This window comes from Micromonospora sp. AMSO1212t (assembly GCF_008868145.1).
GTDB lineage: Bacteria > Actinomycetota > Actinomycetes > Mycobacteriales > Micromonosporaceae > Micromonospora > Micromonospora tulbaghiae.
The window spans coordinates 1-55129 of sequence record NZ_WBKS01000025.1; the positions used below are offsets into that span (position 1 = coordinate 1).

Genomic DNA, 55129 nt, shown 5'->3' on the forward strand with positions numbered 1-55129 from the left:
GGGCGGGCCTAGGCTGGGGGGTCGTGAACCGCCTGATCCTCGGTCGTCCGCTGCGGGGCCTCGCGTTCGACGCCGCCGTCTGCGGGCTCGTCGTGTTCTTCGCGCTGTCCGGGTACCTCGCCGGGCAGACCGGGCTCGCGGCGTGCGCGGTCGGCCTGGCGATGGCGGCGGTGCTGTTCTTCCGGCGTACCCACCCGTCGGCGGTGGGCGCCCTGGTGGCCGCGCTCGCGCTGGTCCAGGTGATCGCCGGCTGGGGTCCGCTCAGCTACGACATCTCCGTGCTGATCGCCCTCTACAGCGTGGTCAAGTACGCCGATCGGCTCCGCGACGGCATCGTGGCCGGGGTCGTCGCCGTGATCGGCGGGGTGCTCGCCGCGCTCCAGTCGCCCGGCGCCGCGCCCTGGTGGATGGGCGCGTTCTTCTACACCCTGATCGTCGGCGCGGTCTGGCTGGCCGGGCTGAACCTGCGGACCCGCCGGCTCTACGTGGTCAGCCTGGAGGAGCGTGCCGCCACGCTGGAGCGGGAACGGGAGGCGGAGGCGCGCGCCGCCGTCGCCGAGGAACGCACCCGCATCGCCCGTGAGCTGCACGACGTGGTCGCCCACAGCATGGCCGTGATGATCGTGCAGGCGGACGGGGTTCGGTTCACCCTGGACCGGGACCCGGCCACCGCCCGGGAGGCGGCCAAGGTCGTGGCGGACACCGGCCGGCAGGCGCTGGAGGACATGCGGCGGCTGGTCGGCGTACTCCGGGAACCCGACCGCCCGGAGTCGCCGCCGGCGGTGGACGAGCCATCCGCCGAGCCGGCGCACCGGCGACCCGCGCTGGTGGAGCTGCCCGCGTTGCTCGACCGGTTCCGCGCCGCCGGGCTGCGGATCACCTGCGGCGGCGTCGGCGCCCCGCGGGCGCTGCCGCCCGGCCTGGAGCTGACCGTCTACCGGGTGGTGCAGGAGAGCCTGACCAACGCGCTCAAGCACGCGGGCGTCGGCGCGTCGGTGGAGCTGACGCTGGACTGGGGCGCGGACACCGTCGTGGTCCGCGCGGTGGACGACGGTGGCGGCCGACCGGCGGTCCGCCCGGCGCCGTCCGGCGGGCACGGCCTGGTCGGCATGCGGGAACGGGTCGGGGTGTACGACGGCAGCCTCGCCGCCGGCCCCGCACTCGCCGGTGGCTGGCGGGTACAGGCGCGGCTGCCACTGCCGGCGGCGGCCGGCATCGAGGAAGGGAGCGCGGCGGCGTGACCGTGCGGGTGATGATCGTCGACGACCAGGCGCTGGTGCGTGCCGGGTTCCGGATGGTGCTCGACTCCCAGCCGGACCTGCAGGTGGTCGGCGAGGCCATCGACGGCGCGGACGCGCTGCGGGTGCTGAACCGGGTCGAGGCCGACGTGGTGGTGATGGACCTGCGGATGCCCACCATGGACGGGGTGGAGGCGACCCGGCGGATCTGTGCCCGTTCGGCCGGAGGCGGCCCGCGCGTGCTGGTGCTCACCACGTTCGACACCGAGGCCGACGCGTTCGCCGCGCTGCGCGCGGGCGCGAGCGGGTTCCTGCTCAAGAACGTGCCGCCGGAGGAGCTCATGGCCGCGATCCGGGTGGTGGCACAGGGCGACTCGGTGGTGGCCCCGTCGATCACCCGGCGGCTGCTCGACCGGTTCGCCGGGCAGCTCGGCCCCGCGCCGGCGGCGGACCCCCGGCTGGCGCAGCTCACCGAGCGGGAGCGCGAGGTGCTGCTGCTGGTGGCACAGGGGCTCTCCAACGCCGAGATCGCCGCCCGGGCGCACGTCGCGGAGGCGACGGTGAAGACACACGTGGGCCGGATCCTGGCCAAGCTCCAGCTCCGTGACCGGGTCCAGGCGGTGGTGCTGGCGTACGAGAGTGGCCTGATCACGCCCGGCGGCTGACCGGTCGTACGTCTCAGGTCGTACGGGTTCCCCCGGTGGGGGACGACCGTGGTCGCACCGAGGCCGAGCGCGCAGGTGGAGATCAACCAGCGGGTGCCGGACCTAGCGTCGGAAGGGTCTTCAGACCGTGTCCGACAGGAGCACCACCGTGACCGCAACACCGACCACAGGCGTCGCCCTCGCCGCCCGCGCGCTGCGCAAGGAGTACGGCGCCGGGCAGTCCCGCGTCGTCGCGCTCGACGGCGTCGACCTCGACCTGGCCGCCGCCCGGTTCACCGCCGTCATGGGCCCGTCCGGCTCCGGCAAGTCCACGCTGCTGCACTGCCTCGCCGGCCTCGACCGGCCGACCGCCGGGGCGGTCCACATCGGTGACGCCGACCTGACGCGTCTCGACGACCGGCGGCTCACCCGGCTGCGCCGGGACCGGATCGGTTTCGTCTTCCAGAAGTTCAACCTGCTGCCCACGCTCACCGCCGAGGAGAACGTCGTCCTTCCGCTGGCGATCGCCGGCCGCCGGCCGGACGCGACGTGGCTGCGTCAGGTGGTCGCCGCGGTGGGCCTGACCGACCGCCTCGGGCACCGTCCGGCGGAGTTGTCCGGCGGGCAGCAGCAGCGCGTCGCGGTGGCTCGCGCGCTGATCACCCGGCCGTGGGTGATCTTCGCCGACGAGCCGACCGGCAACCTCGACTCGCGCTCCGGCGCGGAGGTGCTGCGACTGCTGCGCGAGGCGGTGGACACGCTCGGCCAGACCGTCGTCATGGTGACCCACGACCCGGCCGCCGCCGCGCACGCCGACCGGGTGGTCTTCCTCGCCGACGGCCGGCTGGTCGACGAGCTGCACGAGCCGACCGTCGGCGACGTCCGGGACGCGCTGAGCCGGCTCGACCCGGCCGCGGCCCCGGCGGGGCGGTGAGCGGCATGCTGCGCCTGACCCTGCGCCAGGTCCGCGCCGACGGCCTGCGCCTGCTGCTGTCCTCGCTGGCCGTCGTGCTCGGCGTCGCGTTCGTCGCCGGCACGCTGATGTTCATCGACGGCATGCGCGCCGGGGCGTACGAGCGGGCCGGTGAGTTCGACCGACACACCGACGTGGCCGCGTACGCCGAGACCGACCCGCTGCCCCCGGCGCTCGTGGACCGGGTACGCGCCGTCGACGGGGTGGCCGCCGCCGCGGGCGAGCTGACCGGCTCCGCCGGGGTGGTCGGCGCCGACGGCCGTCCCGTGCTCGGGTACGCGGTGCTCGCCGCGATCCCGACCGAGGCGGACCTCCAGTCCTACGACGTGGTGACCGGGCGGCTGCCACAGCGCCCCGGCGAGGTGGTGCTGGACGACGAGACCGTCGCCGAGCAGCGCTTCACGGTGGGCGGCCCGGTGTCGATCGGCGGGCGGGACGGTGCGGCCCGCCCGTTCACCCTGGTCGGCACCGTCGACGTGGACGGCAGCTCCCGCGACGTCGGTGGCCCGTACATCGGGCTGACCGGCCCGGACGCGCTCACCGTCAGCGGCGAGAAGGGCTATGGCCGGATCATGGTGGCGGCGCGGCCCGGAGTGGACGCGGCGGCGCTCGCCGACCGGGTCCGCGCCGTGGTGGGGCCGGACGTGACGGTCCGGGACCGGGACGCCGTCCTCGACGCGGCCGTCGACGACGCGGTACGCGACCTGCGGCAGTTCGGGATGCTGCTGGGCACGTTCGCGGCGGTGGCGGTGGTGGTGGCCGGCTTCGTGATCGCCAACACCTTCGCCATCGTGCTCGCCCAGCGCTCCCGGCGTACCGCGCTGCTGCGCCTGGTCGGCGCCACCCGGGGTCAGATCTACCGGGCCACGCTGTCCGAGGCGGCGGTGACCGGCCTGCTCGCCTCCGCGGCCGGGGTGCTGGCCGGCGCGGCGGTGGCCGGGGGCCTCGGCCTCCTGCTCGCCGGCACGGGGGCGCCGCTCGGCGGCGGACTCACCCTGACCCCGCGTACGCTGCTGGTCTCGCTGGGGCTGGGGACGCTGCTCACCGTGGCATCGGCCGCGTTGCCGGCCTGGCAGGGCACGCGGGTCGCCCCGGTGGCCGCGCTCACCGACGCGGCGATCAACCCGGTCCGCCCGGCCGGGCGGCTCCGGCTGGCGGTCGGCGCGCTGGCGCTCGCCGCCGGTGTGGCGGCGCTGGCCGGCGCCGGGGCCACCGGTCAGGTGGTGCTGGTCGCGGCCGGCGGGTTGCTGGCCTTCGGCGGCATCGTGGCGTTCGGCCCGGTGCTGGTGCCGGCGCTGGTACGGGTGCTCGGCGGGCCGTTCCGCGCGGCGTTCGGCGCGACCGGCGGGCTGGCCGTGTCGAACGCGGTGCGCAACCCGCGCCGGGTCGCCGCGACCGCGACGGCCATGGTGATCGGCATCGGGCTGGTCTCGGCCTTCGTGGTCGGCGCGGCGAGCGTCAAGTCCGGCATCGAACGCGCGGTGGACGCGCGGATCGGCGTGGACTTCCTGGTCACCGGCATCGGCGGTGACCTGCCGGCCACGCTCGCCGACGACCTGGCCGCCCGCCCGGAGCTGGGTGTGGTGCACGAGCAGCGCAGCCGGGTGGTCGGCGACGTGCAGCTGCGCGCCGCGCATCCGGCGCTGGTCCGGCGGACGCTGTCCGCCGTGGACGCCGGTGACCCGGCGGACCTGGGGCCGGGGTCGGTGCTGGTGCACCGCGAACTGGCCGCGGACCGGGGCTGGGCGGCCGGCTCCACGATCACCCTCGCCGGGCGGCCGTTCCGGGTCGCCGCGGTGGTGGCCGACGAGGAGCCGGTGCTGGCCGGCAGCCCGGTGCCCGCCGGTCACCTGGTGGACGTGCTGGACGCCGACTTCAGCGCCCTGTTCCCCGCCGAGCGCGGCTACCTGGCCGAGGTGGACCCGGCCGCCGGGGTGAGCGTCGACGCGGCCCGGAGGGCTGTCGAGTCGGTGCTGGCCCGATACCCGACGGTGAACGTGATGGACCAGGCCGCGTACAAGAAGATGCTCACCGGCACGGTCGACCTGGTGCTGGGGTTCGTCACCGCGCTGCTCGGCCTGGCCGTGGTGATCTCGCTGGTCGGGGTCGCCAACACGCTCAGTCTGTCCGTGGTGGAACGCACCCGGGAGACCGCGGTGCTGCGCGCGGTCGGCCTCAGCCGGGCCGGGATGCGGGGCGTGCTCGCGGTCGAGGCGGTGCTCACCGCGCTCGTCGGCACGCTGCTCGGCATCGCGCTCGGCACCGGGACGGCGGCCGGGGCGACGGCCGTGGTGGCCCGCATCGGCGGTGACTTCACGCTGGTGCTGCCCTGGGGACGGATCGGGCTGATCGTCGCGGTGTCGGTGGTGGCCGCGCTGCTCGCCTCGGTCCTGCCGGCCCGCCGCGCCCTGTCCCGGCCGGTGGTGGCGTCGCTCGGCGCGGACTGACCCGCCTCGGTCCGGACACGGACGAGCCGGCTCCGCCGTGGGCGGGGCCGGCTCGTGGGTGCCGAGGGTCAGGGCTGGGTGACCGGCTGCCCGCCGGTGTCTCCGCCGCCGGTGCCGGTGCCGGGGTCGGCGGTGGTCGGGTCCGGCGCCGGCGCCGTGGTGGGTGCCGTCGTCGTCGGCGCGCTGGACGGCGTGCTGCTCGGCTCGTCCGTCGGGGCGGGCTCGTCAGTCACGCTCGGCTGCGCCGACGGGATCGCCGAGGCGCTCGGCGTCACCGAGGGCGTGGCCGACGGCCGGCCGCCCGGACCGGCCGGGCGGTAGGTGTAGTAGTCGTCGTCCGCCGACGGCTCGTCGGCGACCGGCTCGGCGGCCTGGTCGCTCGGCGCCACCGCGGGCGCCGTCTTGTCGATCTTCGTAGCGGGTTCGGCCGTGTCGTTCGCGGCCGCCACCAGCGCGCCCAGCGCGCCCATCGCCACCAGCACCGCGCCGAGCGCCCCGACGAGCGTGCCGCGCCGGCCCCGCCGCCGCGACGTCGCCACCGCGGCGCCCGGGCGGACCGCCGGCTGGTCGTCCCGCGACCGCGCCGTACCCGCCGCGCCACGCAGCGCCACGGTCGCCGTCGGCGAGTCGGTACGCGCGGCCCGCGCCGCGTCGGCCATCGCCGCCGCGCTCGGGTAGCGGTCGGCCGGATCCTTCGCCAGCGCCCGCGACACCAGTTCCCGCACCGACGCCGGGATATCCGCCGGCAGCTCCGGCGGCTCGTCGTCGAGATGGCGTACGGCCACCTGGAGGGGGTTGTCGCCGGTGAACGGCGGGCTGCCGGTGAGGCAGCAGTACGCGACGGCGCCGAGCGCGTACACGTCGGTGGCACCCGAGACGGGCCGGCCGGCGGCCTGCTCCGGCGCCATGTAGAGGGCGGTGCCGGGCACCGCGTTCGTGCTGGTGATGCTCGTGACGTTGGTCGAGCGGGCCACCCCGAAGTCGACCAGGACCACGGTGCCGTCGTCCTGCACGAGCAGGTTGCTCGGCTTCACGTCCCGGTGGACGATGCCCCGGTCGTGCGCCGCGTGCAGCGCCTGCGCCACCTGGGCCACGATCGACATCGTCTCGGCGACCTCGAGCTGCCCGGCGGTTTCGATCCGCCGCGACAGCGGCTCGCCGGCGACGAACTCCATCACCAGGTAGTCGGCCCGGCCGCCGCTGGGCAGGTCGTCCTCACCGCAGTCGAAGACCTGGACCACGCCGGGGTGGCGCAGCGAGGCCATGATCCGGGCCTCGGAACGGAACCGGGCGATGAAGTCGGGGTCGGACACCAGGGCGGGAAGCAGCACCTTCACCGCGACCGGACGACCGAGGACCAGGTCGGTGGCACGCCAGACGTCGCCCATGCCGCCGGTGGCGACACGGTCATCCAGGCGGTACCGACCGCTGAGTACGACGTCTGAGGACAGCACCCCCATACCGTACCCACAGCAGGCGCGAAGTATTTCCCGCGATATCCGCGTCCGGCTCCGCCGGCCCGAACGGCCGGGTGCCCGGCAGCCGGGACGCCGATCGGCTGATCGTGATCGACCCGGTACGATCGGCCAGAAAGTCATGCGCCCCCGCGCTCGCGGTCCGCCGTGCCGGCGGTGATCCATCCGGGGGAGCGTCGCGACCGCCCTGAGCGTTACCCCGACACGCCGATGGCGGGGCTAGACATTTCTCTCTGTTTTCCCCGCCTCCGACGGCTTGCCGAAGCACTCGGTCCCTCCCGGAGTCGGCCCGACTCCCGGCCGCCCCGGGTCGCCGGTACGGTATGTCCCGCCGACGCCCGTGCCGCGCGGCAGTGTCCAAGGCGCACCGCACGCTCGTGCGCGTGCCTGATCAGCTCACCGGGGGGCCGAGTGCGGATGGCGGTGTGGTCGGCACCCGTCGACGCCCGGCGTCGGGCCGTCACGGGACGGCAAGCGTGACGGCCGAGCTGAACGAGGCGGTCGCCGGGGCGCAGGCGGGCGACGAGGAGGCGTTCCGTTTCCTCTACCGCAGCCTGCAACCCGCGCTGCTGCGCTACCTGACCGCCCTCGTCGGTGCCGACGCCGAGGACGTGGCCTCGGAGGCGTGGCTCCAGATCTCGCGCGACCTGCCGTCGTTCACCGGCGGCGAGTTCCGCGCCTGGGTGGTCACGATCGCCCGCAACCGAGCCATGGACCATCTGCGCCGGCAGCGGCGGCGTCCCTCCGTGCCGGTGCCCCTGCAGGCGCTCAACGACCTGGCCGCCGACGTCGACACCGCCGACCGGGCCGGTGAGGCGATCGCCACCGAGAGCGCGTTGGCGCTGATCCGTACGCTGCCGCCGGCCGAGGCCGAGGCGGTGATGCTGCGGGCCGTCATCGGCCTGGACGCGGAGACGGCCGGACGGGTGCTGGGCCGGCGGGCCGGCGCGGTTCGTACCGCCGCGCACCGGGGCCTGCGCCGGCTGGCCGCGCTGCTGGAGCGCTCGGCGGCGTCGGACGACGTCCGGGACGCCGTCGCGCCGCGTCCCCGTACCGACCGCCAGGTGCCGCACGCGCCCGAGGCCGAGCCGGCGGAGGGCTGACGTGAGGGGAGACGACGGCATGCACGCTCGCCGGTCCGGCGGGCCCGCCGACCGGGCGGAATCCGACCGCCTGCTCGACGCGGCGCGCGCCGGCACGCCGCCGGGGGCCGACGCCGACCCGCTGACCCGGCTGCTGTCCGCCGCCGCCGGACCGGCGGCCCCCGGCGAGGTCGCCGGGGAGGAGCGGGCGCTCGCCGCCTTCCGGGCGGCCCGCGCCACGGACGGGACGGCCCCGACGGCGGCGGCGGTGGCCGCGCCGCGCCCGCGCCGGCGCCTGCGGATCGCCGCCGCGCTGTCCGGGCTGGCCGCCACCGCGGTCGCCGGGGTGGCGTTCGCCGCCGTGCGCCTGGACCGCCCTCCCGAGCCGGTGGTCCCGCCCGCGACGACGGCCGGACCCACCGGCGCCGGACCGACCGGCACCGGCCCCGGCGTCACCGGGCCGTCGCGGCCGGCGCCGAGCACCCCGGCCGGCGACGCGTCCGGCGCGGCGTCGCCACCGGCGCCGACCCCGGCGTCGTCCGGGACGCCGAGCGCCGAGGCCGGGCCACCCGCGCCCCCGGCCACCAGCGGCCGGATGGCCGGCCACTGCCGCGCCTACCTGGCCAAGCCGGAACGGCAGCGGGAGAAGGCGCTCACCACGCCGGGCTTCGCCGACCTGGTGGCCGCCGCGGGCGGCCCCGAGCAGGTGGAGAGCTACTGCCGGAACCTGGTCGACGCGCCGGCGGAGGGCCCGGACGACGAGCCGGAGCCCGAGCGCCCGGGTCCGCGGACGGACGACTGAACGCCTCGGCGCAATCAGATTCCGGACAAAATTTCATCTCTCCGGGCAAGCGGATCTCGTCTGCTAGACAGAGGATGGTTGGGCGGCGTCCCGTGCCGTCCCGGCCGGGCGCGTCGCGACGACGTCGTCGCCCATCGCCGAGGAGGAGCCGTCCCATGGTGATGTCGCCGGATCTGGACCGGGCAGTCGTCCTGGGGGACGAGGAGGCGGCCCGGGGCCACCTGGCCCGGATCTGCTTCAAGACCGGGCCACCCGCACTCGTCGGCGTCGAACTGGAGTGGACCGTGCACGACGCCGCGGACCCGGCCCAGCCGGTCGACCGCGAGCGACTACGCGAGGCGCTGGGGCGGCACAGCCCCGTGGCCCTCGACCCCACCAGCCCGGCCGACGAGCTCCGGCGCGGCGGCGCCGTGACCGTGGAGCCCGGCGGGCAGGTGGAGATCTCCGCGACACCGCGATCGTCGGTCGCCGCGCTCATCCTCGCCACCGAGGCGGACGTCGCCGAGCTGCGGGCCCGGCTGGACGCCGCCGGCCTGGTGCTCGGCCGCAGCGGCATCGACCCCTGGCGCCTTCCCCAGCCCGTCGTGGAGACCCCGCGCTACCGGGCCATGCGGTGTGCCTTCGACCGCCGTGGCCCGGCGGGACGGGCGATGATGTACAGCACCGCCGGCCTCCAGGTCTGCCTGGACGCGGGCGAGCCGGGCCATCTGGCGCAGCGGTGGGCCGCCGCGCACGCCGTCGGCCCGCCGCTGCTCGCCGCCTTCGCCACCGCCGACCGGCACGCGGGGCGCCGCACCGGCTGGGCCTCCGCCCGGATGGCCACCTGGCTGGCCATCGACCCGGCCCGGACGCGTCCGGTCTGGTCGCCCGAGCGCGCCGACGAGGACCCGGTGGCGGCCTGGACCGGGTACGCGCTCGCCGCGCCGCTGCTCTGCGTACGCGGCGACGGCCCGGACTGGACCGCGCCGCCCGGTGTCACGTTCGCCGACTGGCTGGCCGGGGCGCTGCCCCGCCCGCCCACCACCGACGACCTGGAATACCACCTCAGCACGCTGTTCCCGCCGGTACGCCCGCGCGGCTACCTGGAGCTGCGCTACCTGGACACCCAGCCCGGCCCGGAGTGGACCGTGCCGCTGGCGGTGCTGGCGGCGATCTTCGCCGACCCGGCGACCACCCGGGACGCGCTGGCGGCTGCTGCTCCGGTCGCCGACCGGTGGCGCGCGGCGGCCCGGTGCGGGCTGGCCGAGCGCCCGCTGGCGACCGCCGCGGCGGCGCTGTTCGACCTGGCCCTGACGGCCCTGCCCCGGCTCGAACTGCCGGCCGGCATCCACGACGAGACCCAGCGAGCGATCCGGCGGCACCGCGCCGCCGCGGAGAGGGGACACCGGTGACCACCACCGAGCGACTACGCGACCGCATCGCCGCGGAGCTGGAGCGCACCCGGGCCCGTACCGCGCTGCTGACCGACGCGGTGGACGACGACGACCTGGTCCGGCAGCACTCCACGCTGATGTCGCCGCTGGTCTGGGACCTGGCGCACGTCGGCAACCAGGAAGAGCTGTGGCTGGTCCGCGACGTCGGCGGCCGCGACCCGGTGCGCCACGACATCGACGACCTCTACGACGCGTTCAAGCAGCCACGCAAGGACCGGCCGGCGCTGCCGCTGCTACCGCCGGCCGAGGCCCGCGCGTACGTGCGTACGGTGCGGGACAAGGTGTTCGACCTGCTCGACGGCATCCGCTTCACCGAGCGTCCCCTCGTCGCCGACGGGTTCGCGTTCGGCATGATCGTGCAGCACGAGCAGCAGCACGACGAGACCATGCTCGCCACCCACCAGCTGCGCGCCGGCGCCCCGGTGCTCGACGCGCCGCCCCCGCCGGAGCCACGGGCCCGGGTCGGCGGGGAGGTGCGGGTGCCGGCCGGGCCGTTCACCATGGGCACGTCCACCGACCCGTGGGCGCTGGACAACGAGCGCCCGGCTCACACCGTCGACCTGCCGGCGTACCTCATCGACGCCGCGCCGGTGACGAACGGGCAGTACCGGGCGTTCATCGCCGACGGCGGGTACGACGAGCCGCGCTGGTGGAGCGAGGCGGGCTGGCGGCACCGCGTCGAGGCGGACCTGAGCGCGCCGATGCACTGGCGGCGCGACGGGGACGGCTGGGCGTACCGCCGGTTCGGCCGCTGGTCGGCGGTACGCGACGACGAGCCGGTGGTGCACGTCTGCTGGTACGAGGCGCAGGCGTACGCGGCGTGGGCCGGCAAGCGGCTGCCCACGGAGGCGGAGTGGGAGAAGGCGGCCCGCTGGGATCCGGCGACCGGCCGATCCCGCCGCTACCCCTGGGGTGACGACGACCCGACCACCGAGCACGCCAACCTGGGCCAGCGGCACCTGTGGCCGGCGCCGGTGGGCGCGTACCCGGCCGGAGCCTCGCCGCTGGGCGTGCACCAGCTCGTGGGCGACGTCTGGGAGTGGACCTCCTCGCCGTTCCGGGGCCACCCGGGCTTCACCGCCTTCCCCTACCGGGAGTACTCGGAGGTCTTCTTCGGCGACGACCACCGGGTGCTGCGCGGCGGCTCGTTCGGCACCGACCGGTCCGCCTGCCGGGGCACGTTCCGCAACTGGGACTACCCGATCCGGCGGCAGATCTTCAGCGGGTTCCGCTGCGCCCGTGACGCCGGCCCGGAGGAGTGAGCCGGCCCGATGTGCCGTCACCTCGCGTACCTCGGTCCACCTGTGCTCCTGCACAGCCTGCTGTTCGACCCGCCGTACGGGCTGCTGCGCCAGTCGTGGGCGCCGCGTGACATGCGCGGCGGCGGCACGATAAACGCCGACGGCTTCGGCGTCGCCTGGTACCCGGACGACGGCGACCCGGTCCGCTACCGGCGGGCCCAGCCGATGTGGAGCGACACCACGCTGCCGGAGCTGGCCGCCGTGACGCGGGTGCGGGCGGTGCTGGCCGCGGTCCGCTCCGCCACGGTCGGCATGCCGCTGCACGAGACCGCCGCGGCGCCCTTCGCCGAGGGGCGGTGGCTGTTCAGCCACAACGGCGTGGTGAAGGGCTGGCCGGACAGCCTGGTCCCGCTCGCGGCCGGCCTGCCCGTCCGCGACCTCGTCACGCTCGACGTGCCGACCGACTCGGCGCTGCTGTGGGCGTTGGTCCGGCACCGGTTGCGAGCCGGCGCGCCGCCGGACGAGGCGGTGGCGGACACCGTCGCGGCGGTCGCCGCCGCCGCTCCCGGATCGCGGCTGAACCTGCTGCTCACCGACGGTACGACGGTGGTGGCGAGCACGGCCGGGCACGCGCTGTCGGTGCGCCGCGGCCCGGACTCGGTGCTGCTGGCGTCCGAACCGTTCGACGACGATCCGGCCTGGCGGGCCGTGCCGGACGGCCGGCTCGTGGTGGCGACCACGGGCGGGCTCGACGTGCGGGAGACGACCGCCGCCCGACGATCCGTACCCACCGCGAGAGAGGACACCCGATGAGCGCGGAGCCGCTGGAGATCCACTTGGAGCAGCAGGACCTCGACCGCGGGTTGCGGGAGGACGTACGGGTCGGGCTGGCCGCGACGCCGAAGTGGCTGCCGCCGAAGTGGTTCTACGACGCCCGGGGAAGCGAGCTGTTCGAGGAGATCACCCGTCTGCCGGAGTACTACCCGACCCGGGCCGAGCGGGCGGTGCTGGCCGCGCACGCGGACGACGTCGCGGCGATGACCGGCGCGAAGACGCTGATCGAGCTGGGGTCGGGCTCGTCGGAGAAGACGCGGCTGCTGCTCGACGCGTTCACCCGCCACGGTGACCTGGGCACGTTCGTGCCGCTGGACGTCTCGGTGAGCGCGTTGCGGTCGTCCACCGAGCAGATCGCGGCCGCGTACCCGGGGCTTCGGGTGCGGGGGATCGTCGGCGACTTCACCCGTCACCTGGACCGGTTGCCCACCGGCGGCCGGCGTCTGGTGGCGTTCCTCGGCGGCACGATCGGCAACCTGCTGCCGGCGGAGCGGGCCGAGTTCCTCACCGCGATGCGCGCGGCGCTGGAGACCGGCGACTGGCTGCTGGTCGGCACCGACCTGGTCAAGGATCCGGGTGTGATCGTGCCCGCGTACGACGACGCGGCGGGCGTGACCGCCGAGTTCAACCGCAACGTGCTCCGGGTGATCAACCGCGAGCTGGGCGCGGACTTCGACGTCGACGCGTTCCGGCACGTGGCGGTCTGGGATCCGCGGCGGGAGTGGATCGAGATGCGGTTGCGCGCCGAGCATCCGACCCGGGTGCGGGTCCTGGACACCGACGTGGTGTTCGCCGCCGGCGAGGAGCTGCGGACCGAGGTGTCGGCCAAGTTCCGGCCGGAGGGCGTCGCGGCCGAGCTGACCGCTGCCGGGTTCGACCGGCGGGCGTTCTGGACCGACCCGGACGGGCTGTTCGGGGTGAGCCTGGCGCGGGCCGACTGAGCGCCGCCGTGGCCCCGCCCACACCCGGTGACCGGGCCTGCCGGTGATCGGCTAGGCTGGGCGGCGCGAAGGGGAGTAGCCCCCAATGTCGTGGTCGACACACTGGTGCGTTCCGCATCCGGCCACGCGGCCCCGGTCTCCGGGGCGGGCGAGACCTTCGACTCAGGCTGTCGCAGCCGGGTCGAGGGTGCCCCCGTTCCTCCTCCCGGCTTGATCGGGAAGGTTCACATGGAGGGTTTCCTCGTCGCGCTGGTGGTCAGCTTCGGCGTCATCTTCGTCGCCGAGCTGGGCGACAAGTCCCAGCTCATGGCACTGACGTTCGCCACGCGGTTCAAGCCGGTGCCGGTGCTCATCGGCATCACGATCGCCACCGCCGTCGTCCACCTGGCCTCGGTGGCCATCGGGTACGGCCTGAACGCCGCCCTGCCCACCGACTGGATCTCGCTGGTCGCCGGTCTGGCGTTCCTCGGCTTCGGCGCGTGGACGCTGCGCGGTGACAAGCTGACCGAGGAGGAGAAGCGCAAGGCCGAGCGCGGCGGCCGGTCCGCGGTCATCGCCGTGGGTGTGGCGTTCTTCCTGGCCGAGCTGGGCGACAAGACCATGCTCGCCACCATCACGCTGGCCACCAAGTACGGCTGGTTCGGCACATGGCTCGGGTCGACGCTCGGCATGGTGGCCGCGGACGCGCTGGCGATTCTGGTGGGCCGGATGCTCGGCCGGCACCTGCCGGAGCGGACCATCCGCTACGGCGCGGCGGTGCTGTTCGCCATCTGCGGTCTCTGGCTGATCTTCGAGGCGGTCTCCGAGCTGACCTGAGCTGACCTCACGTGAGTGGCGCGGCGGCGCCCGATGATCGGAGACCGCTCCGGTGGGTAAGTAGCCCGGGTGAGCGCCGTGGCGGTGACCGCCCGGCGGAGGACGAATCGGCACGACCGGGAGGTTCCGCCCATGAGCAGGCACGACGAGCCCAACGAGTACGGCTTCGCCGGGGGCGCCACCGCGCCGGAACCGCCGCCGGGCGGGCGTGAGGACGAGCAGGACCGCGCCGAGCAGGTGGCCGTGCCCGGTGACGACCTCACCGGCCCGGCCGCCGAGGCGCTCGAGGAACCGGAGCGCAAGCGCGAGCCGCGCCCGGCCGAGCGCCGGAGCTGAGGCGTAACCGCGTGGCGGGTGTGACCGGCTGGTCGCACCCGCCGCGCCGGCTTCAGGCCGGGCCCTCCTGGTAGACGTCCGGGATGCCGTCACCGTCGGCGTCCCGGCTCTCCCGTTCGCTGATCCGCCGGTAGACCCGGTTGCGGCGGACCAGCACCACCGAGGCGAGCAGGGCGGAGATCAACGAGCCGAGCAGCACGGCCACCTTGACGCCGTCCTCCTCCGGGCTGCCGGCGCCGAACGCCAGCTCGCCGATGAGCAGCGACACGGTGAAGCCGATGCCGGCCAGCAGCGCCAGCCCGAGCAGGTCGGCCCAGGTGATCTCCTCGTCCAGCTCGGCCCGGGTGAACCGGGCGAGCAGGTACGTCGACCCGAACACGCCGATCACCTTGCCGAGCACCAGCCCGGCGGCCACCGCGATCACCACCGGGTTGGTCAGCACGCCGCCCACGTCCACGCCGACGAGCGTCACCCCGGCGGCGAAGAAGGCGAAGACCGGCACGGCCAGGCCGGCGGAGACCGGCCGCCAGCGGTGCTCCAGCTGCTCGGCCAGGCCGGGCGCGCCGTCGCGGCCGCGTAGCACCGGCACGGTGAAGCCGAGCAGCACGCCCGCCACGGTGGCGTGCACGCCGGAGGCGTGCACCAGCGTCCAGGCGGTCACCGCCAGCGGGATCAGCGCCCACCACCAGGTCCGGCGGCGCTGCACGAGCAGCCCGAACGCGGCGATCGGCAGCAGTGCGCCGAGCAGCGGCAGCGGCTGGAAGTCGGCGGTGTAGAACACCGCGATGATGGTGATCGCGAAGAGGTCGTCGACCACCGCGAGGGTGAGCAGGAACGCGCGCAGCCCTTGCGGCAGGTGGGAGCTGACCACGGCGAGCACGGCGAGCGCGAAGGCGATGTCGGTGGCGGTGGGGATGGCCCATCCGCGCAGGCCGGCGCCGCCGGCGCCGAGTGTCACCGCCAGGTAGATCAACGCGGGCGCGATCATGCCGCCGAGCGCGGCGATCACGGGCAGCGCGGCCCGCCGGGGGTCGCGCAGGTCACCGGCGACGAACTCGCGCTTGAGTTCCAGCCCGACCACGAAGAAGAAGATCGCCAGCAGCCCGTCGGCGGCCCAGGTGCGCAGGCTGAGGTCGAGGTGCAGGCCGGCGCCGCCGGGCCAGGGCACCCAGTGGCTCAGTTCGGCGTACGCGGCACGCCACGGTGAGTTGGCCCAGATCAGAGCGAGCACCGCGCCGAGCAGCAGCAGGCCGCCGCCGACCGTCTCGGTGCGCAGCACGTCGGCCAGGAAGCGGGCCTCCGGCCAGGAGCGGCGGGACAGCAGGCGGGAACGGTGCGGGTTGTGCTGGGGCATGCGGCGTCCGTTCGGAAGCTGGGGTCGGCGGAACAATCGCCGACCAGGCTTCCCGGCACACCGGGATCAACCCTAACGGGCGCCGCCACCGGCGGCGAGCCGAGCCGGCCGATGGGACGCCCGTCTCACCACCTGGGTGGGGGCGTCCCATCGACCGGCGGGTCAGCGTTGCCCGGGCAGCGCCGGCAGGGACACCCCGGCCGGGTCGCAGAACGCGGCCATCCGCTTGATCAGCTCGTCCGGGTCGGCGTACGGGTCGAGGCCGCGTACCTCGTCCGGGTCCAGCTCGGGCACGGGGACGTGGGAGATCAGCGGGTGCAGCGGCCGGCTGTCCACCTCGTCGGCGCCGAACAGGTGCTCGTGCAGCTTCTCGCCCGGGCGCAGACCGGTGAAGACGATCTCCACCGGGCGGTCCGCCTCGGCGGCCAGCCGGCGTGCCACGTCGGCGATCCGTACCGGCTCGCCCATGTCGAGCACCAGCGCCTCGCCGCCCCGGCCGATCGTCGCGGCCTGGAGCACCAGGTGCACCGCCTCCTGCACGGTCATGAAGTAGCGCGTCACGTCGGGGTGGGTGACGGTGATCGGCACCCCCGCCCGGATCTGCGCCTGGAACGCGGTGAGCACCGAGCCGCGGCTGCTGAGCACGTTGCCGAACCGGACGCTCAGGTACCGGCCGTTGAGCCGCTGCGCGTGGTGCGCGGTGAGCCGCTCGGTGATCCGCTTGGAGTAGCCGAGGACGCTCTCCGGGTTGGCCGCCTTGTCGGTGGAGATGTTCACGAACTCGGCGACGTCGCGGCACGCCTCCAGCACGTTCAGCGTACCCATGATGTTGGTCTTGATCGCCTCACCGGGATGGCGCTGGAGCAGCGTGAGGTGCTTGAGCGCCGCGGCGTGGAACACCACGTCGGGCTGCCGGTCGGCGATCACCCGGGCGATGCACTCGGCGTCGCGAATGTCGGCCAGGATCAGCTCCGGCCCGTCCAGCAGCGCGCGCCCGTGCAGGGACATCTGCAAGGCGTGCAGCGCGGACTCGTCCCGGTCGAGCATCATCAGCTCGTCGGGCTCGCAGCGGGCGATCTGGCGGCACAGTTCCGAGCCGATCGAGCCGCCGGCGCCGGTGACGAGCACCCGGCGTCCGGCCAGCCCGCCGCGCTCGACGCTCAGCTCGGCCACCCGGTGCGCGCGGCCCAGCAGGTCGGTGAGCTGGAGGTCGCGTACGTCGGTGGCGGCCACCGGGCGGTCGAGTACCTCGCGTACCGGTGGCAGGACCTTGAACGCCGCCCCGGCCTCCAACGTGCGGGTTCGGACGTCGCGCAGCAGCTGCGGGTCGGAGCCGCTCATCGAGAAGATGACGGTGCTCGCCCGGGTGGCCCGGACGACGGCGGCGATCTGCTCCCGGCCGCCGAGCACGCGCAGCCGCTCCAGCCGCAGGCCGCGGCTGTCGGGTGCGTCGTCGAGCAGGCCCACCGGCCGGTAGCTGCTGTCCGGGTCGTGCAGCAGCACCCGGACGAGCCGCTCGCTCGCGGCGTCCACCCCGTAGATCAGGCAGCGCTCGGCGTGTCGTGCGGCGGGCGGCCGGCGGTCGGCGTGGGCCCGCCAGAGTCCCCGGGCGGCCGCCATCACCACGAGCGCCACCGCGCCACCGACCAGCGGCGTGCTGGCCGGGACCGGGTGCTGCGTCCACGGCAGGACGGCGACGAAACCGACGGCGGTGACGAGCGCGACGGTGACGGCCAGGCCCTGCGCGTCGCCGGCGCTGCCGATCGGATACCGGCCGTAGAGCCGGGACCGCAGCAGCGTGAGCGCGGCGTACAGCGCGGCGCAGGCCAGCGCCAGGCCGAGCGTGCGGGCGCTGGCGGCGGCGGTGAGGTCGAACCCGTACCTCGTCCAGGCGGCGCCGAGAAAACCTCCGCACCACGCGGCCGTGTCCAGCGTTAACAGGGAAAGGGTGGCGGCGCGGTGGGTGATCCGGCCGGGAGGTCGAACGGCTGTGATCGCGTCACGATCCATGGGCTGCCCTCTGTGTCCTATCCGTATTGAAAGGATTAGACCGTCTGTGCCTGTTCGGTCGTTTACTGTCGTCCAGTCACGTAACGTCGTGAATAGGCGATTCGATCCTGGCACGGCGACTGGGGTTTTTAGGGGGCTTTCGTGCAGTTTCATCGGCAGACCGGCGTGTCGCGAGGGGGAGCGTGATGGACGTTCTCGGCTACCTGCGCCTGGTCCGACGCCACTGGTGGATCGTGCTGGTGACGGTGATGCTCGGCCTGGGCACCGCCGCGCTGGTGACGGTCCGGACGGCGCCTCGGTACGAGGCCTCGGTGACGTTCTTCGTCACCACGCCCAGCCAGGGGGTCACCGACGCCTACCAGGGCAGCCTCTTCCTCCAGCAGCGGGTGAAGTCCTACGGTGACCTGCTCACCAGCGACCGCCTGGCGCAGAGCGTGGTCGCCGACGCGCCGCTCGGCCTCACCGCCGACCAGGTGCGCAGCCGGATCCACACCACCGCCACGGCGGGCACGGTCCTGCTCAAGGCGACGATCACCGACACCGACCAGACCCGGGCGTTGAAGACGACCGAGACGCTCGCGACGAAGTTCACCGAGCTGGTACGCAAGGTCGAGACGCCGCCGGACGGAAAGTCCCCGCCGATCAAGATCGAGGTGGTCAGCGGTCCCCGTGTCACCTCCAACCCGGTCTCCCCGCAGCCCACCCGCAACCTGGTCCTGGGCGGTCTGCTCGGCCTGCTGCTCGGCGTCGGCCTGGCCGTGCTCCGCGGGGTGGCCGACGTCCGGATGCGCGACGGCGCCGGGCTGCAACGGGTGACCGGCAGTCCGCTGCTCGGCGAGATCCCCTACGAGACCGGCGCGCGCTCGGCGCCGCTGATCGTCGGCGACGCGGCCACCTCGGCCCGGGCCGAGGCGGTCCGCAAGCTGCGTACCAACCTGCGCTTCGTGGACGTGCACGAGCCGGCCCGGGTCATCGCGGTCACCAGCGCGCTTCAGGGCGAGGGCAAGACCACGATGGCCTGCAACACCGCCATCGCGCTGGCCGAGGCCGGCTGGCGGGTGCTGCTGATCGACGCCGACCTGCGCCGCCCCAAGGTCGCCGACTACCTCGGGCTCGACGGCGGCGTCGGCCTCACCGACGTGCTCGTCGGCGACGTCCAGGTCGGTGACGTGGTGCAGCGCTGGGGGGAGAAGTCCCTGCTGGTGCTGCCCAGCGGCGCCACCCCGCCCAACCCCAGCGAGCTGCTCGGCTCCAAGTCCATGGCGGACCTGCTGGTCGCGCTGCGGGACTCGGCGGACATCGTGGTCATCGACACCGCACCGCTGCTCGCGGTCACCGACGGCGTGGTGGTGGCCGTGCAGGCCGACGGCGCGCTCCTGGTCACCCAGCAGGGGCGTACCTCCCGCAGCCAGGTCGCGGCGGCGGCCCACGCGCTCAGCTCGGTCTCGGTGCGCCTGCTCGGCTGCGTGCTCAACATGGCCAAGGTGGCCAAGGCGGACGCCTACCAGTACGAGGCGTACAAGGTGGTCGTGCCGCCCGCGGCGCCCTCGGTGCCGGCCGACCGGGCCGGCGCCCGCCGGGGCGCGAAGGCCGTGGGCGACCGGACGCAGGAACTCACCCGGCTGTCGCGATGAGCGCGAGCACGGGCCGGATCGACCGCTCGATCTCCTCGGCGCAGCGCCGGAAGTCGGCAGGCGAGCCGCCGATCGGATCGCGCAGGTCCTCCGCGTCGGGGGCGGCGGGTTGGAGCCGCCCCCGGGCGCGGACCGCGGCCGACACCGCCGCCCGCAACGGCGTGCCCGCGTCCGCCTCCGCCTCGGCGGGGCGGGCCTCGGCCGCCAGCCGGGCGAACTGCCGCAGCGTGAACGTCCGGGTCAGCGCGGCCGGCGCCAGCGCGGTGCAGGCCGAGCGTTGCCGACGGGTCGCGGTCAGCACCAGCGCCGCCCCGGTCAGGTGTTCCGGGCGCAGCCGGCGGGTCCGGAAGGCCGCCGGGTCCGCGCCGGTGGCCGCGGTCACCTCGACCGCGTACGGGTGCATGGCCGCCCCGTCGATCGCGTCGGTCCCCGCGCTGGTCACCGCCAACGGCAGGCCGGTCAGCATCCGGCGGGCGATGAACTCCGCCATCGGTGACCGGCACATGTTCGCGTGGCAGACGAAGAGCACCTCGTCGACCATCTGCACCCCTCTCGTCGGCACGGTCGCGACGGAGGGTGCCGCGACGGCGTTCTTCCGGCAGTCGCGGCCGGACGCAGAGGGGATGCGGGAATGGTACGCGGTGCGGCGCCCGGCCGTCCGGAAAGCCGCGCCGGGAGCGCGGCCATGAGGGTCGGCATCCTCACCTACCACTTCCCGCCGGAGCCGGCGTTCGTCCCGGGCAGCCTGGCCGAGGAGCTGGTGGCCCGGGGCCACGAGGTACGGGTGCTCACCGGGTTCCCGGACTACCCCGGCGGCCACGTCTATCCCGGCTGGCGACAGCGCTGGCGGCACCAGACGCACAGCGAGCGGCTGACCGTGCGCCGGGTGCCCCGGTACGCCGCGGGCGACGGTTCCGCCCGTGCCCGCACCACGAGCTGGCTGTCCTTTGCCGGCAGCGCCGCGCTCGCCGGCCGGGGCCTGCTGCGCGACGTCGACGTGCTCTACGTCTACGGCCACCCGGCGGTCACGTTCGCGGCCACCGGGCTGCGGCGGCTGCTCGGCCGCACGCCGACAGTCCTGCACGTGCAGGACGTGTGGACCGAGCGGGACGGGCGCGCGGAGGGGGACAGCGGGTGGCCGGCGCGGCTGGAGGCCGCCACCCGCCGCCTCTACCGGGAGGCGGCAGTGGTAGCTGTCGGTTCGCCGTCCATGGCGGATCTGGTCCGCGCCGGCGGGGCCGACCCGGGCCGGGTGCGCACCGCGCCGAACTGGACCGACGAGCGCATCTTCCGGCCCACCCAGGCCGGTCCGGCGGTGCGGCGGCTGGTCCGCCGGGACGACCGCTGCGTGGTGATGCACGCGGGGACGATCGGCGCGCGCCAGGACCTGGAGACGGCGGTCCGGGCGGCGGCGGCCCTCGGTGACCGGATGGACCTGGTGCTCGTGGGCTCGGGTCCGCAGGAGCGGCGGGTGCGAGGGCTCGCCGCCGACCTCGGCGCGGACAACATCCGGTTCCTGGAACGACGGTCCGCTGTGGACATGCCGCAGCTCTACGCCGCCGCCGACTACCAGCTCGTGGCCCAGCGCGACCTGCCGGCGCTGCGCGGCCGGGTGCCCGGCAAGCTCCAGGCCGCGCTCGCCTGCGCCGCGCCGGTGGTCGCCTCCGCCGCGGGGGAGACGGCCGAGGTGGTGGAGCGGGCCCGCGCCGGCCTGTCCTGCCCGCCCGAGGACTGGGCGGCCCTGGCCGACCGCTTCTGGCTGGCCGCCGCCATCCCGCCGGCCGCCCGGCTCGACATGGGCAGGCGGGGCCGCGACTCGTACCTGCGGGACATGTCGATGCGGGCCGGTGTGGACCGGATCGAGGCGCTGCTGCACGAGGCGGCCGCGCGGACGTCGAACCGAACAAAGCTCGCACACAGCCAATAAATCGTCAGAGTGTCGAATATCGCCTCGAACATGCACTTTCCCGTGCTAAAAAGCACTCGATCGCGAATTGTGTCCGATTCGACCGACACGTAGGGGGAATCCGTGACCGGACCTGGTGCCACGACCGGCCGGCGGCGCCGCTCGCGGCGGCGCCGGCGCGCCCGGGTCCGCCGGACCCTGCTGACCGGGCTGGTCGTCGTGTCGGTGCTGCTCAGCGCCGGCGGCTGGGTCGCGTTCCGGGGCTGGCAGGCCCGCGCCCACCTGGTCAACGCCGCCGGACTGGCCCGGGAGCTCAGCGCCCAGGTGCTCGACGGCGACGTGGCCCGGGCCCAGCGCACGCTCGCCGCGTTGCAGGAACAGGCCGCCGCCGCGCGCGGCGAGACCGGGGATCCGGTGTGGTGGGTCGGCCAGCAGACCCCGTACGCGGGGGACAACCTGGCCGCGGTACGGCAGATCTCGGTGGCGGTGGACGACCTGGCCCGGCTCGCGTTCCCCACGTTGCTGCGCGTCGACCTCGCCTCGCTGGTGCCGAAGCAGGGCAAGCTGGACCTGGCCCGCCTGCGCGCCGTCTCGGCCGAGGTCTCCGCCGCCGACCAGGCGGTGCGCACGACCGCCGACCGGCTGCGGAAGGTGCCCACCGGCGACCTCGTGACGCAGGTACGCGACGCGGTCACCGCGCTGCGCGCCGAGCTGGACCAGCTCGGCGAGCTGACCTCGGCGGCTGATCGCGGCGCGCGGCTGCTGCCGCCACTTCTCGGCGCGGACGGGCCGCGCAGCTATCTGCTGGTCTCGCAGAACCCGGCCGAGCTGCGCGCCACGGGCGGCATGTTCGGCGCGTACGCCGTCCTGCGCGCCGAGGGTGGACGGATCCGCCTCGTGAAGCAGGGCAGCTCGTCCGATCTGCGGTTCTTCGACCCGCCACTCAAGGTCGACGCGGAGGCGAAGCGGCTCTGGGGCGATCTGCCGGGCATCTATCCGGCGGACGTGAACCTCAACCCGGACTTCCCGGCCGCCGCCGCGCTCTACCGGGACATGGTTCGTCGCCGGACCGGCACCACCGTGGACGGTGTGCTGGCGGTGGACCCGGTGGTGCTGTCGTACCTGCTCGGCGTCGTGGGTCCGGTCAACGTGCCGGACGGGCCGGCGCTCGCCCCCGCCACCGCCGTCCGCACGCTCCTCAGTGATTCGTACCGGGACCTGGGCACGAAGGACCAGGACGAGTACTTCACCAAGGCGGCCTCGGGCGTCTTCGACACCCTGTTCACCAAGACGATCGACCCACGGGCACTTTTGACCGTTTTTACCCGTTCAATCAATGAACGTCGGATATTGTTCTGGAGTGTCCGATCTGAGGAGCAACGCGCACTGGCCGGCAGCCGGCTGGCCGGTCAGCTCCCGGAGAAGGACACCGTGCCGACCGTCGGTGTGTTCCTCAACGACGGCAGCGGCGCGAAGCTCGGCTACTACCTCAGGTTCTCGGCCACCGTGACGGTCGGCGAATGCCACCCGGACGGACGCCGCGAGCTGCGGCTGAAGGTCACGGTGCACTCCACCGCCCCGAAGTCGGGCCTGAGCAAGTCGGTCACCGGACTGGCTCTGGCCGGCGACAAGTACACCGCACGCACCTTCGTCTCCGTGCACACGCCCACCGGCGGCGCCGTCCTCACCGGCCGGCTGGACGGACGGGACACCGCGATGGGCAGCGGCACCGACGGCCGCCGCCAGGTGGCGGTCGCGAAGGTCGAGGCCCGCCCGGGACAGACCCGGACGCTCGACGTCACGGTGCTCACCGGCAAGACCGGCGCCGGGACGGCCGAGCTGGTGCACACGCCCACCGTCACCCCATGGACCACCCAAGTAGTCAACGCACCAAGCTGTGAACAGTAGGAGGGAATCCATCATGCGGCTATCCCGCATCATCATGGCGCTCACGGTGGGCCTGGCCGTAGCGGCCGTGCCGACCGCGGCCGGGGCGGCGCAGCCGCAGCCCCCGGTCTACCCGCCCGAGGTCGCGTCGCTGACCGTCTCACCGACCACCATCCGGCTCGGCGAGACGTTCACCCTGCGGGGCTCCAACTTCGCGCCGAACGAGACGGTGCGGATCGACGTGGCGATCTCGGGTCTGCCCGCGGCCGCCCCGGCCGAGGGGACCGCGCGGCGCAGCGACGGCAGCACGGTGGCGATGGCGCCGGTCGCCTACACGCCCAACCGCGCCCAGCCGCAGCCCGCGCCGACCACGTTCACCGTGACGGCCGACGCCAACGGCAACTTCACCGTCACCTACCGGCCGACCAGGCCGGGCCGGTACACGTTCACCGCCACCGGCCTGACGTCCGGGCGGATCGCGAGCGCCACCGGCACCGTCCTCCCGCCGCGGCCGACCAAGTCGCCGCACCACGGCGGTCTGCCGGTGACCGGTGACAGCATCGGCACGCCGCTGAAGCTCGGTGGGGGCCTCGCCGCCGCCGGTGCGGTGCTGCTGCTGGCCTCCATGGCCTGGCGCCGCCGCCGCCTCGGCTGATCCGGGGCGTGCCGGGGACGACCCGGCTCGATCGTGAGTGCCCGCCGGACCTCGTCCGGCGGGCACTCACGTGTCCGGGCGACACGACACAATGAGCCATGGACGCGACACCGTGGACCGATCAGGCCGGCCTGCTCACGCTGCCCGGTGGCGCCACCGTCCGCGGGCGCAAGGTCGCCGCGCCCGCCTCGCCCGCCGACTTCGCGCTGCTGCTGGCGCCCGGTCCCGAGCCGGAGTGGCCGGCCCGGCGGGTCCGCTGGCCCGACTTCTGGATTCCGTCCGACCGCGCCGACGCCCTGGACGCGCTGCGGGAGGCGCGGCGGCGCGCGTACGCGGGGGAGCGGGTCGAGGTGGCCTGTCACGGCGGCGTCGGGCGCACCGGCACCGCGCTGGCCGCGCTCGCCGTGCTGGACGGGCTGCCGCCCGCGCGGGCGGTGGCCTGGGTCCGGTCCCACTATCACCGGCGCGCCGTGGAGACACCGTGGCAGCGGTGGTGGCTGCGCGGCGTGCGCTGACACCCCGGCCGGTCACCGAACGGGACCGCCCGATCGGCGCGGCGTCACGACACCGGTGAGCCGTCGGGACCTGATCATCCGGCTCGGTAGGGTGCCTTCTCATGAGAGCCCGGGTCCTGGCCGCCGCCACCGCCGTCACCCTGCTCACCACCGGGGTTCCCGCCCCGGCCGCCGCCGTCCCGGCCACCACACCCGCCGCCCTCGCCGCGCCCGCGACCGCGCCCTGCCCGCGCCTGCCCGCGCCGAAGGTGAGCCGGCCGCCCCGCCCGACACCGCCGGCCACGACACCCGAACAGCCGGCGGTGGGCGGCGAGGCGCTGGCCGGCACCGGGCTGGTCATGCCACCCGGCAGCCCCGCGCCCCCGGCGGTCACCGCCACCACCTGGCTGGTGGCGGACCTGGACACCGGCGCGGTCCTCGGCGCGTGCGGCGCACACGTCCCCGGCACCCCGGCCAGCACCCAGAAACTGCTGCTGGCCGCCACCATGCTGAGCCGGCTGGACCCCGAGCAGGTCGCCGTCGCCACCCGCGCCGACCTGGACATCGAGCCGGGCAGCTCGGCGGTCGGCCTGCTCGTCGGCGGCCGCTACAGCGTGGCGACGCTGTGGCTGGGCCTGCTGCTCCAGTCCGGCAACGACGCCGCGAACATGCTGGCCCGCCTCGGCGCCGGCAGCGCGCAGGCCGGCGTCGCCGAGATGAACGAGCAGGCCCGCCGGCTCGGCGCCGGGCAGACGCACGCGGTCACACCGTCCGGCCTGGACGGTCCCGGCCAGTTCACCAGCGCGTACGACCTGGCGCTCATCGCGCGGGCCTGCTTCGCCGACGCCGCGTTCCGCCGGTACGCGCTCACCGAGCGCACGCAGATCCCGGCCCAGCCCGCGCTGAAGAAGGGCGGGTTCCAGATCCAGAACGAGAACCAGCTCATCTACCGCTATCCCGGCGCGCTTGGCGGCAAGACCGGCTTCACCGAACTGGCCCGGCACAGCTACGTCGGCGCCGCGCAGCGGGACGGACGCCGTCTCGTGGTGACGCTGCTCGGCGCCGAGGCCCGCCCGGTACGCGGCTGGCAGCAGGGTGCCCAACTGCTCGACTGGGGCTTCCGGCTGCCCCGCGACGCCTCGGTCGGCCGGCTGGTCGAGCCGGGCGAGCGGGACGCCGAGGCGGCGGAGCCCCGGCAGGCGGCGGCCGCCGAGCCCACCCGTACCGCCTCCCCGCCGTGGCGGGGGCCGGCCGGGACGGCGCTGCGACGCATCGGCGACGGGGACTGGCGGGTGATCGTGCCGGTCGCCGGTCTGCTGGCGCTCACCGTGGGCGGGGCGGCGGCGGTGCTCGCCGCCCGCCGGGGCCGCGCCCGCAGGCGGGGACGCCGCCGCGCCTGACCGGGCGGCACCCTACCGCTCGGTTCGGGCGGCGGAACGCGAATCCCGGAGCCGGTGACCCGTTCGGGTCGGCGTGGCTAGCGTCCGGGTCATGAGGACCTGGGGACCCTTCGTGGCGCTGGCCGCCGCCCTGCTGCTGCCGGCGCCGGCGACACCGGCGGTGGCCGCCGTCCGCGCGCCCGTACGCCGGCTGCCGGCCGCGCCGCCCTGCCCGAACGTGCCGGCCCCGTCGACCCGGCCGCCGCAGCCGCCGCCGGCGCCCGACCCGGCCGCGCGAGCCGTCGGCGGCGCCGCGCTGGACACCGCGGGCCTGGTCGTCCCGCCCGCGTCGAGCGCACCGCCGGCGGTGACCGCCACCTCCTGGGTGGTCGCCGACCTGGACAGCGGCGCGGTGCTCGGCGGCTGCGGCCCGCACGAGTACGGCGTACCGGCGAGCGTGCAGAAGCTGCTGCTGGCCGCCACCATGCTGCCCCGGCTGGACCCGAACCGGGAGGTGACGGTGACGGCCGGGGACCTGGCTGTCGAACCGGGCAGCTCGGCGGCCGGGCTGGTGGAGGGCGGGCGCTACCGGATCGAGACGATCTGGCTCGGCCTGCTGCTGCGCTCCGGCAACGAGGCGGCCAACGCGCTCGCCCGGCTCGGCGGCGGCCCGGACGGGCTGGCCGGCGGGGTACGGGCGATGAACGAGGAGGCGCACCGGCTCGGCGCCCGGCAGACGCACGCGGTCACCCCGTCCGGGCTGGACGGGCCGGGGCAGTTCACCAGCGCGTACGACCTGGCGCTGATCGCACGGGCGTGCTTCGCCGACCCGGCGTTCCGCAGGTACGCCGCCACCCGGTCCACCCAGATCCCGGCCCAGCCGGCGCAGCGGGCGAAGGCGTTCGCCATCTCCAACGACAACATGCTGCTGGACCACTATCCGGGGGCGCTCGGCGGCAAGACCGGCTTCACCGACCTGGCCCGGCACACGTACGTCGGGGCGGCCGAGCGCGGCGGGCGGCGCCTGGTGGTCACGCTGCTGGGCGCCGAGGTGACCACCCAGCGGGGCTGGCAGCAGGGCGCGGCGCTGCTGGACTGGGGGTTCGCGCAGCCCCGCGACGCCTCGGTGGGGCGGCTGGTCGAGCCGGGGGAGCTGGACCGGTCCGCGCCTCCGGCGGGCGGGGCGGCCTCGGCCCTGGCCGGGCACGCCGGCCTGGCCGGTGGCGGGGCGGCACCCGGGCCGCGGCCCGGCGCGGGTGTGACGGTCGCGGTGGGCGCGGTGCTGACCGCCGGGGGAGCGTTGCTGCTGGCCCGGCGTCGCCGCCACGCCGCCGCCGTCGCCATGTCGGCCGGGTCGGCCCTGCGGGAGCCGGAAATTCCGGAACAGGACTGAAAGGAGCGGCCCGGATCAGCGGCAGGCGGGCCCCGCGGTGCTGTCCCGCACCACGAGTTCGGTGGCCAGCTCGACCCGGGGCGAGTCGATCTCGTCGCCCTGGGCCAGCCGCAGCACGGTGCGCGCGGCGAGCCGGCCCATCTCGACCAGCGGCTGGCGCACCGTGGTCAGCGGCGGTGAGGCCCACCGCGCCTCGGGCAGGTCGTCGAAGCCCACCACGCTCACGTCGTCGCAGACCCGCAGCCCGCGGCGGCGCACCGCCTCGTACACCCCGAAGGCCATCTGGTCGCTGGCGGCGAAGATGGCGGTCGGCGGCTCGTCCAGGTCGAGCAGCGCGCCACCGGCGGTGAAGCCGGACGCGTGGTAGAAGTCGCCGGGCTGCACCAGCCGGTCGTCGGCGGCGACTCCGGCGGCGGCCAGCGCGGCCCGGTAGCCGTCCAGCCGGGCGCGGCTGCACAGCAGGTGCGGTGGGCCGGCCACGAAACCGATCCGGCGGTGGCCGAGCTTGAGCAGGTGCTCGGTGGCGGCCAGGCCGCCGGTCCAGTTGGTGGCGCCGATCGCCGGCACGTCCGTGGCGGCCACGCCGGCCGCCGGGTCGACCACCACCACCGGCACGTTGAGGCGCCGCAGCTGGGCCTGCACGGCCGGGCTCAGGTGCGAGGTCACCACGATCACGCCGTCGGACGCGCGGGCGCGCAGGTTGTGCAGCCACTGCCGGGTGGAGCTGGACTCGCGATGGATCGCCGAGACGACGGTGCCGACCCCGGCGGCGTGGCTGACGTCCTCCACGCCGCGGATGATCTCCACCGCCCACGGGCTGTCCAGGTCGTTGAAGACCAGGTCGACCAGGTCCGCCCGGCGGACCGTACGGCTGCCCCGGCGGCGGTAGCCGTGGTGGCGCAGCAGCTCCTCGACCCGTTCCCGGGTGTCCGGCGCGACGTCGGAACGCCCGTTGAGCACGCGCGACACGGTCGGGACCGAGACGCCGGCCTCCCGTGCGATCGCGGTGATGGTCACCCTGCGCTCGTCGTCCGCGCTCACCCGTGTTCCCTTCGCCGGCTGCCGGAACCGACCGGTAGACCGTCCCGCCCCACGCACATCTTGCCGTACGCCGAGGGCTTGACGACAGGCCGGACCGGCTCTAGCGTTCGCCAGAGTTGCGGAAACGTTCCGGAAATGCCCCCGTCATCTCCCGACGGCTCGCCGTCCACCCCCGACGAACGACGAGGAAAAACCGAGGCGTGTTCACCGACCTGACCGAGGCCGAACTCCGTACCTACCGCAGCGACCTGCACGAGCCTCCGGACTTCGACGCCTTCTGGGCTGACACTCTGGCACAGGCGCGCTCGTGCGGCGACCCCGTGTCGGCGACCCCGCTGCCGACGCCGCTGACCGCTGTCGACGTCTTCGACGTGACGTTCCCCGGCTTCGCCGGACAGCCGATCCGCGCCTGGCTGCGGGTGCCGCGCGGCGCCTCCGGGCCGCTGCCCACGATCGTGCAGTACGTCGGGTACGGCGGCGGACGCGGTCACGCGCTGGAGAACCTGCTCTGGTCCGCGGCCGGCTTCGCCCACCTCCAGATGGACACGCGCGGCCAGGGCTCGGGGTGGAGCCGGGGCGACACACCCGACGTCGCCGCCGCCGGACCGCAGGCGCCGGGCATGGCCACCCGGGGCATCGAGGACCCGAACCGGTACTACTACCGGCGCTTCCTCACCGACGCGGTCCGCGCCGTGGACGCCGCATGCGAGCTGCCGGCCGTCGACCCGGACCGGATCGCCGTACTCGGTCACAGCCAGGGCGGGGCCGCCGCGCTCGCCGCCGCCGCCCTGGCGCCGAGGGTACGCGCGGCGGTGGCGCTCGTGCCGTTCCTCTGCGACATCCCACGCGCGATCACGATCACCGACGCCACGCCGTTCCGGGAGATCCGCGACTACCTGGCAGTGCACCGGGACCGCGAGGAGCAGGCGCTGCGCACGCTCGGCTACGTCGACGGCGTCGCGTTCGCCCGCCGGGCCACGGTGCCGGCCCGGTTCTCCGTCGCGCTGATGGACGAGATCGTCCCGCCGTCCACCGTCTACGCCGCCTACCACGACTACCGCGGCGACAAGGACCTGACGGTGTGGCGGTTCAACGGCCACGAGGCGGGCGGCATCGACGACGACGCCGCCGCTGTCGACTTCCTCCGTACCGCGCTGGGCGGCTGACCACCGGTTCCGCCGATGCCGGGCCACCGGGGCTGGTAGACACGGCGGGTGGGCACCGGCAGACGCGCGACGGCGGTCCTGGCCGTCGCGGCCGCGCTGCTGGCCGCCGCCTGCCAGCGGCCCGCGCCGTCCCCGTCGCCGTCCGCGCCGCCGGCACCCACCCCGACCGGCCCGCGCGCCCCGGCGGAGTTCGTGGACCTCACCACCGTCGACCCCACCGTCCGCACCGACATCCGGTACGCGGGCCCGCACAACTTCGTGGGCCGCCCGATCGACGGGTACGCCGAACCGCGCTGCCTGCTCACCCGGCCCGCCGCCCAGGCGCTGCACCGGGTGCAGACCGCCGCGCTCGCCGGCGGGCACAGTCTCAAGGTGTACGACTGCTACCGCCCGCAGCGCGCGGCCGACGACTTCGTCGCCTGGGCGAAACTCCCCGGCGAGCAGCGGATGAAGGGCGAGTTCTACCCCGGCGTGCCCAAGGACCGGCTGTTCGCTGACGGCTACATCGGCGCGCCCACCGCGCACAGCCGGGGCAGCACCGTGGACCTGACCCTGGTCCCGGTCTCCGCCGCCGCGCAGCCCGCGTACACGCCCGGCCAGGCGCTCGTGCCCTGCACCGATCCGGCCGGCCGCCGCTTCGGCGACGACTCGATCGACATGGGCACCGGCTTCGACTGCTTCGACCCGCGCGCCCACACCGCCGACGCGCGGATCAGCGACACCGCCCGGAGCAACCGCGACCTGCTGCGCCGGCTGATGTCCGCGCAGGGCTTCGAGAACTATCCGCTGGAGTGGTGGCACTACCGGTACGTCGACGAGCCGTACCCGGACACCTGGTTCGACTTCCCGGTGGCCGGTTCGTCGCTGCGATGACGCGGCCGTTCCGCCATGATCGATTGCGGCTAGGCTGGGCGCTCATGGAGACCGAACGGATCGGGCCGCCGCTGCTCGCCGGCGAGCGGGAGTCGCTGCGCGCCTTCCTCGACTTCCACCGGGCCACGCTGGCCCTCAAGTGCGAGGGGCTGACCGACGAGCAGCTGCGGCGGCCGGCGTTGCCGCCGTCCACGCTGTCGCTGCTCGGCCTGGTCCGGCACATGGCGGAGGTGGAGCGCACCTGGTTCCGCCGGGTCATCGCCGCCGAGGACGTGCCGCTGGTGTGGTCGGACAGCGGCGACTTCCAGCAGGCGTACGACGCCCGCGACGCCGACGCGGCGGAGGCGTTCGAGGCGTGGCGGCGCGAGATCGAGCACGCCCGGCGCATCGAGCGGGAGGCCGAGTCGCTCGACGTCACCGGTCACCAGGCCCGCTGGGGTGAGGATGTCTCGCTGCGCCTGGTCATGCTGCACATGCTGCACGAGTACGCCCGCCACAACGGGCACGCCGACCTGATCCGCGAGGCGATCGACGGCACCGTCGGCGTCTGAGCCGGCGCGGTCAGTGCCGCGTCAGCGCCCGCGCAGCGGCAGCCAGGCCAGCACGTCGGAGATCCGCGCGTCCCAGTACGCCCAGTCGTGGTCACCCGGACCGAAGTCGACGGTGACCGGCACGTCGCGTTTCCGGGCCACGTCGAGGAACCGCATGCTGTCCTCGTACAGGAAGTCCTCGGTGCCGCAGGCGACGTAGAGCGCCGGCCGGTCGTCGCCGGAGCGCTCCAGCAGCCCCACCGTGTCGTCGTCCTCGGGCACCGGGCCGTCACCCCAGACGGTGTGCCACACCGCCGGGTCGACCGGATGGGTCGGATGGTGGCGGCGGCGCGTCACGTCCAGCGCCCCGGACAGGCTGGCCGCCGCCGCGAACCGGTCCGGGTGGCGCAGCGCCCACTTCACCGCCCCGTAGCCGCCCATCGACAGGCCCGCGACGAACGTGTCCTCCCGGCGGGTGGACAGCCGGAAGAACGACCGGCACACCTCGGGCAGCTCCTCGCTGAGGAACGTCCAGTATCGGTTGCCGTGCGCCTCGTCGCAGTAGAAGCTGCGCTGCACCTGCGGCATCACCACGGCCAGCCCCAGCGGCGCCACGTATCGCTCGATGGAGGTCCGCCGGGTCCACACCGTGTCGTCGTCGGTCAGGCCGTGCAACAGGTAGAGCACCGGCGGGTCACCGTCGGCGGCCGCGCCCGGCACGCCGATCCCGGCCGCGCCCCGATCGGGCAGCAGCACCGTCATCGACGTGCCCACGCCGAGCGCCTCGGCGAAGAAGTCACACCGGATCAGCGCCATGAGGCGGCAGCCTACCTCGGAGGGGTTCGATGAGGGCGTTCCTATTGCCCCGGGACGGTCGCACGGGAAAAGATGGCCGTGCGTGCCGGAAACACACTCGTAACCTGCGCGCTGCTGGTCTCTGTCACGAGGAAGTGGGAGTCAGTCATGAGCGACGTGTCGGCCGCACTGGGTGTGCGCCTCTACCCGGACCTGGTCGAGCCCGGCGGTCTCGCCCCCGCGCTCGTGGCGACCGCCGCCGCGCACCAGCTCGACGTCGGCGAGGTGACCGCGCCCGAGCAGGGGCGCAGCCGGTTCACCTGCGCCGAGATGACCTCCGCCCGGGGCGTGGTCTGCGTCAGCCTCGGGTCCCAGGCCCGCTACTTCATGATCGACCTGCGGGTGGACGGCGACGTCCAGGCCCGGGGCGACGCCACCGACCTGCTCCAGGTCGCGCAGGTCGCCGCCGCGTGGCGGGCCGGCATCACGCTGGCCGAGCTGACCGCGCGCTACCCGTTCATGGAGGAGATGCGGCGCCACCCGGTGGCGCACGCCGGCTGACGCCAGGCAGCTCAACCTCTGCTCAATCAAGGCCGCCGCCGCTCCCAGACGCTCGGGCTCGTCATGCGAGATCGAGGTGTCCGTCCGGGAGCGACGTCGAGCCGATGGGCGGGCGCTGCTAGGCGGGCGACCTACATGGCAAGGGCGCTAAGCCCGGCCAGCATGTTCTGATAGGCCGTGGGGTGGACGATCGGAATGCCGTACTGGCGGGCCTTCTTGGCCTTCCCCGACATGGTGTCCGGATCGGCGGCGACTAGCAGACGTGTCTTCTTGGTGACGTTGCTGCCGACATCGAGACCTGCGGTTCGGGCCTCCTCCTCCCACTTTTCCCGCGGCGGCTCCATCGCGCCGGTGAAAACAACGACGTCACCAGGTTGAAGCCGCCATTCGCCACCCCGGCGCTGCCCGGGGTCGACAGTTGGCGCTGCCGCGAGAGCCTTGTCGACGTCAGACCGTTCGAGACCGAGCAGCCCTGCCACCAGATCCAGGTCATGGCGCTCAGCCGGGGTCAGAATTCCGTCCTCGAGCGCGATCTGAGCAAGGCTTGCCAGGTAGGTCAGATGCAGATGCTGGACGTCGACGCGGGCGAGTTCGAGGGCATCCGCAGTGGCCACGAGCGCATCGGCCTCGGTAGCGGAGATGTGGCGGTCAAGAAGCGCCTGGTCGAGGATATCCAAGTAGGCGTCTCCTTGCGGCTCGCGCAGCCGTGGCAGCCGGTCGACAAGGCGGGCCAGAAAGTGCTGTTCACGCTCGCCGGGGGCGCGTCGTAGGACGGCCGTCACTGGCTGCGCATTAATCGTTGGCCAGGGCGCTCGGACGGCAGACGCCACAGCAGCATTCCATGGCGGCGGACTACCGGCTGCCGCGAGGTAGTGAGTCAGGAGTTGAGCGGCGGCGCGGGCGTCGTGCAGCGCTGAATGTGCCTGATGCGCCGGCAGCCCAGCCGCGTGGCAACAGTCGTGCAGGCTGCGGCCGGCCGAGGGCAGGAAGTGCGATGCCAACTGCATCGTGCAGAGACCGGTGGTGTGTCGGATCGGTGTGCGGATCCCTGCTCGTTCGTACTCGGCGTCGAGAAAGGGGGCGTCGAAATGAAAGTTGTGGGCGACGAGGACTCGACCACGCAGCATCGTGGCGAGGTGTCCGGCCACCTGACCGAAGCGCGGTGCGCGTCGTGCTTCTGCTGCCGAGATCCCGTGAATGGCCTGCGGGCCGAGATCGCGGTCGGGGTTGATCAGGCTGCACCACTCGTCAGTGATGCGGCCGTTCTCGTCGAGCTGGACGACTGCCACTTCGACGATCCGGTCATGCCAACTCGTCCGAAGGCCAGTGGTTTCAAGGTCGATGACTGCGTACACGCCGCCCCCTACACCGACACCACGGATGAGCTGCCCACGGCCTTACGCAGTTCAGCCAGCCATCGCGGCGGCAACGGCTGGGGCTCTCCCAACGAGCGCAAGTAGGTCCGGCGGTACCGGGCCTGTTCGGTGTCTTGCCACAGTTGCGCGGTTCTGGCGACGGCCGCGGTCAGCATCAGAGCTGTGCCAGCGACAGGCGACGCCGCCGTGGACTGGGCGCGGGAGGCCCAGGCGATCAGTTCCTGCCGGTCCGGTACCTCGGTGGGCCACGCGAGAGGTGCCAGTTTGGACTTGGTGCGCGCCCTTTGCTGTTCCACCGCAGCGGAGTAGGCGGCTCTGTGCTCGCTGATCTCTGCCAGGAGTTCAGGGACGACGAGGATGTGGGCCCGGAGATCGGAGAGCGTTTCGGCGGGCAGAAATTCGGCGAGTCTCGCCAGGACGCCCTCAATGGTTTCACTGTCCCAGTCGACGACACATCGGTCCTGCAGCATCGACATGACTCGGATCAACCGCTCGGGTTCGCGTTCGACCTCGTCGAACCGTTCCACCCACGCTCCACCGGCGCGCCCTGTGGGGCTGAGGCGCCACATCGCCATTGCGTCACGGCCGTCCGTGTCGCGACCAACGGCGAGAACTGTATGACCGCGAGCGCCAGGCACGTAGTCAACCGGTATGGACAGCTCGTTTTCCAATGCCTCCAAGCCGAAGCTCCTTGTCAGGTTCCAATTGTTGACAGCGAAAGGATCAAGCTAGTCGGCGGCCGCGATATCGAGACTCGGCCATTCGGACCGTTCGACTGCCCGAATCGGGCCACGGCCTCGCACCGCTGTCCACCTCGCCAGTCCTCGCCAGGGGAATCGCCCCAGCTCGAACGGCGCAGCGCGTACTGCGAATTCGTGTTGCGGCCCATGGGGAGCGGCCGTACCGTGAGCGGGCAACGTCGATCTGATCCACCAGGGGAGCCTGCCGTGTCGCAGCAGAACCGCACCCGCGCCGAGCGGCAAGCGCCGCGCGCCGGTGTCCTGCTGCCCGAATCGGGCACGGGCCGGGGGCGGCAGTGGCAACCAGGGTGGTGGCGCGTCTAGCGCCGGCGCGACGATCCGCGCGAACCGCCCGCCCCGACACCGGAGCCGGGCGGTTCTCCGTGTCCGGGGTGGATCCGCCGACGGCGTCACGCCGCCGGAGGGCCGTTGGAGCAATTGGCAGCTCACCCGGTTCTCACCCGGGAGGCTACGGGTTCGAGTCCCGTACGGCCTACGTCAGACGGACATGAGCAAGGAGACGACGATGGGTTTCACCCCGCTGGCCGGTACCCGGGCACCGGTCCGGGTCTGGACCGACCCGTACGCGATCGAGGCGCAGGCGGCCCGGCAGCTGCGCAACATCGGCGCGCTGCCCTGGGTGCAGGGTGTCGCGGTGATGCCGGACGTGCACTTCGGCAAGGGCGCCACCGTCGGCTCGGTGATCGCGATGCGGCAGGCCGTGTCGCCGGCCGCGGTCGGCGTGGACATCGGTTGCGGCATGTCCGCGGTGCGGACCTCGCTGACCGCCGCCGACCTGCCCGACGACCTCGCGCCGCTGCGTTCGGCGATCGAGGCGGCGATCCCGGTCGGCTTCGCGATGCGCGACGACGCGGTCGATCCGCGCCGGGTCCGGGGGCTGGAGCAGGCGGGCTGGGACGAGTTCTGGCGGCGGTTCGCGACGCTGGACCGGAAGGTGGCCCAGCTCCAGACGAGGGCGCAGCGGCAGCTCGGCACGCTCGGCGGCGGCAACCACTTCATCGAGGTCTGCCTGGAACAGGGCGGTGCGGACGACGGCCGGGTCTGGCTGATGCTGCACTCCGGTTCCCGCAACATCGGCAAGGAGTTGGCCGAGCGGCACATGGCGGTGGCGCGTGGCCTGCCGCACAACACCGACCTGCCGGACCGGGATCTCGCGGTGTTCCTCGCCGGCACGCCGGAGATGGAGGCGTACCGGCGGGACCTGTGGTGGGCGCAGGAGTACGCCCGCCGCAACCGGACGGTCATGCTCGCGCTGCTCTGCCAGGTGGTCCGGGACGCGTTCCCGCACGCCGGCTACGACGAGCCGATCTCCTGCCACCACAACTACGTGGCGGAGGAGAGCTACGACGGGGTGGACGTGCTGGTGACCCGCAAGGGCGCCATCCGGGCCGGGAAGGGGGACCTGGGCATCATTCCCGGCTCGATGGGCACCGGCTCGTACATCGTGCGCGGTAAGGGGAACCTGGACGCGTACTGCTCGGCGTCGCACGGCGCCGGGCGGCGGATGTCGCGGGGGCAGGCGAAGCGGACGTACAGCACCGCGGATCTGGCCGCGCAGACCGCCGGGGTGGAGTGCCGCAAGGACGCCGGTGTGGTCGACGAGATCCCCGGCGCGTACAAGGACATCACCGAGGTGATGGCCCAGCAGGAGGACCTGGTCGAGGTGGTCGCCCACCTCAAGCAGGTCGTCTGCGTGAAGGGCTGAGTGATAGGGCCGGCGTCGAGGGGGCGCCGGCCCTATCGGGTACGCCGGGCGACGCGTACGCCGATGGCGACCGCGCCGATGACGAGCAGCGCGGACAGGAGCTGGAGGCCGGGGGAGTCGTCGGCCTCCCCGTACACGAAGCCGGCGACGCCCAGCGCGACGGCGAGCAGGGCGACGGCGGCGGCCAGGTATCTCATCGCTCCTCCTCGTCGGCGACCCATTCGAGCAGGTCGCCGGGCTGGCAGTCGAGCACCCGGCACATGGCCTCCAGGGTGCTGAACCGGACGGCCTTGGCGCGGCCGTTCTTGAGCACGGCGACGTTCGCCGGGGTGAGCCCGACGCGCTCGGCGAACTCGCCGACGCTCATCTTGCGCTTGGCCAGTTCGACGTCGATGCGCACGACGATCGGCATCAGATCACCGCTTCCATGTCGGTGCGCAGCGTGGTGGCCTGGCGCAGCAGCGCGCGCAGGACGACCATCAGCAGCCCCAGCACGCTGACGCCGGTGACCAGCAGGAACAGCAGCAGCGGCAGCCCCGGGTCGTCGGCGTTGAAGCCGACGTAGAGGAACACGCCGACGAGCACCACCCAGGCGGCGGCGACCGCCCAGACGATCCCGTCGACCCAGCCCAGGGACGCCTCGGTGAAGATGCGGTCGTTCTTGACCAGGGTGAGCAGGTGCCAGGTGCAGACGATCACCACCTGCACGCACAGCACCCAGAAGATCGTCACCGCGGTGGCGGGCCACCGCAGGTACGCCATGTCCGGGTTCTCGCGCGCCATGTGCGCGAACTGCCCGGGCAGCGACATGGTCTGGAACAGCACCAGGATCGCGAACAGCAGGACCAGGAATGCGCGGAGAGGCGTCACCGCGCGTTGCGCCGTCAACATGCATCGACTATCGCGCGTAACCTATCGAAAGTCAATCGGTTCCGCTCGTGCGGCGGCCGACGGCGTACCGGACGTGGACGGCGTACCGCGAGTGGTGCACCGCACGGATCTCCAGGTCGACGTCGCGGTCGAAGCCCTCGAACAGCCGCTTCCCGGCACCGAGGATCACCGGCGCGGTGGACAGGCCCAGCTCGTCGACCACGCCCGCCGCGAGCGCCTGCCGGATCACGTCGGCACCCCCGCCGATGACCACCGCGCCGTCACCGGCCGTACGCCGGGCCGCCGCCAGCGCCTCGCCGAACCCGTCGACCATGAGGAAACCGGCGCTCGGGTCGGGCTGGTCGGCGGTGCGGTGGGTGAGCACGACGAGGGGCGCCTGGAACGGGTTCCGGCCGCCCCACGCGCCGGCGCTGTCGTACATGCCCCGGCCGCACAACGCGGCGCCGGTGCCCGCCAGCATCTCGTCGAAGTACGCGCGGTCCTCGTCGGTCATGCCGGCGCCGGGCTCGCGCGGCGAGTCGTACGTCCAGGGACCGCCCATCACCCAGTGGTGCAGCCGCTCGCCGCCGACGCCGAGCCCCTGGCCCGCGTGGTCGTCCGGGCCGGTGACGTACCCGTCCAGGGAGACGGTGGCGAACGCCCGTACCCGGCCTCGCGCTTCGCTGGTGCTCATGCTTCCTCCCGGAGATCGGAGAACACCGACCCGGGGAAGACCGCCCTCGCGCGCCGGACTCATCGCCGCCGTCGGTCCGGCGTCAGCCGTACACCGGGTGCTCGGCCTGGAACGCCAGCCGGCGGTCCGCGCCGGCGGCCAGCTCGGCGAGCACGTCGTCGAGGTCCAGGAACGTCTGCCAGCGCTCCTGGCCGGTGATGGCGGCCAGCCGGTCGACCACGAGCTGCTCCAGGTCGGTGACGCGGCGGCCCTTCCACACCTTGTCGGCGAGGCTGACCATCAGGTCCTCCAGCTGCACGCCGGGGGAGTGCCAGGCGGCGTGGGTGACCGCGAAGCGGGCCCGCTCCTCCGGTACGCCGAAGCGCAGCAGCAACTGGTAGCCCGCCTCCTCGTGCGCCGATCCGGGGCCGGTCAACTCGCCCGGATGCTCGACCTTGCCGAGGTCGTGCACCGCGGCGCCGAACAGCACCGCCTGCCTGTCGAACGGCACCGCGGCGAACCGGTCGGCGAACGCGGCGGTCAGGCGCCAGGCGACGTCGTGCACCAGCCGCAGGTGTGCGCCCAGGCGCGGCGGGGCGGCCAGGGCGTCCAACAGCTCGACCGCCACGCCGGGCAGTGGGAGCAGCGGCGGGTCGCCCGGTTCGGTGAGTGCGCGGCGCAGCGCGTCGGAGGTCATCGGGGCGAGCGTACCGGGCCGCTCCGCGATCACCGGTGGTGATGGACGAGCAGCCGAGCGTGAAGCGGCCACTCGTCCGATTCCGGTGCGTCGATCCACTCGCGAGGGTGGGGGCCACGTCTATCACGGGGGTTGTCGAATGACCGCAATGAATCGTCGTGCCCTGCTGCGCGCCGCCGCGCTGACCGGGCTGGCCACCGCGACCGGGCTGGCCGCCGCGCCCTACGCCGCGTCCGCCGCGCCGGTGTCCGCCGCCGACGCGGTGAACGGGCCCTGGCTGGTCAGCGTCGGCTGGGGTGTGCTCCGGGTCGACCCGGGCCGCACCCGCCACGCGAGCTGCTGCCGAACGGGGATCACGCGAAGGCCTCGCCGGACGGCCGGTACGTGGCCTGGGTCAACACGGCGCGCTCGGGCGACGGCACGCTCGAGCCGTTCGTGGCGGTGTACGACCGGACCACCGGCGAGAAGCGCACGCTGCTCGCCGACCCGTTCGGTGTCCGCTACGGCGCGCCGACCTGGTCGCCGGACGGTTCGGAGATCGCCCTGGTCACCGGGGAGAACAACGACCGGCTGATCGCTGTCGACGTCGCGACCGGCGGCACCCGCGTGCTGGTCCAGGGTCACTCCATGGCCGACCCGGACTGGTCCCGGGACGGCTCCATGATCGTCCTGCGGTGGCACAGCCGTTCGGAGGGTCCGCAACTGCGTGTGCTCGAACTGGCGACCGGCACGGCGCGGCGGCTCTACACGCCCGGCGCGCCGGGTGAGCTGTTCGGCTCGCCGGTCTTCGCGCCCGACTCCGGGCGCGTGGTGTTCCGCACCGACCGCTGGTATCCCGACCTGGAGTCCAGCAACCACTCGCTGGCGTCGGTGCGGATCGGGGGCACCGGGCTGAAGAAGCTCACCGACGAGCCCCGGTTCTACCTGTCGCCGGTGTTCTCCCCGGACGGCCGCTACTGCGCCGCGCTGTCGATCCCGCCGGAGAACGAGTACCCCGACGGCGGCAACATCATCGTGTCCACCAGCGGCTTCGGCGAGCAGTGGTGGATCCCCGGGGACGAGTACGACGACAGCACCCGGCTGGACTGGGCCGCGGCGATCCCCACGGAGGTGCCGGCATGACCACGATGAACCGCCGTACGCTGTTGCGCGCCGCCGCGCTCACCGGCGCCGCCGCCGCGACCGGGCTGGCCGGCGGGCCGGCCGCCTCGGCCGCCTCGGCCGCCACGGGTGTCAACGGGCCGTGGATCGTCACCGGCAGCCCCGGCGTGCTGCAGATCAACCCGGGTCGCACCACCCCGCAGGTGCTGCTGCCCCGGGGCGCCGACGCGGCCGCCTCGCCGGACGGGCGTTACCTGGCCGTGATCGGCCAGAAGCCCGGTCCCGCCTTCGACCCCACTCTCGACCTGTACGACCGGGTCACCGGGGAGAACCGCACGCTGATCACCGACCCGTTCGGCGTCCACTACGAGTGGCCGACCTGGTCGCCGGACAGCACCGAGGTGGCCATGGTGATCGGCGACTCCCGCCTGGTAGCGGTGAACGTGGACACCGGCGCCCGCCGGGTCCTCGTCGAGGGGCACCACATGGCGCGTCCGAACTGGTCCCGGGACGGCTCGATGATCGTGACGGAGTGGTTCAGCCGGTCCGACGGTGGGCAGTTGCGCGTGCTGGAGCTGGCCACCGGAAAGGCGCGACTGGTCTATCAGCGCGTGCCGGGCGAGTTCGCGGATCACGCGGTCTTCACGCCCGACTCGCAGCGGATCGTGTTCAGCACCAACCGGTGGTATCTGGACCAGGAACGCCACAACCAGTCGCTGGCGTCGGTCCGGCTCGGCGGCACCGGGCTGAAGTTGCTCACCGACGAACCGCGGTTCATCATCTCGCCGGTGTTCTCCCCGGACGGGCGCTACTGCGCCGCGCTGTCCGTCCCGGACAGCAACCCGGAGCCCGACGGCGGCAACATCATCGTCTTCACCAGCGGCTTCGGCGAGCCGTGGTGGATCCCGGGCGACGAGTACGACGACAGCATGCGGCTCGACTGGGCGCCGGCCGTCTGACGCACCCGATCGACGCGGCGGCCGGACGACCGGCCGCCGCGTCGGCGTACCCCGGGCGGATGTACACCCTGGAAGGCGGAAGCGGTGCGAGGCTTGGGGCTGGACGCCGCCGACGGGGCCGGCGTCCGCTGTGGAGGGGTGATGGCCGAGCCGCCGACCGGGACGTCGTCGCACCGCGCGCAGGCGCACGGCAGGCACGCCAACCATCACCGCTACCACGACGGCGCCGAGGTCGACGGGTACGTCGACGACCCGTACCACCGGGTGCGCCGCGCGGTCGCGGCCCGGCTGATGGCCGAGGGGGTGACCCGGCGCGGGCCGGTGCTGGAACTGGGCTGCGGACCGCGCGGCATGCTCGACCCGGCCGCGCTGCCCGGCCCGGTGGTGCTCGCGGACATGGCCGAGACGGCGCTGCGCACGGCCCGCGCGGCGGCCGGCGGGCGAGCGCTGCCGGTCCGGCTGGACGCCACGCGTGGGCTGCCGTTCCGCGCGGGCAGCTTCGCCGGGCTGCTCGCCGGGGAGCTGATCGAGCACGTGTACGACCCGCTGACGCTGCTGCGGGAGTGTCACCGGGTGCTGGCCGTGGACGGCCTGCTGGTGCTCACCACACCGAACCTGGCGCCGGTGCAGGACCGGCTGGCGTTCCTCGCGGGCCGGGCGCCGCGGCAGGTCGACCCGCTGCACCCGTACCTGTGGCTGCACATCCGCCCGTTCACCGCCTCGCTGCTGCGCCGGACGCTGCGCCGGGCCGGGTTCACGCCGGTGGCGCTGCGGTCCAACGAGGTCGGTTGGCGGCTGCCGGGTGGCCGGTGGGTGGCCTCGCGCCGGCTGGCCCGCGCCGCGCCGGGGCTCGGCGGTTCGCTGATCTGCGCCGCCCGGCGGCAGGGCGCACCGCCACCAGCCGGGAACAGGGCGTGATGGCAACATTGACAGCGGGCTATGATGGAGGTTCCGTCGTCGACCGGGGGATGTCATGACGCGCCTGCTCGCCTGGGTCGTGACCAATCTCGACGCGTTCATCGGCCTCGTCCTGGCACTCACGGTGTCCGTGCTCGGCCTCACCAACGCGGTCGACCAGGAGGTCGTCAACAGTGCGATCCTGCTGGTCCTGGGCCTGCTCGCGCAGGCGATGCTGCGGGACCGGCTGCGCCGGCGCACCACCGAGCGGGAGGTCCGCCAGGTCATCTCGGACACCCGTGACCGGCTGACCGACCTGGTGCCGCAGATGCAGGAGATCACCGGGCCGGAGGGCGCGCTGAACCGGGCCCGCGAGGCCATCGACAGTGTCTCAATGGTGCGCGTGCTGCACGGCAGCGAGGTCGGGCAGGCGCTCGCCGAGGCGCGGCGGCACACCGACCAGTGGAGCTTCAAGGGCGGCACCGGCACCTTCCTGCGCGCGGTCACGCTGCCCGACTGCCTGGAACACGCCCGGCGGCGCAACGCCACGCTCACCGTCGCGATCGAGATCATCGACCCGACCGACGAGGAGGTCTGCGAGCGGTACGCGCGTTTCCGGCGCAGCCTCGACCCGGACGCGCCGGGCGAGCCGTGGACCGTCGACCGCACCCGCAAGGAGTCGTACGCGACCGTGCTGGCCGCCTGCTGGCACCTGCAACGCTCCGGCCTGCTCACCGTCGACGTCCGGCTCTCCGCGCAGATGACCACGTTCCGCTACGACCTCTCCTCCTCCTGCGTCGTCATCACCCAGGAGAACCCGCAGACGCCCGCGCTGCGCATCGACCGCGGCGAGGTCTACTACAACCGTTTCAACATCGAGCTGGACTACAGCCGCCGGCAGAGCCGGCGCGTGCCGATCGAGGCGGCGGCCCAGGTCAAGCTCGACGACGAGCCGTCGGTCGAGCAGGTACGGCGGTTGTTCACCGCCCTCGGCCTGACGCTGCCCCGGTCCTTCGGCGACCGCGAGGTCGCCGACATCATCGGCAAGGCCGTCCAGGCGAGGAACCCCTACTCATGACCAGTTACGCCGACCTCGAACGGGAGATCGACCGGGGCACCCGGCCGGAGATGCTGCGCGGCTGGGTGCTGGACGTGCTCGGCGACGTGGCCGACGGGCGGCGGCCGCTGCGCGCGGTCCGGCACCCGCTCGGCTTCACCTGCCTACCAGTGGAACGCGACGGCCCGGACGGCATCTGCGTGCACGCCTGGCCGGCCGACCCGCCGCCGGTGCGCCCGACCACCTCCACGATGCACTCGCACAGCTGGGACCTGCTCAGCCACGTGCTGCACGGCACCGTCCGCAACGAGCTGATCGAGGTCGACGACGCGCCGGCCGACCCGTCCTGGCGGATCTACGAGGTGCACAGCCTCGGTGAGGTGGACGAGATGGCCGCCACCGACCGGCTGGTCACCGCGATGACCGCGGCGGTGGAGACGCACTCGGCAGGCGACTCGTACGCGCTGCGCGCCGGTGGTTTCCACACCTCGGAGGTCGACGCCGGTGAGCCGGCTGTGACAGTGGCGCTCGGCCGGACCACTCCCGGCACGTGCGACCTGAGCCTCGGCGCGGTGGACGGGCGCAGCCACCGGGTACGCCGGGACCGCTGCGACGCGGCGGAGACCGCGCGGATGGCGCGACAGATCGCGCGACTGGTGGCACGGGGCTGACTGGCTGGAGGAGCCATGGATGTGGAGCCGAGCAGAGGCGGGCCCGACCTGCGCGACGCGCACCGGTTCGCGGTGGAGGCCGCGCAGGCGGCGGGCCGCCTGCTGCGCCGGGGCACCCGGGGGGAGGTGCACGCCCGGGCCAAGAACGACACCGGTGACCTGGTGACCGACCTCGACCTGGCCGCCGAGCGGCTGATCGTCGACCGGATCCGGGCGCGCTGGCCGGAGCACGGCGTGATCGCCGAGGAGGGCGGCGAGTACGCCCCGGACACCACCTGGGCGTGGCTCGTCGACCCGCTCGACGGCACCAACAACGTGGCGATCGGGCTGCCCGCGTACGTGGTGGGGATCGCCCTGTGCGACCGCGGCTCGCCGGTGCTCGGCGTGGTGCACGACCCGGTCGCGGGCCGTACCTGGTCGGCGGTGCGCGGCCGGGGCGCGTTCGTGCACGCGTCCGGCCCGGCCGCGCGGCCGCTGCGGGCCGCGCACCGCCCGGTGCCGTCCGCGCCCGTGCTGGCCTGGACCCAGGGGCACGAGGTACGCCGGGACGACAGCACCGCCCGGGCGCTGAAGGTGGTGCTGGACACCAGCGCGCGCCGGGTGCTGCAACTGTGGGCGCCGCTGCTGTCCTGGGTGATGCTGGCCCGCGGCGACATCGACGGCATCGTCGGCTACCGCCCCGAGGCGGTCGACCTGCCCGCCGGGATGCTGCTCGCCGTCGAGGCCGGCATGGCGGTGCGCGCGCTCGACGGCGGCACGTTCGACGACCGGTACGGCTGCCCGGCGGACCGACGCAGCTTCGTGGCCGGGCCACCGGAGACCATCGACCGGCTGGTCAAACTGGTCACCGCGGCACAGTGGATCGAGCCGCAGGTGCGCCGGCTCACCCCGGTCGGCCTCGGCTCGGTCGGCTGGTGAGCCGGAGTCCGCTAGCCTCGGCCGGATGGCCGCCAGACAGCTCAAGCTCGGGCTCCGGGTCCGTGACCTGGACCGTTCCCACCGGCTCTACCTGCGACTCGGCTTCAAGGAGATCCCGCAGACCGACCAGGCGAACCTGCGCTACCTCACGTTCGGTCACACCTGGCTGATCCTGTCCGACCTGCACCGCCACGGGCACCACAACGCGGAGCGGGAACGCGAGGTCAAGGCCGGGCCGCCGGGGCTCGGTGTCGTGCTCACCGTGCCCACCGCGGACCTGGACGCCACGTACGCGCTGTGGCGCGACGAGGGGCTGCCGGTGACGCTGGAGCCGGAGGACGTGGGCTGGGCGCGGATCTTCTACGGGCTCGACCCGGACGGCTACGAGGTCATGTTCGAGCAGTTCCACCCGACTGCGCGCGCCGGCGCCTGACCGGCGGCGAGGGTCGCCGCGGCGGGTCAGGCTGCCCGCCCCGACGGCGCCCGCTCGGCCAGGAAGCCGGCCCAGGTCCGCACGCCCCTCGCGGCACCCGGCCGGGCCAGGTTCGCGCCGTCCCGGTACGCCCGGCCGGCCCGTCCGGGAATGCGCACCGGGAGCCGCGCCCGGCGCTTCCCGGTCGCCGCCAGGTATCCGGTCAGCAGATCGCCGATGCCGTACGTATCAGGCCCGGCCAGGTCCGGGACCAGCCCGGCCGGCGCGCCCAGCGTCAGTTCGGCCAGCCGGGCCGCCACCTCGGCCGCGTCGACCGGCTGCAACCGCAGCCCACCCGGCACCGGCACCACCGGCAGCCTCGTCATCGCCGCCAGCATGGACAGCACCAGGTCGTGCACCTGCGCGGCACGCAGCACCGTCCACGGGACGCCGGAGTCCGCCACCGCGCGTTCGGCGTCGAGCTTGGACCGTGTCCAGGCCAGCGGCACCCGGTCGGCGCCGGTCACCGAGATGTGCACCAGGTGCGTCACAGCGGACCGGCGCGCGGCCCGGGTCAGGTTGGCGGCGGCGCGGTCGTCGCCCTTCGCGCCGCCGGCCAGGTGCAGCACCGTGGACACCCCGCGCAGGGCGCGGTCGAGGTCCGCGCCGGTGAGCAGGTCGGCGGTCACGTGGGTGACGCCGTCGCCGGGAAGTCCGCCGCGCCGGGTGAGCACGCGCACCGGGTGCCCGGCGGCGCGCAGCAGCGGTACGACGTGCCGGCCGATCGTGCCGGTGCCGCCGGTGACCAGAATGTGTGCGTTCATCGTCGTCCTCCCGTTGTCGGTGCTGCCACATCGACCCGCGCCGGCCCGCCGGTGTGACAGGTGTGAGCGCCGTCACCTCCGGTCACGTCGGCGGCACCCGGCGGGTCGAGACGGTGTGCGGGAGGGAGGCTCAGGTGATGGACACCCGGCTGGCGGAGCGGTTCGAGCGGGAGCGGCCGCGGCTGCGAGCGGTGGCGTACCGGCTGCTCGGGTCGCTCACCGACGCCGAGGACGCGGTGCAGGAGACCTGGCTGCGGTTGTCCCGCGCCGACGCGGCCTCGGTGGACAACCTGGACGCCTGGCTCACCACAGTGGTCGCCCGGGTCAGCCTCAACACGCTGCGGTCCCGCGCCGCCCGCCGGGAGGACCCGCTGGACGTACGCCTGCCCGACCCGGTGGTGGACGCCGGCGCGGGCGACCCGGCGCAGGCCGCGGTGCTCGCCGACTCGGTGGGCCTGGCGCTGCTCGTGGTGCTGGACACGCTGACCCCGGCCGAGCGGCTCGCGTTCGTGCTGCACGACATGTTCGGCGTGCCGTTCGACGAGATCGGCCCGCTCGTCGACCGCTCACCGGCGGCAGCCCGGCAGCTCGCCAGCCGGGCCCGCCGCCGGGTACGCGGACAGGCACCCACGCCCGATCCCGACCTGACCCGGCAGCGAGCGGTGGTCGACGCCTTCCTCGCCGCCGCCCGCGACGGCGACCTCGACGCGCTGATCGCCGTGCTGCACCCGGACGTGGTGCTGCGCTCCGACGCCGGGAGCGCCCACGCCCGCCACACGGTCGTGCTGACCGGCGCGGCGACTGTGGCGGCGCAGGCCACCACGTTCGGCCGGCTGTTCCCGCACGCCCGGCCGGTGCTCGTCAACGGCGCCGCCGGGGTGCTGGTGACCGCCGGCGACCGCCCGCTGTCGGTGATGGCGTTCACCGTCACCGGCGGCCGGATCGCCGCCGTGGACGTGATCGCCGACCCGCACCGGCTGGCCGCGCTCGGCCTCGCCGGCTGACCGGAGCCGCGGATTCGTCTCAGTCGCCCAGAGTCAGGTTGGCCATGTCGACCACCGGGCGGAAACCGAGCCGGGCGTAGAGCCGGTTCGACACCGGGTTGGCCTGGTCGGTGAACAGGCACACCCGCGCGCCCTCGGCGGTGAGCAGCCGGCACACCTCGGCGACCGCGTTTCCGGCCCAGCCGCGTCCGCGCTGCCCGGGTGGCGTGTAGACCGGTCCGACGCGGGCCACGCCGAACGACGTCGGGTTGGCGGCGGTCAGGTGCACCGGAGCGCCCGACCCGTCGGTCCAGAACCAGACCCGCCCGTCCCGGATCCGGCGCAGCAGTTCGGCGCGGTCGGGCGTCTCGTGGGCGCTCGTCCCGCGCGGGCGGCCCGCCTGCTCGTCGGCGTCGGCCATGAACGCGCCGAACCACGCGGCGACCAGGCCGACGTCGCCCGCGGTGGCCGCCCGCAACGCGCCGGGCACCGGCGCGGGCGGCGTGAGGTGGCCGAGCAGGTGCAGCCGGGTGTGCTGGGCGACCTCGACCCGCCCGCCGTCGAGGCGGGCCACCTCGTCGGCGCAGGCGCGCACGGCGGGCAGCGCGCCGTTCACCGCGCGGACCCGCTCACCGCGCCGGTGCCACTCCCGGGCCAGCGCCACGGCGGCCTCCGGTGGCATGGGCAGCAGGAACGGCGGTCGAGGCGGGAACGGCGCGGTACGCATCGCGGCGCCCACCACCGCCCCGGAGGCGTCCCGGACCACGAGCCACCAGTCGTCCTCGGGCAGCGCGACGCCCTCGGCGCGGCGGGCCGCCATCCGGCGCGTGACGGTGGCGACGACGGTGTTGACCACCGGATCGGCGGCCAGGTACGCCTCGGCGGCGGCGAGGAACTCGCCCGGGTCGGTGCAGAAGTGCAACGTCGGCACGGCGGTCATGCGGGCCACGGTAGCCAGCGGCCGGGACCGCGCCGTAGCGGTTTTCCCGCCGCGGCTCAGGGGGCGATGCGCAGCCGGCGGATGTGCGTGTCGTCGTACTCCTCGAACCGGAACCGCAGCCCGGCGAACGGGCTGCCGGGGAAGTCGCCGCTGATCGTGGCGGTCACCACCGTCCCGGCCGGGGTCTGCTCGACGTCGGTGATCTCGTACGACACCACCGGCGTGCCGCTGCGCCAGGCGCGGATCTCGTCGATCCCGCGGTGGGTGCGTCCCTCGTCCTCGACCACCGCGTCGTCGGCGAACAGCGCGAGGTAGGGCTCCTTGTCGGCCTGGCCGGCGAGCGCGAAGTAGCGGCGGACGATCTCTGGCGTGCTGCTCATGGTCGCGATGCTAGGCGCCGGGACCGACAAGGAGCGCCGTGACGGTGGCGGTGGTGGCGAGCACGGCGAGCGCGGCGCTGGTGGCCACGAACCGGCCCAGCGGCACGGCCACCCCGGCGGCCCGGCAGCGCTCGTACCAGATCAGTGTGGCCAGCGACGCCCACGGCGTGGCCAGCGGGCCGACGTTCGTGCCGATCAGCAGCGCCAGCAACTGGGTGTGCCGGTCGGCCGCGATCACCGCCTCGCCGGCCAGGTACGCGGGCAGGTTGTTGACCACGTTGCTGAACAGCGCGCCGACCGCGCCCGCCCGCAGTGCGCCCTCCGCGCCCGGGTCGGCGCCGATGAGCGTGCCCATCACCGTGTCCAGGCCGTACCGGCCGATGGTCTGCACGACCAGGAACAGCCCGGTCACGAACACCAGCAGCCGCCACGGCACCAGCGCCGGCCGCAGCCGGTGCCGGGCGCGCACCGCGAAGCCTGCGACCAGGATCGCGGCGGCCACCCCGGAGGCGATGCCGATCTCCACCCCGGCGAGGATCCCGGCGACGAACAGCAGGCAGGCGGCGAGCGCGGTGCGGTAGAGCACCCGGTCCGGCGGCACGTACGGCGGCGGCGGGACGAACGGGTCGGCCCCGGCCCGCGCCGGCCGCCAGTACCACCACCACAGCAGCAGCGCGGTCACCGCGACGGCGACCAGCTGCGGCCACCACATCCGGGCCGCCCATGGCACCGGGTCCAGGTCGACCCGGTCGCTGGCCAGAATGTTCGTCAGGTTGGACACCGGCAGCAGCAGGCTGGCCGTGTTCGCCAGCCACACGGTGGTCATGGCCAGCGGAGTCGGCGGCACGTTCAGCGCCCGGGCCAGCGCGATCATCACCGGCGTGAGCAGCACCGCCGTGGTGTCGAGGTTGAGCGCGATCGTGGTGATCGAGGCGAAGCCGACGCAGAGCCAGAACAGGGCCCGGAAGCTGCCCCGCGCGGTCACCGCCACCCGCGTGGCCAGCGCGTCGAACACCCCGGCCACAGCGGTCAGCTCGGCCAGCACCACCACCGTGCCGAGGAAGATCAGGATCGGGATGATCCGCCGCATCGTGCCCTCGGCGTCGGCGCGGGGCAGCAGCCCGGTGAGCACACACACCACCCCGAGCACTGCGAGCCCGATGGCGATCCAGTCCAGCACGTGCAGGCGGCCCCAGCGGGAACGGTCGGGCACGGCGTTCGGCGGATCGCCGGGGGTCTCCACGAGGGATGATCCTCGCACATGCCCAGGCGGGCGGAGGAGCCCGACGCGGGCGGATCCGAGCTGCCGAGGGTGTCGATCTGTTGACCGTCGGTGGCCATAATGACCATGTGGTTGTAGGCGCGCACCCCACCCGGTCCGACCGCCCCATCGATTTCTTCATCAGCTACTCGCCCGCGGACGAACGCTGGGCCACGTGGCTGGCGTGGGAGTTCGAGGCGGCGGGCTATCGCACGCTGTTGCAGGCGTGGGACTTCGTGGCAGGCACCAACTTCATCGACTTCATGGACCGCGGCGTCCGTGAGGCCGAGGTGGTGGTGGCCGTGCTGTCGGAGCGCTACCTGCACTCGACGTACGGCAAGCTGGAGTGGCAGGCCGCGCTGCGCGCCGACCCGGACGGCACCGGCAACAAGCTCGTCACGGTACGCGTCGAGGACTGCCCGATCGACGGCCTGCTCGCCACCATCACCTATGTGGACCTGGTCGGCGTGGACGACCCGGTGCAGGCCCGCAACCGGGTGCTCGACCGCATCCGGGAGGCGCTCGACGGCCGGGCCAAGCCGATGCGGCAGCCGGCCTTCCCGCACCACCCGGCCGACCCGCACGGGGTGCTCGCCGCTCCCGCCGCCGGAGCGCCCGCGCCCCGCCGCGCCCGGCGTACCCCGATCAACCCGCCGCCGTTCCCGCCGGCCGCGGCGGCGCCACCGACCGCCCGGGACACCGTCACCGTGCTCCAGGTCGCCGGGCCGCGCTTCGGCCGGGGCGTGATCACCCCCGGCGCGCCGGTCACCCCCGGCGAGGTGCAGGAACACCTGATGGGCGACCTCACGCTGCTGATGAACGACGGCGTGCCCCGGCCGGACCTGCTCGTCGTCGCCGGCAACCTCACCGAGTCGGGCAGCCCGCGCGAGTTCTCCGACGCGCTGAGCTTCCTCACCGGCCTGCGGGTGCTGCTCGGGCTGGAACCGCACCGGCTGGTCGTGGTGCCCGGCCCACGCGACGTGACGATGGCCGCCTGCCGCGCGTACTTCGCCACCTGCGAGGCCGACGACGTCGACCCGCAGCCGCCGTACTGGCCGAAGTGGCGGCACTACGCGCGCCTGTTCGACGACCTCTACCAGGGCCTCGACGACCGGATCTTCGACAGCGAGCAACCCTGGACGCTGTTCCCGGTACCCGACCTGCGGGTGGTGGTGGCCGGGCTGAACTCCACCATCGCCATCACCCACCGCGAGGAGGACCGGTACGGCTTCCTCGGCGAGGCGCAGTCCAGCTGGTTCGCCCAGCGGCTGCGCCACTACCAGCAGTCCGGCTGGCTGCGGCTGGGCGCGATGGCGCACGCCCCGGGGGCGCGCAGCCCGTACGCCGACGAGGTGCCGCCGGACCCGGTGTCGCTGCGCGACCGCGGCTCGGTCAACCGGCTGGTCGGCCCGATGCTCAACCTGCTGCTGGCCGACGCCGCGCCGTCGGCCCGGGTCGACCCGGTGGTGCCGCTGGCCGCCGCGCCCCGCGACGGCCGGGCGCAGGTGCTGCGGCTCGGCGCCGACGGGATGACCCGCTGGGTGCTCGGCCGCGACGACCGGCTCGACGGCGGCGCGGTCACCGCCGTGTCCTGGCCGCACGCGGAGGCCACCTTCGGCGCGTCCGGCCCGGCCCAGGTGCCGGACCCGCGCCGCCCGGTCGCTGTCGAGGGGGCCACCCAGGGCGCGGCGGCGGCCGCCGCTCCGGTCGCCCCGGTGCAGCGGCTGCTGGACCGGCTCGCCGAGGTCTGCGAGGCCCGCTACGACCGGGTGGTGGTGCGCCGCGTCGGCACCGACCCGCCGCACCTGTACATCAGCTACCGCTCCGACGGGGTGGTCCGCCAGCAGCGCGTCGGCGCGCACGTGGGCAGCCCCACCGCCGCCGACGTGGACGTCTTCGCCCGCCGGGTGCACGCCACCGACCCGGACATCGCCTCCGAGCTGGTGTACGACGGCGACCGGGTGCCGCGGGGGCTGGCCGAGGAGGCGCAGCGCCGCGGCGTACGCGTGCTGCACCTGACCGAGTTCCAGGGCCTGCTCGACCTGCGCGAGTACGTCGCCGCGCAGACCGCCCGGCTCCAGGCCGACCGGCTCTATCCGCCCGGGCAGTACGTGCCGCAGCGCTACCGTCACCTCGTCGGCGCCGACCAGCGCGTCCGCGACGACGTGGTGGACGAGCTGCTGGAGACCGTCTCCGCGCCGGACGGCCGGTTCGTGCTGGTGCTCGGCGACTTCGGCCGGGGCAAGACGTTCGCGTTGCGGGAGGTGGCCCGGCGGCTGCCCACCGCCGCGCCCGACCTGATCCCGATCCTGGTCGAGCTGCGCGCGCTGGACAAGGCGCACTCCGTGGACGGCCTGGTCGCCGCGCACCTGGCCAACCACGGCGAGCAGGTGATCGACCTCAAGGCGTTCCGCTACATGCTGCGCCAGGGCCGCATCGTGCTGCTGTTCGACGGGTTCGACGAGCTGGTCGCCCGGGTCACCTACGACCGGGCGGCCGACCACCTGGAGACGCTGCTCCAGGCCGCCGAGGGCAACGCGAAGATCGTGGTGAGCAGCCGTACCCAGCACTTCAAGACCAACTCGCAGGTGCTGACCGCGCTCGGCGAGCGGGTCGGGCTGCTGCCGCACCGGCGCGTACTCGCGGTGGAGGACTTCACCCCCGGGCAGATCGAGGCGTTCCTGCGCAACCGGTACGGCGGCGACGAGCGGGCCGCCCGCGAGCGGATGGACCTGCTCGCGGGCGTGAAGGACCTGCTCGGGCTCTCCCGCAACCCGCGCATGCTCGGCTTCATCGCCAACCTCGACGAGGGGCGGCTCGCCGCGGTGGCCGGGGCGGGAGGCACGTTCAGCGCCGCCGCGCTGTACCGGGAGATCCTGGAGTCCTGGCTGGACTTCGAGGAGCGCCGCACCCAGGGCATCCCGGGCGCGCCGGTGAGCCTGCGCCGGCCCGAGCTGTGGCAGGCGGTGAGCCGGCTGGCGTTCCAGCTCTGGGAGAGCGGCGAGGCGTACCTGCGACTGGCCGAGCTGGCCGAGTCCACCGGCCGGCTCGCCGGGCGGGCCGACTCGCGGCTGTCCGGCCCGCAGGCGGCGCACGCGGTCGGCGCGGGCAGCCTGCTGGTCCGCACCGACGACGGGCTGTTCGGGTTCATCCACACCTCGGTGATGGAGTGGCTGGTGGCCGAGGGGGTGGCCGAGCAGATCAACCGGGGCGAGGAGCCGGGCGCGCTGGCGGTACGGTCGCTGTCCGCGCTCGCGGTGGAGTTCCTCGGCGATCTCGCCGACCCGGCCCGCTGCACCGCGTGGACCGCGCGGGTGCTCGGCGACGAGTCGGCGGGCGAGACGCTGCGCGCCAACGCGCTGCGGCTGTCCGCCCGGCTGCGCCTGCCCGACCGGGCCGACCTGCGCGGCGCGGTGCTGCGCGGCGAGGACCTGTCGCACCGCGAACTGGCCGGGGCCGACCTGACCGGCGCGGACCTGACCGACGCGCGGCTGGTCGCCACCAACCTGACCGAGGCACGGCTGGAACACGCCCGCCTGCGCGGCGCCCGCCTGGACCAGGCCCGCCTCGCCGGGGCGGACCTGCGCGACGCGGAGATGGCCGGCGCACGCCTGTTCCGTACCGACCTGCGCGGCGCGCGCGTCGCGGGCAGCAGCTGGCACCGCACCGCGCTCATCGACGCCAGCGCCGACCCGGCGCTGCTGCGCGCCCCGGAACTGCGCGGCGCCGTCGTCGCGCCGGGCCGGCCGGTCGCGCCGGGCCTGGCCCCGCCGGCGGTGGGCGTCGGCTACGGCTTCGAGACGGGCCGGCTGCCGGTGCCGGTGGCGTACAGCCCGGACGGCTCGGTGCTGGCCGTCGGCAGCGACGACGGCGGTGTGCTGCTCTGCGACACGGCCACCGGGCTGCCGGTGCGCACGCTCCAGGGGCACCGGTCCCGGGTGTACGCGGTCCGCTACGACGCCGCCTCCCACCAGCTCGTCACCGGCTCGGCCGACCTCACCGTACGGCTGTGGGACGCCGACCACGGCGACGTGCGGCACGTCATCGAGGACGTCTTCTCCGGCTGGGTCTGGCCGCTGCTCACCGACGGCCGCCGGGGCCGCCTGGTGGTCGGCGACGCCGCGGGCGTGGTGCGGCTGTACGACACCCGCGGCGCCCGGCTGCGCCACGAGTGGCCCGGCCACTCCGCGCCGATCTGGGGCACCTCGTTCAGCCCGGACGGGCGGCGGGTCGTGGTGGCCGACAGCGCCGGCACGGTCCGCGGCTGGGACATCCCCACCGGCAAGCTGGCGTTCGAGGTGCAGGAGCCGGAGGTGGTCTACCGGGTGGTGCACTCGCCGGACGGCCGGCTGCTGGCCGCCGTCGGGCAGCACGGCCGGATCTGGATCCGCCGGGCCACCGACGGCGAGCTGCTGCGCGCGCCGCGCGGCCACGAGGCCGACGTGTACGCCCTCGACATCCACCCCGACGGCACGCTCATGGCCACCGGCGACACGCACGGCGCGCTGCGGCTGTGGGAGACCGAGACGGGCCGGCCGGTGCGGGTGCTCGGCCGGCAGCGCGGCGCGATCTACAGCGTCCGGTTCAACGGCGACGGCAGCCTGCTCGCCACCGCCGCCAGCGACGGCGCGATCCAGCTCTGGGACACCGACGACGGGCAGGTACGGCACGAGCTGACCCGGCACCGCGGCTCGGTCTGGCCGGTGGTCTGGCGGCCGGACCAGAACCAGGTGGCGACCAGCAGCAACGACGGCACCACCCGGCTGTGGGACGTCCGTAGCGGGCAGCTCCAGCACACGCTGCGCGGGCACGGCCGCCGCGTCACCGCGCTGTCCTTCCGCGACGACGGCGAGGTGTTGGCCGCCTGCGGCAACGACGGCGTGATCCGGCTCTGGGAGCCGCGTACCGGCCGCCTGCTGCGGCAGCTCGCCAGCCCGGCCGACCGGCTGCTGTCGGTGGTGTTCTGCCCGGAGGAACCGCTGGTCGCCACCCCCAGCGGCGACGGCGGCGTGCACCTGTGGAACACCGACACGGGCGCCGACGAGCGTGAACTCAACGTGGACACCGACCACGTCTGGGCGGTCGCGTTCAGCCCTGACGGCGACGCCCTGGCCACCGCGAACGACGACGACACGGTACGCCTGTGGTACCGCCGTACCGGCCGGCACTTCGCCACGCTCACCCCGCACCGGGGGCGCGTGCGCACCGTCGCGTTCAGCCCCGACGGCGAGACCATCGCCACCGGCTGCGACGACCAGACGGTACGGCTCTGGGACGCCGCCACCGCCACCTGCCGCATGACCCTGGAACACCACACCGACCGGGTCTACTCGGTCGGCTTCAACAGCGAGGGCACGCTGCTCGCCAGCGCCGGCAACGACGGCACGGCGGTGGTCTGGGACGCGGTCACCGGCGAGCGGCGCCTGGTGCTCACCGAACACGACGGCCGGCTCTGGTCCTGCGCGTTCAGCCCGGACGGCAACCTGCTCGCCACCGCCGGGGACGACCTGGTGATCCGGCTGTGGGATCCGGTCACCGGCCGGCTGCACGGCACCTTGGCCGCGCACACCCGGCGCGTCTGGTCGGTGCACTTCAGCCCGGACAGCAGCCTGCTCGCCAGCGCCGGCGACGACGGCACGGTACGGCTGTGGGACGTGGCCGACCCGGAGCACGCCCAGTTGCGGACCACGCTCATCGGCCTGCCGGACGGCTGGGCGGCGGTCAGCCCGGACGGCCGGTACAAGCTGGACGGCGACCCGGGCGGCCAGTTCTGGCACGTCATCGGCACGTGCCGCTTCGAGGTGGGCGAACTGGACCCCTATCTCACCCAGGTCCGCCGCCTGTCCGTGGACGCCCCCTTCTAACCCGCACGCCTTTCCGGGTGATCAAGGGGCCCCGGTCCAGCGGACCTCGCCGTCCTGCCACACGTCGGTGGGGGCCAGGCCGCAGGCCGTGGCCACCGCCGCCGACGCGCGGTGGTCGGGATGGATGTGGGCCATGAGGGTACGCACACCGCGTCGCCCCAGCCAGCCGGCCATCCCACGGGCGGCCTCGGTGGCGATCCCGCGCCCCTGCCACTGTGTTCCCACCACCCAGGCGATCTCCGCGACCGGTCCCGCGGCGGCCGGTGTCGCCTCGTCGAGGTGCCGGTGCCCGACTGCGCGCGCACCCGCCGTGGCGGTGTCCGCCACCGGTTCGTGTGGCTCGGTGACAGTGGCCTGGACGAAGCCGGCCAGCCGGCCGTCGTCCCGGAGCTGGATCACCCAGTTGCACCACGACTCGGCTGGGTCGGGCGAGCCGGCGACCAGCCGTTCGTAGCGGGCCCGCAACGCCGCCGGGGAAGCGGGCTCGCCGCCGATGAACGTGTGCAGCGCCGGGTCGGCGAGGACGGCGGCCATCTCCTGGGCGTGCTCGACGGCCAGGGGCAGCAGGATCAGCCGTGCGGTGGGGACGGGTTCCGGCGTGAACCCGCTCGTCGACGTCAGCGCGCCGGTCGGTTCATCCATGATCGCGCTTCCAGGAGATCGATGGCCTGGTCTCGCGGGAGCGAAACGGACCTCACGGTATCCCGGACCGCCCCGAGGAACGCAACGCCATTCGTGCCACGCCAGGGCGGCCAGCCGCGCTGATCTTGCAGTCTGTGCCCGGGCAGATGGGACATTCGCGTCACCGCCCGGGCCGAAAGTGCAAGATCGCGGGGGAGG

General features: G+C 74.3%; 52 protein-coding genes and 1 tRNA gene. 34 read left to right on the forward strand and 19 right to left on the reverse strand.

The annotated features are described in order from the left end of the window. Positions 1 to 23 precede the first annotated feature (23 nt). The 4 genes from F8279_RS09565 (at position 24) to F8279_RS09580 (ending at position 5302) form a co-directional block, all read left to right on the forward strand. Positions 24 to 1241, forward strand: a complete 1218-nt coding sequence (locus F8279_RS09565) for a sensor histidine kinase (RefSeq protein ID WP_151499716.1) — start codon at positions 24 to 26, stop codon at positions 1239 to 1241. Then, on the forward strand, positions 1238 to 1903 hold the full coding sequence (locus tag F8279_RS09570; protein ID WP_151499718.1) for a response regulator transcription factor: 666 nt from the start codon (positions 1238 to 1240) through the stop codon (positions 1901 to 1903). The genes F8279_RS09565 and F8279_RS09570 overlap by 4 nt, the downstream gene beginning before the upstream one ends. A 148-nt stretch (positions 1904 to 2051) precedes the next feature. Continuing rightward, positions 2052 to 2816 (forward strand): ABC transporter ATP-binding protein, encoded by a 765-nt coding sequence (locus F8279_RS09575; protein WP_151499719.1) that lies wholly within the window; start codon positions 2052 to 2054, stop codon positions 2814 to 2816. Positions 2817 to 2821: 5 nt separating this feature from the next. Further along, positions 2822 to 5302, forward strand: a complete 2481-nt coding sequence (locus F8279_RS09580) for an ABC transporter permease (RefSeq protein ID WP_151499721.1) — start codon at positions 2822 to 2824, stop codon at positions 5300 to 5302. A 68-nt stretch (positions 5303 to 5370) separates the two neighbouring features. Here the strand turns inward: F8279_RS09580 and F8279_RS09585 are convergent, their stop codons facing one another. Continuing rightward, positions 5371 to 6756, reverse strand: a complete 1386-nt coding sequence (locus tag F8279_RS09585; protein WP_225853204.1) for a serine/threonine-protein kinase — start codon at positions 6754 to 6756, stop codon at positions 5371 to 5373. 497 nt (positions 6757 to 7253) lie between these two features. Between F8279_RS09585 and F8279_RS09590 the strand changes: the two genes are divergently transcribed. The 8 genes from F8279_RS09590 to F8279_RS09625 all read left to right on the forward strand — a co-directional run bounded on the left by F8279_RS09590 (position 7254) and on the right by F8279_RS09625 (position 14262). Next, the gene (locus F8279_RS09590; protein WP_091417982.1) at positions 7254 to 7880 is read left to right on the forward strand and encodes an RNA polymerase sigma factor; all 627 of its coding nucleotides are present in this window, start codon (positions 7254 to 7256) and stop codon (positions 7878 to 7880) included. A 19-nt stretch (positions 7881 to 7899) separates the two neighbouring features. After that, complete coding sequence (locus F8279_RS09595; protein ID WP_225853209.1) at positions 7900 to 8661, forward strand: hypothetical protein; 762 nt, start codon at positions 7900 to 7902, stop codon at positions 8659 to 8661. A 155-nt stretch (positions 8662 to 8816) separates the two neighbouring features. After that, a complete protein-coding gene (gene egtA / locus F8279_RS09600) occupies positions 8817 to 10052 on the forward strand; it encodes an ergothioneine biosynthesis glutamate--cysteine ligase EgtA (protein WP_151499725.1) in 1236 nt (411 codons plus the stop codon). Beyond that, the gene (gene egtB, locus F8279_RS09605) at positions 10049 to 11356 is read left to right on the forward strand and encodes an ergothioneine biosynthesis protein EgtB (RefSeq protein WP_151499727.1); all 1308 of its coding nucleotides are present in this window, start codon (positions 10049 to 10051) and stop codon (positions 11354 to 11356) included. Before egtA ends, egtB begins: the two co-directional genes overlap by 4 nt. 9 nt (positions 11357 to 11365) lie before the next feature. Continuing rightward, positions 11366 to 12148, forward strand: coding sequence for an ergothioneine biosynthesis protein EgtC (gene egtC, locus F8279_RS09610; protein ID WP_151499728.1), 783 nt, complete (start codon positions 11366 to 11368; stop codon positions 12146 to 12148). Next, a complete protein-coding gene (gene egtD / locus F8279_RS09615) occupies positions 12145 to 13110 on the forward strand; it encodes an L-histidine N(alpha)-methyltransferase (RefSeq protein WP_151499730.1) in 966 nt (321 codons plus the stop codon). The genes egtC and egtD overlap by 4 nt, the downstream gene beginning before the upstream one ends. Before the next feature lie 228 nt (positions 13111 to 13338). Further along, the gene (locus F8279_RS09620; RefSeq protein ID WP_091418007.1) at positions 13339 to 13926 is read left to right on the forward strand and encodes a TMEM165/GDT1 family protein; all 588 of its coding nucleotides are present in this window, start codon (positions 13339 to 13341) and stop codon (positions 13924 to 13926) included. 132 nt (positions 13927 to 14058) lie between these two features. Then, on the forward strand, positions 14059 to 14262 hold the full coding sequence (locus F8279_RS09625) for a hypothetical protein (RefSeq protein WP_091418011.1): 204 nt from the start codon (positions 14059 to 14061) through the stop codon (positions 14260 to 14262). Positions 14263 to 14314: 52 nt separating this feature from the next. Here the strand turns inward: F8279_RS09625 and nhaA are convergent, their stop codons facing one another. Then, positions 14315 to 15616, reverse strand: a complete 1302-nt coding sequence (gene nhaA / locus F8279_RS09630) for a Na+/H+ antiporter NhaA (protein WP_151499732.1) — start codon at positions 15614 to 15616, stop codon at positions 14315 to 14317. 162 nt (positions 15617 to 15778) lie between these two features. Continuing rightward, positions 15779 to 17626, reverse strand: a complete 1848-nt coding sequence (locus F8279_RS09635) for a nucleoside-diphosphate sugar epimerase/dehydratase (protein ID WP_091418020.1) — start codon at positions 17624 to 17626, stop codon at positions 15779 to 15781. 185 nt (positions 17627 to 17811) lie between these two features. Between F8279_RS09635 and F8279_RS09640 the strand changes: the two genes are divergently transcribed. Continuing rightward, complete coding sequence (locus F8279_RS09640; RefSeq protein WP_091418023.1) at positions 17812 to 19260, forward strand: polysaccharide biosynthesis tyrosine autokinase; 1449 nt, start codon at positions 17812 to 17814, stop codon at positions 19258 to 19260. Here the strand turns inward: F8279_RS09640 and F8279_RS09645 are convergent. Next, positions 19241 to 19822 (reverse strand): low molecular weight phosphatase family protein, encoded by a 582-nt coding sequence (locus tag F8279_RS09645; protein ID WP_225853205.1) that lies wholly within the window; start codon positions 19820 to 19822, stop codon positions 19241 to 19243. The two genes, F8279_RS09640 and F8279_RS09645, sit on opposite strands and share 20 nt — an antisense overlap. Positions 19823 to 19945: 123 nt before the next feature. Between F8279_RS09645 and F8279_RS09650 the strand changes: the two genes are divergently transcribed. From F8279_RS09650 to F8279_RS09675, 6 genes are all read left to right on the forward strand, one after another. Then, positions 19946 to 21187, forward strand: a complete 1242-nt coding sequence (locus tag F8279_RS09650) for a glycosyltransferase family 4 protein (RefSeq protein ID WP_151499734.1) — start codon at positions 19946 to 19948, stop codon at positions 21185 to 21187. A gap of 102 nt (positions 21188 to 21289) precedes the next feature. Beyond that, complete coding sequence (locus F8279_RS09655) at positions 21290 to 23074, forward strand: DUF4012 domain-containing protein (RefSeq protein WP_151499735.1); 1785 nt, start codon at positions 21290 to 21292, stop codon at positions 23072 to 23074. Between the two features lie 13 nt (positions 23075 to 23087). Beyond that, the gene (locus tag F8279_RS09660; protein WP_091418035.1) at positions 23088 to 23708 is read left to right on the forward strand and encodes a hypothetical protein; all 621 of its coding nucleotides are present in this window, start codon (positions 23088 to 23090) and stop codon (positions 23706 to 23708) included. Between the two features lie 98 nt (positions 23709 to 23806). Next, a complete protein-coding gene (locus F8279_RS09665; RefSeq protein ID WP_091418039.1) occupies positions 23807 to 24223 on the forward strand; it encodes a protein-tyrosine phosphatase family protein in 417 nt (138 codons plus the stop codon). A 101-nt stretch (positions 24224 to 24324) separates the two neighbouring features. Beyond that, on the forward strand, positions 24325 to 25602 hold the full coding sequence (locus tag F8279_RS09670; RefSeq protein WP_151499736.1) for a D-alanyl-D-alanine carboxypeptidase family protein: 1278 nt from the start codon (positions 24325 to 24327) through the stop codon (positions 25600 to 25602). 91 nt (positions 25603 to 25693) lie between these two features. Then, a complete protein-coding gene (locus tag F8279_RS09675) occupies positions 25694 to 26974 on the forward strand; it encodes a D-alanyl-D-alanine carboxypeptidase family protein (RefSeq protein WP_151499737.1) in 1281 nt (426 codons plus the stop codon). Between the two features lie 15 nt (positions 26975 to 26989). Here the strand turns inward: F8279_RS09675 and F8279_RS09680 are convergent, their stop codons facing one another. Then, complete coding sequence (locus F8279_RS09680; protein WP_091418050.1) at positions 26990 to 28015, reverse strand: LacI family DNA-binding transcriptional regulator; 1026 nt, start codon at positions 28013 to 28015, stop codon at positions 26990 to 26992. A 200-nt stretch (positions 28016 to 28215) separates the two neighbouring features. Between F8279_RS09680 and F8279_RS09685 the strand changes: the two genes are divergently transcribed. Genes F8279_RS09685 through F8279_RS09695 form a run of 3 tightly spaced genes read left to right on the forward strand, consistent with a single transcriptional unit; the run spans position 28216 to position 30605 of the window. Continuing rightward, positions 28216 to 29181 (forward strand): acetylxylan esterase, encoded by a 966-nt coding sequence (locus F8279_RS09685; RefSeq protein WP_091418054.1) that lies wholly within the window; start codon positions 28216 to 28218, stop codon positions 29179 to 29181. A gap of 48 nt (positions 29182 to 29229) precedes the next feature. Beyond that, on the forward strand, positions 29230 to 30054 hold the full coding sequence (locus tag F8279_RS09690; RefSeq protein WP_091418057.1) for a M15 family metallopeptidase: 825 nt from the start codon (positions 29230 to 29232) through the stop codon (positions 30052 to 30054). A gap of 44 nt (positions 30055 to 30098) precedes the next feature. Further along, positions 30099 to 30605 (forward strand): DinB family protein, encoded by a 507-nt coding sequence (locus F8279_RS09695; protein ID WP_151499738.1) that lies wholly within the window; start codon positions 30099 to 30101, stop codon positions 30603 to 30605. Between the two features lie 21 nt (positions 30606 to 30626). Here the strand turns inward: F8279_RS09695 and F8279_RS09700 are convergent, their stop codons facing one another. Then, positions 30627 to 31400: an alpha/beta hydrolase family protein gene (locus F8279_RS09700; protein WP_151499739.1), complete on the reverse strand. Its 774-nt coding sequence runs from the start codon at positions 31398 to 31400 to the stop codon at positions 30627 to 30629. Between the two features lie 147 nt (positions 31401 to 31547). Between F8279_RS09700 and F8279_RS09705 the strand changes: the two genes are divergently transcribed. Beyond that, positions 31548 to 31940, forward strand: a complete 393-nt coding sequence (locus F8279_RS09705; RefSeq protein WP_013286540.1) for a hypothetical protein — start codon at positions 31548 to 31550, stop codon at positions 31938 to 31940. A gap of 131 nt (positions 31941 to 32071) precedes the next feature. On the opposite strand, the gene F8279_RS09710 is transcribed toward F8279_RS09705, so the two are convergent. Both F8279_RS09710 and F8279_RS09715 read right to left on the reverse strand, forming a co-directional pair. Continuing rightward, positions 32072 to 33295, reverse strand: a complete 1224-nt coding sequence (locus tag F8279_RS09710) for an exonuclease domain-containing protein (protein ID WP_225853206.1) — start codon at positions 33293 to 33295, stop codon at positions 32072 to 32074. An 8-nt stretch (positions 33296 to 33303) separates the two neighbouring features. Further along, positions 33304 to 33996 carry a DUF6218 family protein gene (locus F8279_RS09715; RefSeq protein ID WP_368668794.1) on the reverse strand — a complete coding sequence of 231 codons (693 nt, stop codon included), beginning with the start codon at positions 33994 to 33996 and terminating at the stop codon, positions 33304 to 33306. A 483-nt stretch (positions 33997 to 34479) separates the two neighbouring features. On the opposite strand from F8279_RS09715, the gene F8279_RS09720 reads away from it, so the two are divergent. Then, positions 34480 to 34552, forward strand: a tRNA-Glu gene (locus F8279_RS09720). A 30-nt stretch (positions 34553 to 34582) separates the two neighbouring features. Then, the gene (locus F8279_RS09725) at positions 34583 to 35782 is read left to right on the forward strand and encodes an RtcB family protein (protein WP_091418486.1); all 1200 of its coding nucleotides are present in this window, start codon (positions 34583 to 34585) and stop codon (positions 35780 to 35782) included. A gap of 32 nt (positions 35783 to 35814) precedes the next feature. On the opposite strand, the gene F8279_RS30240 is transcribed toward F8279_RS09725, so the two are convergent. From F8279_RS30240 to F8279_RS30815, 6 genes are all read right to left on the reverse strand, one after another. After that, positions 35815 to 35979, reverse strand: a complete 165-nt coding sequence (locus F8279_RS30240) for a hypothetical protein (RefSeq protein WP_174536834.1) — start codon at positions 35977 to 35979, stop codon at positions 35815 to 35817. Continuing rightward, the gene (locus tag F8279_RS09730) at positions 35976 to 36194 is read right to left on the reverse strand and encodes a helix-turn-helix transcriptional regulator (protein WP_013476639.1); all 219 of its coding nucleotides are present in this window, start codon (positions 36192 to 36194) and stop codon (positions 35976 to 35978) included. Before F8279_RS09730 ends, F8279_RS30240 begins: the two co-directional genes overlap by 4 nt. Further along, positions 36194 to 36673 carry a DUF2975 domain-containing protein gene (locus F8279_RS09735; RefSeq protein WP_013476640.1) on the reverse strand — a complete coding sequence of 160 codons (480 nt, stop codon included), beginning with the start codon at positions 36671 to 36673 and terminating at the stop codon, positions 36194 to 36196. The genes F8279_RS09730 and F8279_RS09735 overlap by 1 nt, the downstream gene beginning before the upstream one ends. Positions 36674 to 36704: 31 nt before the next feature. Then, the gene (locus tag F8279_RS09740) at positions 36705 to 37346 is read right to left on the reverse strand and encodes a dihydrofolate reductase family protein (RefSeq protein WP_151499744.1); all 642 of its coding nucleotides are present in this window, start codon (positions 37344 to 37346) and stop codon (positions 36705 to 36707) included. Positions 37347 to 37428: 82 nt separating this feature from the next. After that, positions 37429 to 38022 (reverse strand): HD domain-containing protein, encoded by a 594-nt coding sequence (locus F8279_RS09745; protein WP_091418489.1) that lies wholly within the window; start codon positions 38020 to 38022, stop codon positions 37429 to 37431. Between the two features lie 222 nt (positions 38023 to 38244). Next, a complete protein-coding gene (locus tag F8279_RS30815; protein WP_255474103.1) occupies positions 38245 to 38379 on the reverse strand; it encodes a hypothetical protein in 135 nt (44 codons plus the stop codon). 27 nt (positions 38380 to 38406) lie between these two features. Between F8279_RS30815 and F8279_RS09750 the strand changes: the two genes are divergently transcribed. From F8279_RS09750 to F8279_RS09780, 7 genes are all read left to right on the forward strand, one after another. Beyond that, on the forward strand, positions 38407 to 39144 hold the full coding sequence (locus F8279_RS09750) for an LpqB family beta-propeller domain-containing protein (RefSeq protein ID WP_225853207.1): 738 nt from the start codon (positions 38407 to 38409) through the stop codon (positions 39142 to 39144). Then, positions 39141 to 40082 (forward strand): PD40 domain-containing protein, encoded by a 942-nt coding sequence (locus tag F8279_RS09755; protein ID WP_151499745.1) that lies wholly within the window; start codon positions 39141 to 39143, stop codon positions 40080 to 40082. The genes F8279_RS09750 and F8279_RS09755 overlap by 4 nt, the downstream gene beginning before the upstream one ends. Positions 40083 to 40223: 141 nt before the next feature. Continuing rightward, entirely contained in the window at positions 40224 to 41000 is a 777-nt protein-coding gene (locus F8279_RS09760) for a class I SAM-dependent methyltransferase (protein ID WP_091418079.1), read from the forward strand. A 55-nt stretch (positions 41001 to 41055) separates the two neighbouring features. Then, positions 41056 to 42057: a hypothetical protein gene (locus F8279_RS09765; RefSeq protein WP_091418084.1), complete on the forward strand. Its 1002-nt coding sequence runs from the start codon at positions 41056 to 41058 to the stop codon at positions 42055 to 42057. Further along, positions 42054 to 42707, forward strand: coding sequence for a hypothetical protein (locus F8279_RS09770; RefSeq protein WP_091418087.1), 654 nt, complete (start codon positions 42054 to 42056; stop codon positions 42705 to 42707). Before F8279_RS09765 ends, F8279_RS09770 begins: the two co-directional genes overlap by 4 nt. A gap of 15 nt (positions 42708 to 42722) precedes the next feature. Next, a complete protein-coding gene (locus tag F8279_RS09775; protein WP_091418091.1) occupies positions 42723 to 43625 on the forward strand; it encodes an inositol monophosphatase family protein in 903 nt (300 codons plus the stop codon). Between the two features lie 25 nt (positions 43626 to 43650). Continuing rightward, on the forward strand, positions 43651 to 44058 hold the full coding sequence (locus F8279_RS09780) for a VOC family protein (protein WP_091418095.1): 408 nt from the start codon (positions 43651 to 43653) through the stop codon (positions 44056 to 44058). Positions 44059 to 44084: 26 nt separating this feature from the next. Here F8279_RS09780 and F8279_RS09785 read toward each other — a convergent pair whose 3' ends face one another. Beyond that, complete coding sequence (locus tag F8279_RS09785) at positions 44085 to 44861, reverse strand: SDR family oxidoreductase (RefSeq protein WP_151499747.1); 777 nt, start codon at positions 44859 to 44861, stop codon at positions 44085 to 44087. A gap of 137 nt (positions 44862 to 44998) precedes the next feature. On the opposite strand from F8279_RS09785, the gene sigJ reads away from it, so the two are divergent. Next, entirely contained in the window at positions 44999 to 45865 is an 867-nt protein-coding gene (gene sigJ, locus F8279_RS09790; RefSeq protein WP_151499749.1) for an RNA polymerase sigma factor SigJ, read from the forward strand. A 19-nt stretch (positions 45866 to 45884) separates the two neighbouring features. Here the strand turns inward: sigJ and F8279_RS09795 are convergent, their stop codons facing one another. The 3 genes from F8279_RS09795 to F8279_RS09805 are packed head-to-tail and all read right to left on the reverse strand — an operon-like array spanning position 45885 to position 48407. Continuing rightward, positions 45885 to 46784, reverse strand: a complete 900-nt coding sequence (locus F8279_RS09795; RefSeq protein WP_091418105.1) for a GNAT family N-acetyltransferase — start codon at positions 46782 to 46784, stop codon at positions 45885 to 45887. 56 nt (positions 46785 to 46840) lie between these two features. Then, the gene (locus tag F8279_RS09800; protein ID WP_151499750.1) at positions 46841 to 47164 is read right to left on the reverse strand and encodes a nuclear transport factor 2 family protein; all 324 of its coding nucleotides are present in this window, start codon (positions 47162 to 47164) and stop codon (positions 46841 to 46843) included. A 10-nt stretch (positions 47165 to 47174) separates the two neighbouring features. After that, the gene (locus F8279_RS09805) at positions 47175 to 48407 is read right to left on the reverse strand and encodes an SLC13 family permease (protein WP_151499751.1); all 1233 of its coding nucleotides are present in this window, start codon (positions 48405 to 48407) and stop codon (positions 47175 to 47177) included. A 107-nt stretch (positions 48408 to 48514) separates the two neighbouring features. Between F8279_RS09805 and F8279_RS09810 the strand changes: the two genes are divergently transcribed. Continuing rightward, positions 48515 to 54289 carry a TIR domain-containing protein gene (locus tag F8279_RS09810; RefSeq protein WP_091418117.1) on the forward strand — a complete coding sequence of 1925 codons (5775 nt, stop codon included), beginning with the start codon at positions 48515 to 48517 and terminating at the stop codon, positions 54287 to 54289. 21 nt (positions 54290 to 54310) lie between these two features. Here F8279_RS09810 and F8279_RS09815 read toward each other — a convergent pair whose 3' ends face one another. After that, positions 54311 to 54931 carry a GNAT family N-acetyltransferase gene (locus F8279_RS09815; RefSeq protein WP_151499753.1) on the reverse strand — a complete coding sequence of 207 codons (621 nt, stop codon included), beginning with the start codon at positions 54929 to 54931 and terminating at the stop codon, positions 54311 to 54313. Positions 54932 to 55129: the final 198 nt, after the last annotated feature.

Excerpts from the sequence above, each read along its gene's own strand:
- F8279_RS09580 (WP_151499721.1), top strand. The coding sequence starts at position 2,822 with ATGCTGCGCCTGACCCTGCGCCAGGTCCGCGCCGACGGCCTGCGCCTG.
- F8279_RS09595 (WP_225853209.1), top strand. The coding sequence starts at position 7,900 with ATGCACGCTCGCCGGTCCGGCGGGCCCGCCGACCGGGCGGAATCCGAC.
- egtA (WP_151499725.1), top strand. The coding sequence starts at position 8,817 with ATGGTGATGTCGCCGGATCTGGACCGGGCAGTCGTCCTGGGGGACGAG.
- egtC (WP_151499728.1), top strand. The coding sequence starts at position 11,366 with ATGTGCCGTCACCTCGCGTACCTCGGTCCACCTGTGCTCCTGCACAGC.
- egtD (WP_151499730.1), top strand. The coding sequence starts at position 12,145 with ATGAGCGCGGAGCCGCTGGAGATCCACTTGGAGCAGCAGGACCTCGAC.
- F8279_RS09620 (WP_091418007.1), top strand. The coding sequence starts at position 13,339 with ATGGAGGGTTTCCTCGTCGCGCTGGTGGTCAGCTTCGGCGTCATCTTC.
- F8279_RS09625 (WP_091418011.1), top strand. The coding sequence starts at position 14,059 with ATGAGCAGGCACGACGAGCCCAACGAGTACGGCTTCGCCGGGGGCGCC.
- nhaA (WP_151499732.1), bottom strand. The coding sequence starts at position 15,616 with ATGCCCCAGCACAACCCGCACCGTTCCCGCCTGCTGTCCCGCCGCTCC.
- F8279_RS09635 (WP_091418020.1), bottom strand. The coding sequence starts at position 17,626 with ATGGATCGTGACGCGATCACAGCCGTTCGACCTCCCGGCCGGATCACC.
- F8279_RS09640 (WP_091418023.1), top strand. The coding sequence starts at position 17,812 with ATGGACGTTCTCGGCTACCTGCGCCTGGTCCGACGCCACTGGTGGATC.
- F8279_RS09650 (WP_151499734.1), top strand. The coding sequence starts at position 19,946 with ATGAGGGTCGGCATCCTCACCTACCACTTCCCGCCGGAGCCGGCGTTC.
- F8279_RS09660 (WP_091418035.1), top strand. The coding sequence starts at position 23,088 with ATGCGGCTATCCCGCATCATCATGGCGCTCACGGTGGGCCTGGCCGTA.
- F8279_RS09665 (WP_091418039.1), top strand. The coding sequence starts at position 23,807 with ATGGACGCGACACCGTGGACCGATCAGGCCGGCCTGCTCACGCTGCCC.
- F8279_RS09670 (WP_151499736.1), top strand. The coding sequence starts at position 24,325 with ATGAGAGCCCGGGTCCTGGCCGCCGCCACCGCCGTCACCCTGCTCACC.
- F8279_RS09675 (WP_151499737.1), top strand. The coding sequence starts at position 25,694 with ATGAGGACCTGGGGACCCTTCGTGGCGCTGGCCGCCGCCCTGCTGCTG.
- F8279_RS09695 (WP_151499738.1), top strand. The coding sequence starts at position 30,099 with ATGGAGACCGAACGGATCGGGCCGCCGCTGCTCGCCGGCGAGCGGGAG.
- F8279_RS09700 (WP_151499739.1), bottom strand. The coding sequence starts at position 31,400 with ATGGCGCTGATCCGGTGTGACTTCTTCGCCGAGGCGCTCGGCGTGGGC.
- F8279_RS09705 (WP_013286540.1), top strand. The coding sequence starts at position 31,548 with ATGAGCGACGTGTCGGCCGCACTGGGTGTGCGCCTCTACCCGGACCTG.
- F8279_RS09725 (WP_091418486.1), top strand. The coding sequence starts at position 34,583 with ATGGGTTTCACCCCGCTGGCCGGTACCCGGGCACCGGTCCGGGTCTGG.
- F8279_RS30240 (WP_174536834.1), bottom strand. The coding sequence starts at position 35,979 with ATGAGATACCTGGCCGCCGCCGTCGCCCTGCTCGCCGTCGCGCTGGGC.
- F8279_RS09730 (WP_013476639.1), bottom strand. The coding sequence starts at position 36,194 with ATGCCGATCGTCGTGCGCATCGACGTCGAACTGGCCAAGCGCAAGATG.
- F8279_RS09735 (WP_013476640.1), bottom strand. The coding sequence starts at position 36,673 with ATGTTGACGGCGCAACGCGCGGTGACGCCTCTCCGCGCATTCCTGGTC.
- F8279_RS09740 (WP_151499744.1), bottom strand. The coding sequence starts at position 37,346 with ATGAGCACCAGCGAAGCGCGAGGCCGGGTACGGGCGTTCGCCACCGTC.
- F8279_RS09745 (WP_091418489.1), bottom strand. The coding sequence starts at position 38,022 with ATGACCTCCGACGCGCTGCGCCGCGCACTCACCGAACCGGGCGACCCG.
- F8279_RS09755 (WP_151499745.1), top strand. The coding sequence starts at position 39,141 with ATGACCACGATGAACCGCCGTACGCTGTTGCGCGCCGCCGCGCTCACC.
- F8279_RS09760 (WP_091418079.1), top strand. The coding sequence starts at position 40,224 with ATGGCCGAGCCGCCGACCGGGACGTCGTCGCACCGCGCGCAGGCGCAC.
- F8279_RS09765 (WP_091418084.1), top strand. The coding sequence starts at position 41,056 with ATGACGCGCCTGCTCGCCTGGGTCGTGACCAATCTCGACGCGTTCATC.
- F8279_RS09770 (WP_091418087.1), top strand. The coding sequence starts at position 42,054 with ATGACCAGTTACGCCGACCTCGAACGGGAGATCGACCGGGGCACCCGG.
- F8279_RS09775 (WP_091418091.1), top strand. The coding sequence starts at position 42,723 with ATGGATGTGGAGCCGAGCAGAGGCGGGCCCGACCTGCGCGACGCGCAC.
- F8279_RS09780 (WP_091418095.1), top strand. The coding sequence starts at position 43,651 with ATGGCCGCCAGACAGCTCAAGCTCGGGCTCCGGGTCCGTGACCTGGAC.
- F8279_RS09785 (WP_151499747.1), bottom strand. The coding sequence starts at position 44,861 with ATGAACGCACACATTCTGGTCACCGGCGGCACCGGCACGATCGGCCGG.
- sigJ (WP_151499749.1), top strand. The coding sequence starts at position 44,999 with ATGGACACCCGGCTGGCGGAGCGGTTCGAGCGGGAGCGGCCGCGGCTG.
- F8279_RS09795 (WP_091418105.1), bottom strand. The coding sequence starts at position 46,784 with ATGACCGCCGTGCCGACGTTGCACTTCTGCACCGACCCGGGCGAGTTC.
- F8279_RS09800 (WP_151499750.1), bottom strand. The coding sequence starts at position 47,164 with ATGAGCAGCACGCCAGAGATCGTCCGCCGCTACTTCGCGCTCGCCGGC.
- F8279_RS09815 (WP_151499753.1), bottom strand. The coding sequence starts at position 54,931 with ATGGATGAACCGACCGGCGCGCTGACGTCGACGAGCGGGTTCACGCCG.